Source organism: Sporosarcina sp. SAFN-010 (assembly GCF_059415065.1).
Genome location: NZ_JBPFDS010000013.1, coordinates 1 through 56,184, shown reverse-complemented (window position 1 = coordinate 56,184; position 56,184 = coordinate 1). Strand labels below are relative to the sequence as shown.

At 39.8% G+C, this 56,184-nt stretch carries 70 protein-coding genes and 1 riboswitch (1 of these 71 only partly in view); of the genes, 55 read left to right on the top strand and 15 right to left on the bottom strand.

What is annotated here, in order from left to right; genetic code table 11:
* The 5 genes from ACR65F_RS14220 to ACR65F_RS14200 all read left to right on the top strand — a co-directional run.
* Positions 1–26: the end of an SDR family oxidoreductase gene (locus ACR65F_RS14220; protein WP_440504798.1), read on the top strand. Its footprint begins 754 nt before the window's first position; the window shows 26 of its 780 coding nt (coding positions 755–780); the start codon falls outside the window, past its left edge; its stop codon occupies positions 24–26.
* Between the two features lie 89 nt (positions 27–115).
* Positions 116–691 carry a histidine phosphatase family protein gene (locus ACR65F_RS14215; RefSeq protein ID WP_440504797.1) on the top strand — a complete coding sequence of 192 codons (576 nt, stop codon included), beginning with the start codon at positions 116–118 and terminating at the stop codon, positions 689–691.
* An 859-nt stretch (positions 692–1,550) separates the two neighbouring features.
* Positions 1,551–1,988 carry a VOC family protein gene (locus ACR65F_RS14210; RefSeq protein WP_440504796.1) on the top strand — a complete coding sequence of 146 codons (438 nt, stop codon included), beginning with the start codon at positions 1,551–1,553 and terminating at the stop codon, positions 1,986–1,988.
* 168 nt (positions 1,989–2,156) lie between these two features.
* Positions 2,157–2,561 (top strand): hypothetical protein, encoded by a 405-nt coding sequence (locus ACR65F_RS14205; RefSeq protein ID WP_440504795.1) that lies wholly within the window; start codon positions 2,157–2,159, stop codon positions 2,559–2,561.
* Positions 2,562–2,655: 94 nt separating this feature from the next.
* The gene (locus ACR65F_RS14200; protein ID WP_440504794.1) at positions 2,656–3,186 is read left to right on the top strand and encodes a GNAT family N-acetyltransferase; all 531 of its coding nucleotides are present in this window, start codon (positions 2,656–2,658) and stop codon (positions 3,184–3,186) included.
* A 108-nt stretch (positions 3,187–3,294) separates the two neighbouring features.
* Here the strand turns inward: ACR65F_RS14200 and ACR65F_RS14195 are convergent, their stop codons facing one another.
* The gene (locus ACR65F_RS14195) at positions 3,295–4,158 is read right to left on the bottom strand and encodes a YitT family protein (protein ID WP_125101878.1); all 864 of its coding nucleotides are present in this window, start codon (positions 4,156–4,158) and stop codon (positions 3,295–3,297) included.
* A 222-nt stretch (positions 4,159–4,380) separates the two neighbouring features.
* Between ACR65F_RS14195 and nhaC the strand changes: the two genes are divergently transcribed.
* Positions 4,381–5,865, top strand: a complete 1,485-nt coding sequence (gene nhaC / locus ACR65F_RS14190) for a Na+/H+ antiporter NhaC (RefSeq protein WP_125101879.1) — start codon at positions 4,381–4,383, stop codon at positions 5,863–5,865.
* A 57-nt stretch (positions 5,866–5,922) separates the two neighbouring features.
* On the opposite strand, the gene ACR65F_RS14185 is transcribed toward nhaC, so the two are convergent.
* Positions 5,923–7,164, bottom strand: coding sequence for a hypothetical protein (locus ACR65F_RS14185; RefSeq protein ID WP_440504793.1), 1,242 nt, complete (start codon positions 7,162–7,164; stop codon positions 5,923–5,925).
* Positions 7,165–7,250: 86 nt separating this feature from the next.
* Between ACR65F_RS14185 and ACR65F_RS14180 the strand changes: the two genes are divergently transcribed.
* The 3 genes from ACR65F_RS14180 (at position 7,251) to ACR65F_RS14170 (ending at position 10,841) form a co-directional block, all read left to right on the top strand.
* Positions 7,251–8,366 carry a mandelate racemase/muconate lactonizing enzyme family protein gene (locus ACR65F_RS14180; RefSeq protein WP_440504792.1) on the top strand — a complete coding sequence of 372 codons (1,116 nt, stop codon included), beginning with the start codon at positions 7,251–7,253 and terminating at the stop codon, positions 8,364–8,366.
* Complete coding sequence (locus tag ACR65F_RS14175; protein ID WP_440504791.1) at positions 8,363–9,046, top strand: GNAT family N-acetyltransferase; 684 nt, start codon at positions 8,363–8,365, stop codon at positions 9,044–9,046. Before ACR65F_RS14180 ends, ACR65F_RS14175 begins: the two co-directional genes overlap by 4 nt.
* A gap of 112 nt (positions 9,047–9,158) precedes the next feature.
* Complete coding sequence (locus tag ACR65F_RS14170; RefSeq protein ID WP_440504835.1) at positions 9,159–10,841, top strand: methyl-accepting chemotaxis protein; 1,683 nt, start codon at positions 9,159–9,161, stop codon at positions 10,839–10,841.
* A 41-nt stretch (positions 10,842–10,882) separates the two neighbouring features.
* Here the strand turns inward: ACR65F_RS14170 and ACR65F_RS14165 are convergent, their stop codons facing one another.
* Entirely contained in the window at positions 10,883–11,050 is a 168-nt protein-coding gene (locus tag ACR65F_RS14165; RefSeq protein ID WP_185736903.1) for a hypothetical protein, read from the bottom strand.
* 48 nt (positions 11,051–11,098) lie between these two features.
* Positions 11,099–11,662 (bottom strand): RNA 2',3'-cyclic phosphodiesterase, encoded by a 564-nt coding sequence (gene thpR / locus ACR65F_RS14160; protein ID WP_440504790.1) that lies wholly within the window; start codon positions 11,660–11,662, stop codon positions 11,099–11,101.
* Positions 11,663–11,773: 111 nt separating this feature from the next.
* Between thpR and ACR65F_RS14155 the strand changes: the two genes are divergently transcribed.
* The 3 genes from ACR65F_RS14155 (at position 11,774) to ACR65F_RS14145 (ending at position 14,951) form a co-directional block, all read left to right on the top strand.
* Positions 11,774–13,858 carry a catalase gene (locus ACR65F_RS14155; RefSeq protein ID WP_440504789.1) on the top strand — a complete coding sequence of 695 codons (2,085 nt, stop codon included), beginning with the start codon at positions 11,774–11,776 and terminating at the stop codon, positions 13,856–13,858.
* A 100-nt stretch (positions 13,859–13,958) separates the two neighbouring features.
* On the top strand, positions 13,959–14,474 hold the full coding sequence (locus ACR65F_RS14150) for a DUF3231 family protein (protein WP_039041578.1): 516 nt from the start codon (positions 13,959–13,961) through the stop codon (positions 14,472–14,474).
* A 159-nt stretch (positions 14,475–14,633) separates the two neighbouring features.
* The gene (locus tag ACR65F_RS14145) at positions 14,634–14,951 is read left to right on the top strand and encodes a thioredoxin family protein (protein ID WP_039041577.1); all 318 of its coding nucleotides are present in this window, start codon (positions 14,634–14,636) and stop codon (positions 14,949–14,951) included.
* 65 nt (positions 14,952–15,016) lie between these two features.
* Here ACR65F_RS14145 and ACR65F_RS14140 read toward each other — a convergent pair whose 3' ends face one another.
* Positions 15,017–15,292: an AbrB/MazE/SpoVT family DNA-binding domain-containing protein gene (locus ACR65F_RS14140; RefSeq protein ID WP_125101885.1), complete on the bottom strand. Its 276-nt coding sequence runs from the start codon at positions 15,290–15,292 to the stop codon at positions 15,017–15,019.
* Between the two features lie 208 nt (positions 15,293–15,500).
* On the opposite strand from ACR65F_RS14140, the gene ACR65F_RS14135 reads away from it, so the two are divergent.
* The 6 genes from ACR65F_RS14135 to ACR65F_RS14110 all read left to right on the top strand — a co-directional run bounded on the left by ACR65F_RS14135 (position 15,501) and on the right by ACR65F_RS14110 (position 19,975).
* Entirely contained in the window at positions 15,501–16,361 is an 861-nt protein-coding gene (locus ACR65F_RS14135) for a YitT family protein (protein WP_039041575.1), read from the top strand.
* Positions 16,362–16,451: 90 nt separating this feature from the next.
* A riboswitch (SAM riboswitch) is annotated at positions 16,452–16,557 on the top strand.
* Positions 16,558–16,633: 76 nt separating this feature from the next.
* A complete protein-coding gene (gene metA, locus ACR65F_RS14130; protein WP_039041574.1) occupies positions 16,634–17,542 on the top strand; it encodes a homoserine O-acetyltransferase MetA in 909 nt (302 codons plus the stop codon).
* Positions 17,543–17,644: 102 nt separating this feature from the next.
* Positions 17,645–18,241 (top strand): TetR/AcrR family transcriptional regulator, encoded by a 597-nt coding sequence (locus ACR65F_RS14125; RefSeq protein WP_039041573.1) that lies wholly within the window; start codon positions 17,645–17,647, stop codon positions 18,239–18,241.
* Between the two features lie 115 nt (positions 18,242–18,356).
* Positions 18,357–18,704 (top strand): DMT family transporter, encoded by a 348-nt coding sequence (locus tag ACR65F_RS14120; protein ID WP_039041572.1) that lies wholly within the window; start codon positions 18,357–18,359, stop codon positions 18,702–18,704.
* A gap of 1 nt (position 18,705) precedes the next feature.
* Positions 18,706–19,020 (top strand): DMT family transporter, encoded by a 315-nt coding sequence (locus tag ACR65F_RS14115; protein WP_039041571.1) that lies wholly within the window; start codon positions 18,706–18,708, stop codon positions 19,018–19,020.
* A gap of 58 nt (positions 19,021–19,078) precedes the next feature.
* Entirely contained in the window at positions 19,079–19,975 is an 897-nt protein-coding gene (locus ACR65F_RS14110) for an RluA family pseudouridine synthase (RefSeq protein ID WP_039041570.1), read from the top strand.
* A 73-nt stretch (positions 19,976–20,048) separates the two neighbouring features.
* Here the strand turns inward: ACR65F_RS14110 and ACR65F_RS14105 are convergent, their stop codons facing one another.
* A complete protein-coding gene (locus ACR65F_RS14105; RefSeq protein ID WP_440504788.1) occupies positions 20,049–20,681 on the bottom strand; it encodes a spore coat protein in 633 nt (210 codons plus the stop codon).
* A 146-nt stretch (positions 20,682–20,827) separates the two neighbouring features.
* Here ACR65F_RS14105 and ACR65F_RS14100 point away from each other — a divergent pair, with 146 nt between their 5' ends.
* The 3 genes from ACR65F_RS14100 to ACR65F_RS14090 all read left to right on the top strand — a co-directional run bounded on the left by ACR65F_RS14100 (position 20,828) and on the right by ACR65F_RS14090 (position 25,364).
* A complete protein-coding gene (locus tag ACR65F_RS14100) occupies positions 20,828–22,111 on the top strand; it encodes a LysM peptidoglycan-binding domain-containing protein (RefSeq protein ID WP_440504787.1) in 1,284 nt (427 codons plus the stop codon).
* 145 nt (positions 22,112–22,256) lie between these two features.
* A complete protein-coding gene (gdhA, locus tag ACR65F_RS14095; protein ID WP_440504786.1) occupies positions 22,257–23,639 on the top strand; it encodes an NADP-specific glutamate dehydrogenase in 1,383 nt (460 codons plus the stop codon).
* Between the two features lie 510 nt (positions 23,640–24,149).
* Complete coding sequence (locus ACR65F_RS14090; RefSeq protein ID WP_304413254.1) at positions 24,150–25,364, top strand: argininosuccinate synthase; 1,215 nt, start codon at positions 24,150–24,152, stop codon at positions 25,362–25,364.
* Positions 25,365–26,375: 1,011 nt separating this feature from the next.
* Here the strand turns inward: ACR65F_RS14090 and ACR65F_RS14085 are convergent.
* Positions 26,376–27,176, bottom strand: a complete 801-nt coding sequence (locus ACR65F_RS14085) for a histidinol-phosphatase HisJ family protein (RefSeq protein WP_440504785.1) — start codon at positions 27,174–27,176, stop codon at positions 26,376–26,378.
* A 99-nt stretch (positions 27,177–27,275) separates the two neighbouring features.
* Between ACR65F_RS14085 and ACR65F_RS14080 the strand changes: the two genes are divergently transcribed.
* From ACR65F_RS14080 to rlmN, 12 genes are all read left to right on the top strand, one after another.
* The gene (locus ACR65F_RS14080; protein ID WP_440504784.1) at positions 27,276–28,217 is read left to right on the top strand and encodes an ATP phosphoribosyltransferase regulatory subunit; all 942 of its coding nucleotides are present in this window, start codon (positions 27,276–27,278) and stop codon (positions 28,215–28,217) included.
* 27 nt (positions 28,218–28,244) lie between these two features.
* The gene (hisG, locus tag ACR65F_RS14075; protein WP_440504783.1) at positions 28,245–28,898 is read left to right on the top strand and encodes an ATP phosphoribosyltransferase; all 654 of its coding nucleotides are present in this window, start codon (positions 28,245–28,247) and stop codon (positions 28,896–28,898) included.
* Positions 28,876–30,153 carry a histidinol dehydrogenase gene (gene hisD, locus ACR65F_RS14070; RefSeq protein WP_440504782.1) on the top strand — a complete coding sequence of 426 codons (1,278 nt, stop codon included), beginning with the start codon at positions 28,876–28,878 and terminating at the stop codon, positions 30,151–30,153. The genes hisG and hisD overlap by 23 nt, the downstream gene beginning before the upstream one ends.
* Positions 30,150–30,731: an imidazoleglycerol-phosphate dehydratase HisB gene (gene hisB, locus ACR65F_RS14065; RefSeq protein WP_039044442.1), complete on the top strand. Its 582-nt coding sequence runs from the start codon at positions 30,150–30,152 to the stop codon at positions 30,729–30,731. Before hisD ends, hisB begins: the two co-directional genes overlap by 4 nt.
* A 26-nt stretch (positions 30,732–30,757) precedes the next feature.
* Positions 30,758–31,468, top strand: a complete 711-nt coding sequence (hisA, locus tag ACR65F_RS14060; protein WP_440504781.1) for a 1-(5-phosphoribosyl)-5-[(5-phosphoribosylamino)methylideneamino]imidazole-4-carboxamide isomerase — start codon at positions 30,758–30,760, stop codon at positions 31,466–31,468.
* Positions 31,469–32,221, top strand: a complete 753-nt coding sequence (gene hisF, locus ACR65F_RS14055) for an imidazole glycerol phosphate synthase subunit HisF (protein ID WP_440504780.1) — start codon at positions 31,469–31,471, stop codon at positions 32,219–32,221.
* A complete protein-coding gene (hisIE, locus tag ACR65F_RS14050; protein WP_440504779.1) occupies positions 32,202–32,840 on the top strand; it encodes a bifunctional phosphoribosyl-AMP cyclohydrolase/phosphoribosyl-ATP diphosphatase HisIE in 639 nt (212 codons plus the stop codon). The genes hisF and hisIE overlap by 20 nt, the downstream gene beginning before the upstream one ends.
* Complete coding sequence (gene hisC, locus ACR65F_RS14045) at positions 32,837–33,907, top strand: histidinol-phosphate transaminase (RefSeq protein WP_440504778.1); 1,071 nt, start codon at positions 32,837–32,839, stop codon at positions 33,905–33,907. Before hisIE ends, hisC begins: the two co-directional genes overlap by 4 nt.
* Before the next feature lie 86 nt (positions 33,908–33,993).
* On the top strand, positions 33,994–34,335 hold the full coding sequence (locus tag ACR65F_RS14040; protein WP_440504777.1) for a zinc ribbon domain-containing protein YjdM: 342 nt from the start codon (positions 33,994–33,996) through the stop codon (positions 34,333–34,335).
* Positions 34,336–34,338: 3 nt separating this feature from the next.
* A complete protein-coding gene (locus ACR65F_RS14035) occupies positions 34,339–34,527 on the top strand; it encodes a hypothetical protein (protein WP_039044436.1) in 189 nt (62 codons plus the stop codon).
* Between the two features lie 124 nt (positions 34,528–34,651).
* Complete coding sequence (locus ACR65F_RS14030) at positions 34,652–34,834, top strand: hypothetical protein (RefSeq protein ID WP_440504776.1); 183 nt, start codon at positions 34,652–34,654, stop codon at positions 34,832–34,834.
* Positions 34,835–35,025: 191 nt separating this feature from the next.
* Positions 35,026–36,090 carry a dual-specificity RNA methyltransferase RlmN gene (rlmN, locus tag ACR65F_RS14025; protein ID WP_039044434.1) on the top strand — a complete coding sequence of 355 codons (1,065 nt, stop codon included), beginning with the start codon at positions 35,026–35,028 and terminating at the stop codon, positions 36,088–36,090.
* Between the two features lie 66 nt (positions 36,091–36,156).
* On the opposite strand, the gene ACR65F_RS14020 is transcribed toward rlmN, so the two are convergent.
* From ACR65F_RS14020 to ACR65F_RS13995, 6 genes are all read right to left on the bottom strand, one after another.
* Positions 36,157–36,525, bottom strand: coding sequence for a hypothetical protein (locus ACR65F_RS14020; RefSeq protein WP_440504775.1), 369 nt, complete (start codon positions 36,523–36,525; stop codon positions 36,157–36,159).
* A 108-nt stretch (positions 36,526–36,633) separates the two neighbouring features.
* Positions 36,634–36,954, bottom strand: a complete 321-nt coding sequence (locus ACR65F_RS14015) for a YflT domain-containing protein (protein ID WP_025786223.1) — start codon at positions 36,952–36,954, stop codon at positions 36,634–36,636.
* 134 nt (positions 36,955–37,088) lie between these two features.
* On the bottom strand, positions 37,089–37,388 hold the full coding sequence (locus ACR65F_RS14010; protein ID WP_039044081.1) for a hypothetical protein: 300 nt from the start codon (positions 37,386–37,388) through the stop codon (positions 37,089–37,091).
* A 20-nt stretch (positions 37,389–37,408) separates the two neighbouring features.
* Entirely contained in the window at positions 37,409–37,978 is a 570-nt protein-coding gene (locus tag ACR65F_RS14005; protein ID WP_039044080.1) for an SCO family protein, read from the bottom strand.
* The gene (locus tag ACR65F_RS14000; RefSeq protein WP_440504774.1) at positions 37,975–39,387 is read right to left on the bottom strand and encodes a sensor histidine kinase; all 1,413 of its coding nucleotides are present in this window, start codon (positions 39,385–39,387) and stop codon (positions 37,975–37,977) included. The genes ACR65F_RS14005 and ACR65F_RS14000 overlap by 4 nt, the downstream gene beginning before the upstream one ends.
* Before the next feature lie 4 nt (positions 39,388–39,391).
* Positions 39,392–40,063, bottom strand: coding sequence for a response regulator transcription factor (locus ACR65F_RS13995; protein ID WP_440504773.1), 672 nt, complete (start codon positions 40,061–40,063; stop codon positions 39,392–39,394).
* Positions 40,064–40,237: 174 nt separating this feature from the next.
* On the opposite strand from ACR65F_RS13995, the gene ACR65F_RS13990 reads away from it, so the two are divergent.
* From ACR65F_RS13990 to ACR65F_RS13900, 19 genes are all read left to right on the top strand, one after another.
* Positions 40,238–41,044 (top strand): FixH family protein, encoded by an 807-nt coding sequence (locus tag ACR65F_RS13990; protein ID WP_440504772.1) that lies wholly within the window; start codon positions 40,238–40,240, stop codon positions 41,042–41,044.
* Between the two features lie 72 nt (positions 41,045–41,116).
* On the top strand, positions 41,117–41,446 hold the full coding sequence (locus tag ACR65F_RS13985; protein WP_039044076.1) for an ASCH domain-containing protein: 330 nt from the start codon (positions 41,117–41,119) through the stop codon (positions 41,444–41,446).
* 10 nt (positions 41,447–41,456) lie between these two features.
* Entirely contained in the window at positions 41,457–41,897 is a 441-nt protein-coding gene (locus ACR65F_RS13980; RefSeq protein WP_125101904.1) for a hypothetical protein, read from the top strand.
* 651 nt (positions 41,898–42,548) lie between these two features.
* Complete coding sequence (locus tag ACR65F_RS13975; RefSeq protein WP_440504771.1) at positions 42,549–42,863, top strand: hypothetical protein; 315 nt, start codon at positions 42,549–42,551, stop codon at positions 42,861–42,863.
* Positions 42,864–42,948: 85 nt separating this feature from the next.
* Positions 42,949–43,278, top strand: coding sequence for a nucleoside triphosphate pyrophosphohydrolase (locus ACR65F_RS13970; RefSeq protein ID WP_440504770.1), 330 nt, complete (start codon positions 42,949–42,951; stop codon positions 43,276–43,278).
* A gap of 68 nt (positions 43,279–43,346) precedes the next feature.
* On the top strand, positions 43,347–43,496 hold the full coding sequence (locus ACR65F_RS13965) for a hypothetical protein (RefSeq protein WP_162805820.1): 150 nt from the start codon (positions 43,347–43,349) through the stop codon (positions 43,494–43,496).
* 36 nt (positions 43,497–43,532) lie between these two features.
* A complete protein-coding gene (locus ACR65F_RS13960) occupies positions 43,533–44,051 on the top strand; it encodes a hypothetical protein (protein ID WP_440504769.1) in 519 nt (172 codons plus the stop codon).
* 147 nt (positions 44,052–44,198) lie between these two features.
* The gene (locus ACR65F_RS13955; protein ID WP_440504768.1) at positions 44,199–44,357 is read left to right on the top strand and encodes a hypothetical protein; all 159 of its coding nucleotides are present in this window, start codon (positions 44,199–44,201) and stop codon (positions 44,355–44,357) included.
* Positions 44,358–44,454: 97 nt separating this feature from the next.
* Positions 44,455–44,946, top strand: coding sequence for an NUDIX domain-containing protein (locus ACR65F_RS13950; protein WP_440504767.1), 492 nt, complete (start codon positions 44,455–44,457; stop codon positions 44,944–44,946).
* A gap of 111 nt (positions 44,947–45,057) precedes the next feature.
* Positions 45,058–45,240 carry a hypothetical protein gene (locus ACR65F_RS13945; protein ID WP_440504766.1) on the top strand — a complete coding sequence of 61 codons (183 nt, stop codon included), beginning with the start codon at positions 45,058–45,060 and terminating at the stop codon, positions 45,238–45,240.
* Between the two features lie 75 nt (positions 45,241–45,315).
* A complete protein-coding gene (locus tag ACR65F_RS13940; RefSeq protein ID WP_440504765.1) occupies positions 45,316–45,807 on the top strand; it encodes a hypothetical protein in 492 nt (163 codons plus the stop codon).
* A 146-nt stretch (positions 45,808–45,953) separates the two neighbouring features.
* Positions 45,954–46,637: a VOC family protein gene (locus tag ACR65F_RS13935; RefSeq protein ID WP_440504764.1), complete on the top strand. Its 684-nt coding sequence runs from the start codon at positions 45,954–45,956 to the stop codon at positions 46,635–46,637.
* Positions 46,638–46,995: 358 nt separating this feature from the next.
* Positions 46,996–47,349, top strand: coding sequence for a hypothetical protein (locus tag ACR65F_RS13930; protein ID WP_440504763.1), 354 nt, complete (start codon positions 46,996–46,998; stop codon positions 47,347–47,349).
* 261 nt (positions 47,350–47,610) lie between these two features.
* On the top strand, positions 47,611–48,219 hold the full coding sequence (locus ACR65F_RS13925; RefSeq protein ID WP_039044261.1) for a CPBP family intramembrane glutamic endopeptidase: 609 nt from the start codon (positions 47,611–47,613) through the stop codon (positions 48,217–48,219).
* Between the two features lie 405 nt (positions 48,220–48,624).
* Complete coding sequence (locus tag ACR65F_RS13920; RefSeq protein ID WP_039044263.1) at positions 48,625–49,074, top strand: SMI1/KNR4 family protein; 450 nt, start codon at positions 48,625–48,627, stop codon at positions 49,072–49,074.
* Between the two features lie 91 nt (positions 49,075–49,165).
* Positions 49,166–49,522, top strand: a complete 357-nt coding sequence (locus ACR65F_RS13915; RefSeq protein ID WP_440504762.1) for a hypothetical protein — start codon at positions 49,166–49,168, stop codon at positions 49,520–49,522.
* 74 nt (positions 49,523–49,596) lie between these two features.
* Positions 49,597–49,881, top strand: a complete 285-nt coding sequence (locus ACR65F_RS13910; RefSeq protein WP_039044265.1) for a hypothetical protein — start codon at positions 49,597–49,599, stop codon at positions 49,879–49,881.
* A 102-nt stretch (positions 49,882–49,983) separates the two neighbouring features.
* A complete protein-coding gene (locus ACR65F_RS13905) occupies positions 49,984–50,286 on the top strand; it encodes a hypothetical protein (RefSeq protein WP_039044266.1) in 303 nt (100 codons plus the stop codon).
* A 137-nt stretch (positions 50,287–50,423) separates the two neighbouring features.
* Positions 50,424–50,678 carry a hypothetical protein gene (locus ACR65F_RS13900; protein ID WP_039044267.1) on the top strand — a complete coding sequence of 85 codons (255 nt, stop codon included), beginning with the start codon at positions 50,424–50,426 and terminating at the stop codon, positions 50,676–50,678.
* A 408-nt stretch (positions 50,679–51,086) separates the two neighbouring features.
* Here the strand turns inward: ACR65F_RS13900 and pepF are convergent, their stop codons facing one another.
* Entirely contained in the window at positions 51,087–52,913 is a 1,827-nt protein-coding gene (pepF, locus tag ACR65F_RS13895; RefSeq protein ID WP_440504761.1) for an oligoendopeptidase F, read from the bottom strand.
* An 87-nt stretch (positions 52,914–53,000) separates the two neighbouring features.
* Entirely contained in the window at positions 53,001–53,450 is a 450-nt protein-coding gene (locus ACR65F_RS13890) for a hypothetical protein (RefSeq protein WP_039044269.1), read from the bottom strand.
* Positions 53,451–53,606: 156 nt separating this feature from the next.
* Between ACR65F_RS13890 and ACR65F_RS13885 the strand changes: the two genes are divergently transcribed.
* From ACR65F_RS13885 to ACR65F_RS13875, 3 genes are all read left to right on the top strand, one after another.
* A complete protein-coding gene (locus ACR65F_RS13885; RefSeq protein WP_440504760.1) occupies positions 53,607–54,089 on the top strand; it encodes a PaaI family thioesterase in 483 nt (160 codons plus the stop codon).
* 62 nt (positions 54,090–54,151) lie between these two features.
* The gene (locus tag ACR65F_RS13880; RefSeq protein ID WP_440504759.1) at positions 54,152–54,469 is read left to right on the top strand and encodes a magnetosome magnetite crystal formation protein family; all 318 of its coding nucleotides are present in this window, start codon (positions 54,152–54,154) and stop codon (positions 54,467–54,469) included.
* A gap of 196 nt (positions 54,470–54,665) precedes the next feature.
* Entirely contained in the window at positions 54,666–55,901 is a 1,236-nt protein-coding gene (locus tag ACR65F_RS13875) for a dicarboxylate/amino acid:cation symporter (protein WP_440504758.1), read from the top strand.
* Positions 55,902–56,184: the final 283 nt, after the last annotated feature.

Here is a 56,184-nt window from a genome sequence, read left to right as displayed (position 1 = left end):
CTGAAGGTGGGTATGCAGGTAGATAATTTAAGTGCGGAAAACGGGGCGATTAAGAAACATGAGTTAAGATATGAACAATTTATTTTAAATTGTAACTATGAGTGGTGGTGATCAAGTGGAGTTGATATTTATTCGTCATGGCCAAGGGGAACACACTTTAAACTTACCAGGTAGCTTGCACGTAAAGAATCCTTCGTTAACAGTAAACGGAATATATCAAGCCAAGTTGTTAAGAAAAAAGTTCCTTCTAACGGATGAGGGTATTATTTTTATTAGCCCTATAAGAAGAACCTTAGAAACTGCACTGATTTGGACTAAGAATATTGACTGTCGTAAGATTGTAAGTCCATTAGTTTCTCCACGAATATTCCCTGCGCGTACAAATGGAAAGACGTTGCCTTGTGATGAAATTATTGATTTAGAAACAATAAAAATAGATTATCCTGATCTAGAACTAGATAAAAATGTGTCTTCTTATTTATGGCGCGAAGGTATTAATACTATGCCGGATAGTGAATACAATAAGATTGCTCACGAATTTATAGCGAGTTTGAAGTTGTTGAAAAGAAATAAAATTTATGTAGTTTCGCACGATGGTACGATTACCGCATATCGCCAATTTATAACTGGCTGTAGTTTGTCGAGAGAAGACTTTCTGGATGAAACAGGATGGTTTGAAATTACATGTTGACCTATAACTATGCAGTTGTGAATTCTATTCTTTTATGACTTTCAGCAAAATGCTGTGATTACTTGATAAGCTCTAGCATCTATATCGCAATTTGGGCAATATGTAACTATAAGATTGAAATTTATGGGGGGCTCAATATGAAGGACAGAGTATTGTCTATGGTAATATTGTTTTTTGTTTTAGGAAGTGTAGTAGTAAGCAGCATGTCATCCCTAAGTCATACCTTTCAATCAAGTTTTTATATCGTAGCTATGGTGATTTTAATCATTATTGGGATGCTATATATTTTTGAAAAAGTTAAAAGCATTAGACAATAAACTATATGTATTGACGTCGATCTGACGCAGTTGTTGCAAGGGCTGCGTTACAATCGGGCAGATGATTAGAAGTTGAAAAGGAGGAGAGGAAAATTAAATTAGGTTCAATTAATAGCACGGTTAACATAGGAGATATCGTATTTACACTGGTTTCACTAAGTTTTACAGTGATAATTATAGCTTTGATTGTATTATTGATTCGTTCTAAAAATAAGCGAAAACAGCAACTCGATAGAATTGAAAAGAAAATAGATAACCTTAATCAGTAAAAAAGGCAGACAATCCAAAGCGCTAATGAGCAAGCGTGTCCACTCTTCTTTCAATAGACACGCAACTTAGAAAAGGGACTCAACAAAATGAAGAAATTAAAGAACTGTTGAAAAAGCTAGTAGAAAAAAGTGCGAATGACTAATTACTTGTTGAACATCACTTTTAAAGAAATATTGGTGAGAAGGAAGATAATTTGAATGTTATTACTGATACTAATAAACCTTACATGAATACGGATATTGAAAATAATGGGAACATTGGAGGTGTGAAATTTGAAAATCAATAAAATAGATCATGTGAGTATAAATGTAAATGATCTTTTGGAGACCAAAGCGTTTTTTCTCGATTTAGGACTTGAAGTGCAGGCGGAATGGGAGTTGCATGGAGAACAGTTGGACAGAATAGTTGGGCTTAATGGGGTTAAAACGGCATGTGTAGGACTGGGGATGCCAGATGGTCAGACATGGATAGAGCTAGTCAAATTCTATACACCGTCAGATGAAAATGATATTCAGCAACCTTTAGCAAATACGCTGGGTATTCGACATATTTGCTTTAATGTTGAAGATATTGAAGCTATTATTGCGAAATTGAAAAAGAATGGCACTGAAATCTTTAGTGAGATAGAGCAATATGAAGAAAGTTATAAGTTATGCTACGTTCGTGGTCCAGAGGGGATTATTTTAGAGTTGGCGGAGAAAATCAGATAAATATTGAAAGGGACTTTAAATGATTTGAAATGATTTAACTCTCCAATTTTAAAGATTCTTCTTATACTATCGGAGGCAATTTCTGTGTAAGAGGTTGCACCCATATCCTTCAAATTTACAAAAAAAATAATTTTTTGGATAAATGACTCTTTCTTTCGAGGTGAAAATATGTTTAAAATAATTGTCTTGATTCTATTTTTACTTTTTATGTATTTTGTTTTATTCGGTGAAAAAAGAGCTATCAGGGTTACAGTTCTCCTTTATTTCACTTTGCTTTCTATCGTATTTTTATCAGGAATCGCCAAAATAACGGATAAGTATCACTTATATGATGGACCTGTAATGGACGGTGGTTTTCAAAGTCTTGGTGATTGGGTAGGATCATTTTCTTTCTTGTACATTTTACCTTCGCTTGTAATTATTGCTTACGTTTCGTTTAGAATAGCAAAAAGGCTAGTTGCTAAAACTTGGTTAAGAGTCATCATCTATCTATTGTGGTTGGCTTTATTACTAGCAATTAGTTTCATTTCGATGTTTATTTTTACGTTAATTTTTTATGGATTTGCTCCTTAACTAATTGAAGTATCTATTTAAGCAATCATCCTCAATTGAGGGGGGAAAGGCTGCGTTACAATAGGGCTAGATTGAAAAACTTAAGAGGTGTGAAATGATATATTTAGAAACTGCAAGATTAATATTACGGGATTGGAAAGAAACAGATCTAGAACCATTTCGAAGACTCAATGAAGACGAAGAAGTTATGACATATTTTCCTGCGAGCTTAACATATGAAGAAACAAATGCTTTTTATCAAGCAATAATATCTGAAATTAAAGAATGTGGATTTGGATTATATGCTGTGGAAGAAAAAACAAATAGGGAGTTTATTGGGCTAATAGGATTTCATAGGGCAACATTTGACGCTGATTTTACACCTTGCATAGAAATTGGGTGGCGACTTAAAAAAGAAGCTTGGGGAAAAGGATATGCAACAGAGGGAGCGGCCGCCTGTTTAGAATATGGATTCACCGAACTAAATTTTACTGATGTTTATAGTTTTACGGCTAATATCAATCAACCTTCAAAAAACGTGATGAGAAAAATTGGTATGAATTTTATTGGGAATTTTGATCATCCGAAAGTTAAAGAAGGCAGTTCATTAAAAAAACATGTACTATTTCATATAAATCGAAAGTGATTCGGTTACAGGATCTCAAGTTTTCGCGAGTTTCTTTTATAAATACAAAATTAAAGGGCTGGCCCATAGTGTCATGTATATGACTTCTTGGGACAGTCCTTTATGCTATTAATGGATTGCTGACTTAAACCGTGAACCGTGAGTTTCTTGTGTATCCATAATTGTCGTAAATGCAGATGGATCGATATCATGCACAATCTCTTTTAACTTCGTCAACTCAAGACGCGTCACCACTACATAAATAACATCTTTTTCATCATCACTATATCCACCTTTACCGTGCAACTTAGTCACGGAACGTCCTAAGCGCTTGCCAATCGCAGCAGCCATTTCTTCGTATTCATCCGAAACGATAATCGCTGCTTTCGTCTCGTCAAACCCTTGAATAACAGCATCGATCGCTTTGGCCGCTATATAATAGGTCAAAATGGAATACATTGCTTTTTCAGGGCCAAGCACAAATCCTGCCCAACCAAAGATAAAGATGTTAAGGAACATCACGAATTCACCAACTGAATAAGGAACTTTTTTCGTCAACAATATCCCCAATATTTCTGTTCCATCCAGTGCGCCACCATTTCGAATGACAATCCCAACACCCGCTCCAAGAAGTATTCCTCCAAAAGCTGTCGCAAGTAGTGGGTCTGTTACAAATGGGCCGACTGCTTTCAATGGAAATTCGATGACAGCTAGAAATACAATAGCAAACGAGGAAGAGAGGAAAAAGTTTTTCCCAATATGTTTGTACCCAAAAAATACAAACGGTAAGTTGAAAATCAGAATTAAAATTCCGAAGGGGATGTCGCTTAAATAATTGATGATCAGTGAAATTCCGATAATCCCACCATCAATGACTGAGTTAGGAATTAAGAATAACTCCAATGCAACTGCTGCAAGTCCAGCCCCAAACGCGATAAATAAATATCGCAGTACAATATGCCAGAATGTCTCCTTTTTATGCTCCTTTTTCATAGTAAGTAACCACCTTTGTTCTATAGAATTGTACCCAGATCATTATCAATAACTGGGAAGGAGGAGCTCATAAGTGTAGAATCATTCTGTTTTAACTAGTATACCATTGTAACCGTTTACAGAAAAACTATTGACAATGCAGAAAAGCGCGTTTATTATTCGATTAACGACTATTAAGCGACAGTTACTGCTAGTCTGACATTTTGCTGGGGGTGGTTCCAAATGGAACAGAGAAAAACAAGAGAGAAACGGGAGATTAATTTTTGGATGGCGATCCTACCGTTAGTAATTATGATTGGCGTCATGCTGGTCACAGTGGTCTGGCTTGAACAAGGCCCTCATATGCCGTTAATCGTTGGAACTTCAATTGCATCACTTGTCGCTTGGAAATATGGATTCAACTGGAAAGAAATAGAGGAAATGATGTATAAAGGGATTCGTCTGGCGCTTCCTGCAGTCGTAATCATCATGCTTGTCGGACTCACGATTGGTTCATGGATGGGTGGAGGAATTGTCGCTACGATGATTTTTTACGGCCTAAAACTAATTACGCCTGCTTGGTTCTTAGTAGCAATTATGATCATTTGTTCGATCGTTTCACTCGCAATCGGAAGTTCATGGTCTACTATGGCGACGATCGGTGTTGCAGGAATGGGTATTGGGCTCAGCATGGGCATTCCAGCGGGGATGGTTGCAGGAGCGGTCATTTCTGGTGCTTATTTTGGGGATAAAATGTCACCGCTTTCAGACACGACAAACTTAGCTTCCGGTCTAACCGGTACGGATCTATTTGATCATATTAAACACATGTTATATACAACGATTCCAGCGCTCATCATCGCATTTGGTGTGTTCACGGTGCTCGGTAGACGTTTCGCAGATGGAAATCTCAATATGGACAATATCGCTCAAACTTCAAAAGTCATGGAGGAAAGTTTCCTTATCTCACCTTGGCTATTACTCGTACCACTTTCTGTAATTGTCATGGTGGCACTAAAAGTTCCAGCTGTTCCAGCACTTATTGTCGGAATCGTAATGGGGTTCCTGAGCCAGATTTTCATTCAAGATGGCTCGGTTACAGAAGCGTTAGTTGCATTACAAGAAGGGTTCTCCATTAAAACAGGAAATGAACTCGTCGACAACTTGTTTGACGGGGGTGGACTGGACTCCATGATGTATACCGTATCGATGACAATAGTTGCAATGACGTTCGGCGGAATCTTGGAGTATTCCGGTATGCTGAAGGCAATCATGGATCAGCTCTTGAAAGTTGTAAAGTCGACATCGTCATTGATCATCTCAACGATTGGTGCTTGCTTTATGACGAATGCAACATGTTCTGAACAATACATTTCAATTGTTGTACCTTCACGTATGTTCAGTAAAGCTTATAAAGATAAAGGTCTCAGTTCGAAAAACTTATCTCGTGCGCTAGAAGATGGAGGGACGTTAACATCAGTATTCATCCCATGGAATACGTGTGGAGTATTCATCCTTGGAACACTTGGTGTTGGAGTGACAGAGTACGGCCCCTACGCGATTATTAACTTTGTCGTTCCAATACTATCAATTATCTACGCGTTGACTGGATTCTCTATTGTGAAAATGACAGCAGAGGAAAGACAACGTGTGGACGAAGAGGAAAAGAAATTATTAGGGGATTCATTGGAAGAGCAGCAAGAACAACAAGTGCCCGTCCATTCATAAAAAAGAGAGGCTGTTCAGGGAATCAGGTGTTAACTGATTTACTGGGCAGCCTTTTCTTTAATACACCGGAAAGTTCAACTCATAAACAGCTCGTGGCCTTCCTTGCCGATATGTCATTTCTTCGCCTACTGTGTTTGCATACGCGCTCGAAAGTAACTTTCTAATGGTCCGTTCTGCAGTTCGGCGAGAAACACCTAGGTGACTCGCTAAATCATTTGCAGTGAATTGAGTGGATTGTTGACTTTGACCGAATGTGGCAAGCTTTGATAACACAGCTGGACTTAGAGCTGTTTTTTCAGCTATTTCTGCGAGGACAGGTTCAATTACTCTCAATTCAACAGCACTTCCAGTTGAGTGAAGAAGACTATGCAATTCTTTCTTTTCGTCCAACAAATAGGGACCCACGTTCTGTTCGGTTCGCATATATCGGAGTGCACTCAGAGCGTTTTCCTTTGCCGAGGTAAGTGTACGGCCGCTTCCGAAAGCCAACTGACCTCCCACTTGTGCGGCGAGTAGTTGGAATTCAGGTATGTGCAAAGCCGACTGAATGGCACCTTGAGTTGTGTAAAATAGGATACCTTCTTCTGCATGTATGCAATGGGCGTGCAAAAAGTGAGCAAGCTTTTTAGAAGCGTCTTTCATTTCAGGTGTGAGAATGGGATCATCTAAAATACCTGCAGCGATTTTGGCAGTCTCGCTTTTTTGTAAAAGTGCTTCTTGGCAAACACGGTCAATTGTTTTTAAGAATGAACTTTTTACACTAATCATTTTAAAAACAGGGATTCCAAGATCAGTTAAACGATCATAAACCGCATGAACACTAGTAACGGCGACATTGAAAAGGTTCTTCTCAAAAGCTGATGAGTGAAATTGAACAAGCTCGTCTAAAGCATAATTTTCTTCTAATTGATAAATGAGAGGGCGCTGTTCACCAGCCTTTATATCTGCTAATACGTTTTCTATGACGGTGGATTCACGAACATCGATAGACACATTTTCGAGTTCCAACGGTTGTTTTAATGAAATTGCCAGTAGTGTAGTTGTGATCTCCGTCTCGTCTTGTTTTAGATAGACGGAAGGCACAGGAATCGATGCTAGTACGTCAGTCGAGGCGACATAAGGAAGTGATCCAGAAAAAAGAATTGCATCACAAGGAAGTAACTTTTTCAAAAGGTCAGGTGCTTCACTAGGAATGGTATATGGATACAAATCTAAAATGATTTCACTGCGTTGCTCGGTGAATTGTATTGCACGTTGACAAAATTCTTTGGATCCGAATATCGCGACTTTTGTTCTCATGTTCAACCACCTTTTTAATTAGCGACTATTTAACGACAATGATACAATGAAATTAATAACTTGCCAAGCAGGAAGGGGATATTTGTATGAAAATTAAAGAAATTGAGATTTTTGCTATTAGACTACCACTTCATGAGCCATTCGTCATTAGTTATGCAACGTATGATGACATGCCTTCAATCATCGTGAAGCTTACTACTGACACTGGAATCGTCGGATATGGGGAAGCCGTTGCAGATGATCACGTCACTGGGGAGAGTTGGGAAGGGACGTTCGCAGTGCTTCGCCATACGTTAGCTCCAGCTGTTATCGGACTGAATCCGAGTGAATTTGAACGCCTTCATGAAACGATGGACAAAGAAATTTACGGAGTACCAACTGCAAAAGCAGCCATTGACATCGCTTGTTTCGATGCCGTGGGTAAAAGTCTTGGAATACCAGCCTACCAATTACTCGGTGGCCGTTATCATAGTGAATTCCCGATTACACACGTCTTAAGCATTGGGGAGCCGGAAGCGATGGCAGAAGAGGCTGCTCAGCGTATGGAGGCGGGATATACATCGTTTAAAATGAAGGTCGGAACAAATGCTGCTGAAGACGTGAAACGCATTCAAGCGGTTCGTAAACGTGTAGGAGAAACTATCGCAATTCGAGTGGACGTCAACCAAGGTTGGGTCAATAGTTCGACTACATTGCAGGCTATGAAAAAGTTAGAAGCTTGCCATCTTGACTGGCTGGAACAGCCCGTTAAGGCAGATGATATCGATGGGTTGGTCGAAGTGAAATCGAAGTGTGCAACGCCTTTGATGGCGGATGAAGGACTTCGAGGAGTACGAGAAATGCGTGAAATCATCGCAAAACGTGCAGCAGACAAAGTGAATATTAAGTTGATGAAATGTGGCGGGATGTATCCTGCTATGAAACTCGCGCACATGGCAGAAATGGCGGGAATCGATTGTCAAGTAGGCTCAATGGTGGAGTCCTCCATCGGATCAGCAGCAGGATTCCATGTGGCGTTCTCTCAAAAAGCAATGTCTAGTGTTGAATTGACGGGGCCTCTTAAATTCAGCAAAGATGTTGGGAATCTACAATACGATGTTCCATTCATTCGCTTGAACGAAAAGCCAGGTCTCGGTATTGAAATCGACGAATCGGTGTTGACCGAACTTACTGTGTTCAGTGAAAAAGTGGTGTCTTTATGAAGCAGGTAACACTGAAAGATGGAACCTTACTACCAGTCATCAAGTTAACGAAGCGTGATTTACCTGAAATCATGCAGTTGCAAACGAAAGTAATCGAGCATTTATCCGAGAAAACATTTTTGCAGCCGTTAACAGATGAGGAATTTGAATACATTTTAGATGGAAACGGATTGCTTGTTGGTGTTCGTGCAAAAGAGAGCCTCATAGCTTTTCGAGCGCTAAGGGATCCGGGCGAAGACCCTGAGCACCTAGGTGAAGATGCAGGCATTCCTAAAGAACAGTGGAGTTCCGTTTTGTATTCAGAAATTACTAATGTACATCCAGATTTTCAAGGGAACGGATTGCAGCGTCAGCTCGGGAAAATTGTGATGGAAGAGGTCGATACAAATCAGTTTAAGTATGTCTGTACGACAGTTGCACCCTTCAATATTGCGAGCATTAAAGACAAGTTTGAATTGGGGATGCATATTGCAGCACTTAGTGTGAAATATGAAACACTCACCCGTTACATCATGATGAAAAATCTAGTAGCTGACGTGTCTGTTGCGAATGATGACACGATTGAAGTTGGGATGGGCGAGACTGCCAAGCAACAGAAACTTTTAGGAGCAGGTTGGATTGGCACTTCTATTCATGCGCATGATGAAGGATTTATGGTCACTTATAGGAAAATGAAATAATAAGGACTATAGGGTTAATTGTATTTCGATGAAAACTAGACCTATGCACCTATCTGCGAGTAGGATATACTAAAGCTATTCGACTATAGTTAGGTGGGTACATATTGTGAGTATGACTGTTGGGAAAAGGCTCTGGTTCGGTTTTCTAGCTGTATTAATCATTATGGCATTAATGGGATCAGCAAGCTTTTGGGCACTTTCTACATTAGATCGTGAGTACAAAGAACTTATCAATGATCGTATCCAGAAAGTAATGCTTCTGGAACAACTGAATGCCATACAATCTCAAAAATCAAATGAAATACGAGGCTATATGATTTTTGACCAAATTTCCTATTTAGAAAGCCGAGAAACACTTATTAAAGAATTTAAAGAGAAGTCCGAAACGCTAGAGAAGATGTTGCGTACCAAGAAAAACAAAGAACAGCTTGCCGATATTCTCAGCTCCTCGACAAGTTACGATGAGTTAACGGATAAAGCAATCAAAAGCTATCAAATCGAGTCGAAAGAGCGTGGAGTCGAAGTTTCTTCACAAGCTTCGCTCTATCAAGATGTGATGACAGGTCAAATTTCCGAATTGATAACAGCGCAGGAAAAAGCACGTGGTAAGGCGGAAAAAGACTTAGAAAAGTCCATTCAGACAGTGAAACTTCTGATTATTGGGATGGCGGTTCTAGCTGTAGTTGCGGGAATTGTGATTGCTCGAGTAATTAGTAGGATGATTGCACGTCCTGTCGGGAAAATGACAGAAGCATTTCAACAAATTGCATCTGGCGACTTAGCGGCACAACCAGTGATGGTTAAAAACAAGGATGAAATTGGTGATATGGCGGCCGCATTTAATGGAATGTCGAGTAATTTGCGATCCGTTATTACACATGTACAAGATTCTGCCCATCAGCTTGCGGCTCAAGCTGAACAACTTTCTGCAGGTGCAGAAGAAAGCTTGGCTGCATCGGAGACGGTTGCAAGTATCTCTAAACAAAGTCTGCAGGCGAGTACCGACCAGCAATCGCTCGTATCAGAATCGAATGTGGCAATAAGTGAGGTTCTAAACACTGTGGATACGATTTCTTCTGATAACGAAGAGATGCTCCGTTCGTCTGAACAAGTAACGAAATTAGTCCAAGAAGGATCGACCTCTTTGATGACTTTCTCTACCAAAATGTCGTCGATCAGTTCATTAATGAAGAACTCATCACAAACAATTACTGAGATGGCAGAGCACTCGGAAAATATACGTGGCGTGACGTCAATGATTACAGGTTTAGCAGATCAGACCAATTTACTGGCGCTAAACGCGGCAATTGAAGCAGCGCGCGCAGGCGAGCACGGAAAAGGCTTCGCAGTTGTAGCTGAAGAAGTTCGTAACTTGGCAGAGCAGTCAAAAAGTTCCTCTGCTGAAATCGATCAGCTTATTGCAGTTATGATTGAAAATGTAAAACACGCTGTTGAACAAACAGAGGTGAGTGCGAATCAGATGCAAGAGGGGCTAGTCGTCACTAACCGGACTAACGAAGTTTTCGAGGAAATCGAACTGGCAGCGTCTGACGTGGATGAACGTGTAAGTAAGGTTTCAAGTTCAATTGAAATCATGAAGTCCATGATTCAAAATGTGGTTGACCATGCCACCTCAATTGAATCACTAGCTCAACAAGCTGCAGATGAAGCGGAATCGGCACGGGCTTCTTCAGAAGAACAGCTAGCAGTCAATGAAGAAATCTCAACAAGTGCTCAACTTCTTGCAGAACTGGCGGAGAAGTTACAGAAAAATATGAATCAGTTTACGGTATAACAAAACCGGCCTCCTGTCATTATAAACTGGAGGCCGGTTTTTTACGTGCGTTTCTTATTTGTTTTTTGCTGTTTCATGAGCGACTCGATGTTATCTATTTCACGTGCCATTTCTGCTCTCATTTCTGAAGCAGAGAGTTTTTGGTTTTTCGGTGTTTGCGGTAGAGAGGCTGCATTCTTTCCGCCCTTTGCATGTTCATCGCGTCCCATAATCATGCTCCTTTCATCAGGTTTCATCCACTTCAGTATGTGCAGAATTTAGTCATCGATACTAGAAGAATGGCCAAATGAAAATGTGTATTCCGGGGAATACTTAGGAGACTTTGTAGGGTCAATTGAATAGAGAATCATCCCGGATACGTCTAAAGCCAATGGTTCAAATTGCTCCTCTTTGATTGGAATAGAGAATTTATCCTTTTTCTTTTTAGCAATTGTAATGTGTGGCGTGTAGTCTGACGTCGCCGGTTTTTGTAAAACTGATTCCAGACGTTCAGAGAGTTGTTGGTAAAGTCCGTTTAACTGGAAACTTTGTTGAACAGAGAGATATACAACACGGGGTCCAGCGGGATTCCCGAAACATGATACGCCATTTAACGAAATTGTGAAAATATCCGTGCTAGCTGCGAGTGTCTGCATTTCTTGCTTCACAAGTGCAAGCTGGAAATGGCTAAGTTCACCGAAAAAAAGTAATGTAACGTGTAGGTCTTCAGGATGCGGAATAACCTTATAATGTGATGGAAGATCATAATGTACGCTAGTAGCTGTAAGTTTTTCGTTAACTAATTCAAAAGGGACATGGATAGCTGCAAAATAATGTGTCATGGCAAACCCCTCCTTTGTGTTTCTTAGTATAGCAAGAAATAATGTAGCTATGTTCTAGGTAACCCGCCTTAGTGGGGTTGCATACACTATCAGGGAGCGAGAGATGAATCGATGAAAGGGGATTGCGTGAAACATTCAAATGGAGAACATCCTGGTATGCCGAACCAAAATGCTAAACAACGCCAATTAGGAGAATACCGTGTCAATAACTATGGAAAACCGATGACAACCAATCAAAGTCTTAAAGTATCCGGAGACGAAAATTCTTTGAAAGCTGGAGTTCGTGGCCCTACACTGTTGGAAGATTTTCACCTGAGAGAGAAAATCACACATTTTGATCATGAAAGGATCCCGGAGCGAGTTGTTCATGCCCGTGGTTATGCTGCCCATGGTGAATTTGTTTTACACAAATGTATGAAAGAATATACAACAGCGAAATTTCTCCAAGAAGTTGGAAAAGTAACTCCGCTGTTTACCCGATTTTCTACTGTAGTAGGAAGCAGAGGTTCGCAGGAAACAGCCAGGGACGTTAGAGGATTCGCAGTAAAGTTTTATACCGAAGAGGGGAATTATGATTTAGTAGGAAACAACATACCAGTGTTTTTTATACAAGATGCCATCAAATTTCCAGATCTGATTCATGCCGTTAAACCCGAGCCGCATAATGAAATGCCACAAGCTGCATCGGCTCATGACACCTTTTGGGATTTTGTTGCCAACAACCAGGAAACAGCTCATATGATAATGTGGCTCATGTCCGATAGAGCGATTCCCACGAATTTCAGGAAAATGGAAGGTTTCGGTGTGCATACGTTCAGACTCGTGAACGCTGAAGGGAAAGCGCATTTCGTGAAATTTCATTGGAAACCTAGATTAGGCATACACTCTCTAGTTTGGGATGAAGCACAAAAAATTGGCGGAAAAGATCCCGATTTTCACCGGCGAGACTTGTGGGAAGCGATCAACGCCGGAAGCTACCCTGAATATGACCTAGGAGTCCAACTTATAAGAGAAGAAGATGAGTTCATGTTTGACTTTGATATTTTAGATGCCACAAAACTATGGCCCGAAGAAATTGTGCCAGTTGAATTAATCGGTACGATGACATTGAATCGAAACGTCGATAATGTATTTGCAGAGACTGAACAAGTGGCTTTTCATCCGGGGAATGTAGTGCCGGGAATCGATTTTACGAATGATCCATTATTACAAGGTCGATTATTTTCATACTTGGATACGCAATTGCTTCGCTTAGGGGGACCGAATTTTGCTGAAATCCCGATTAATCGTCCTGTCTGTCCGTTTCACAATAACCAAAGAGACGGGTTCAGCAGACAGCGTATCGACGTCGGGCAAGTGAGCTATCATAAAAACTCCCTCGCAAATAATACACCTTCACCTACGCCTGTAGACAAAGGTGGATACGAGCATTACCAAGAAAAAGTAGAAGGGCATGTCATCCGTGCCAGCAGTCCATCGTTTGATGATCATTTCTCCCAGGCTCGTCTATTTTGGAACAGCATGGCACCTTATGAGAAGCAACACATCATTGATGCGTTTAGTTTTGAGGTCGGTAAAGTACAAAGTCAATCTGTGCGACAACAAGTCGTGGATATGTTTTGTAACGTCGATAGCGGACTCTCAGCAGCAATTGCAACTGCGGTTGGAGTAAAGCGTCCAGAATGCACCCCATCGAATGTTACAGCGTCCTCACAAGCACTCAGCATGAAGTATACGGTTTTCGTTCCGGAAACATTGAAAGTGGCAATCCTGATCGGAGAAGGATTTGATAGTACAGTCATTGGAAATGCAGTTAAATCACTTCGTAACGCGGGCGTCACGGTCGATATAGTGAGTGGAACACTAGGAACGGTTAAAGGAACGGCAGGTAAAACTGCTATTGCAAATCAGACGTTTTTAACTGCATCACCTGTTTTGTATGACAGTGTGCTGGTAGGTGGCGGCACATCGACCCATCCTGCAGAATTTGACAATAATATGCGTAACTTTATTGAAGAACCGTGGGAGCATTTTAAACCAATTGCTTTTACCAATAATGGATCACGTTTTATTTCGATGACATCTGTCCATGAAGGTCCTGGCATTGTTGTCGAAAAGAACGAGCATGATTTTAATCAAGACTATATAAATGCATTAGCAAAACAAAGATTTTGGGAAAGGAATATCTACAAATAATAAATCTGAAGTGCACATGGGCCATTCTCAATGAATAACTTTTCAAATTCTCCTCATCCTAGGAAGGATCGAATACTTTCAAAGAAATGAGGAGAATCGAATGGGAATTCTAAGTGGTAATCCGAAAGATGAGCCAATGCACTACGGAGAGATAATTGGTAGTTGGGCTTATGTTGGAGCAAACAAAGGGCTAATCAGTGCTTATCAGACCTTTATTAACCACGCTGGGGATGAAGGACTAAAGAAGCTTTTGCAAGAAGCAGTGGATATGATGAGAGATCATAACAAGCAGATCGAAGAAGTGCTGAAGGAAAATGGCATCATGCCGCCACCAACGCTACCAGACCGTCCAACTTGCTCTGCAGATGATATCCCTCCAGGTGCACGATTCATGGACCCTGAAATCAGCGGAGCGATCTCCATAAACGTTGGCCAGGCGCTTGTTTCCTGTAGCCAAGTGATGGGGCAATGTTTGCGTGAGGATATTGCGACAATGTTTGCCAAGTTCCATGCTGACAAAATCATGTTTGGAGCAAAGCTATTGAAACTAAACAAAGAAAAAGGATGGATTATCCCCCCACCTATGCACTTGAACGGACAACCGACGAAAGAATAAAAGTGCTCATTGAACAAAAGAAACGTTAGAGTAGGGAAGAGCGAAAGTCGCTTTCTTCTCTGCTTTTTTTAATGCGACTCGCCAAAAAAAAGGTCGAGCCAAATCGACTCTTCACTACATAGGGAATGATATACTAAATGCTATAAGGGGGAGATTTAAATGGAAAAGTTACAGTCACAAGAGCAATTTGAAGAACTTAAACAAGGGGAACGAACGGTGTTTCTGTTTTCCGCAGATTGGTGTCCGGATTGTCGAGTCATCGATCCGTTACTCCCAGGAATTGAAGTAGATTACCCGGAGTACGAATTTGTATATGTAGATCGTGATCAGTTCATAGATATCTGTGCAGAACACGACATTTTTGGGATCCCAAGTTTTCTTGTTTACAGCGAAGGCGTAGAAAAAGGTCGATTTGTTAGTAAAGACAGAAAAACGCGTGAAGAGATTACAGCATTTCTGGATAATCCTGAAGCGTAAAAGAAAATTGAAAGGGTTGCTGCTTGAGAAGTCGAAGAGACTCCACTGGCAGCAACCCTTTCTTTTTACATACTAAACTCCTCTTTAACCTCTTCAAGAATAACTTTAGCACCCGCAGGGCTTACGAACATGCCGTTTGACAGTTCAAAATTATCGGAAGTGATTTCTCCGGTAATCACACAAGCTTCACGGATTTTATAGCTCCTAAGAATAATGGTTTCATCCTCCGTGAAAAATTCAAGTGGTTGTCCTTCAGGAAGTTTCATTGTCTCACGTAATTCAATTGGGATAACTATTCTCCCTAGATGATCAACTTTTCTTACAACGCTTAAGCTCCTCATAAGAGAACCTCCTTCAATGGTACCTGAATTCTTCTATAATCATACAATTCTATGTTGGGAAATGCAAAAAAATGGTCGATTTTTTGTCGAAAGTTCATTAATATAGAATATTTAGAATGAAAAAACTTCTCCTTCTTTTCATTGTCAATCGTCACAACGTACACGTAATTTGATAGAATAGTACAGTTGGCACGAACGGAGGGACACGATGACATTTACTCAATTTAAAAAATCAGCGATTTTTGACTATCTCCAAATTATTGTGGGTTCGGCGTTTGTCGGACTTGCATTTACTATTTTCCTATTACCTTCACGGATAGCTGCAGGTGGTGTTTCGGGAATAAGCACGATTCTTTTTGAACTTTATGGATTTAACCCCGCTTATGTACAGTGGCTTATTAATTTACCACTCCTCATTTTAGGGCTTGTCCTTGTTGGAAAAGATTTTAGTTGGAGAACCATTGTGGGGACGTTTTTTGTACCATTTTTCATTTTCTTAACGACAGATATTAATGTCCCAATTCATAATCCGTTATTAAGTTCTATTTATGGTGGGATTATGCTTGGTATCGGTCTAGGAATTGTTTATAGGGGGAACGGCTCGACAGGTGGAACTGCACTAATTGCTCAAGTTCTGAAGAAATATACTAACTTTTCCAGTGGCTTTGCTCAGCTAATTGTTGACGGTGCTGTCGTCATCATCTCGGCTTTTGTCTTTGACTTGGAACTCGCGCTTTATGCCATGATGGCAATCTATGTGACGAGTAAGGTAATCGATTTTGTGCAGCTTCAAACATCTCCTACCAAGCTGATCCTGATCATTACGGAACAAGAAGAAAAAGTTCAAGCACTCATTAATACCGAACTCAATCGAGGGTTAACAAAAGTGAAGTCTTTAGGAGGCTACTCGAATCAGGAGAAAACCATGATCCTTTGTGTCGTTGAGCAATCAGAAGCGATCTACTTTAAAAAGATTGTGCAGGAGCAAGAGCCGACATCGTTCGTAATCTTCTTAAATGCATCTGAAATTCTAGGAAGAGGATTTTCCAGAGCCCAATATGACGACTAACTAGTTGCTAGCCCGTGAGTAAACTCGATTTTGTTTAATGTTAGACTATACAAACAACTTAGAAATGGTATACTGTTCAGTAATTGAATACGCTTATCGAGAGAAACCGAGGGAAATGGCCCATTGACGTTTCAGCAACCCCTGATAGATTCAGGAAGGTGCTACTTCCACAAGACTTTGTCTTGAGAGATAAGAGGAACGGCTATTAGCTTCCACTTTCTCTCTCTTAGAAAGCGGAAGTTTTTTGATGGGCTGAATAGGAGTGAAGAATTGTGCCAATTACAATACCAAAAGCGTTACCCGCGGGAGAATTACTGAAGCAAGAAAAAATATTTGTGATGGATGAAGAGCGTGCTACCTCACAAGACATTAGACCACTACGCATACTAGTCGTGAATTTAATGCCTCAAAAAGAAAAAACGGAACTGCAGCTTCTGCGTTTGCTAGGTAATACTCCGCTTCAAGTGGATGTAACTTTTTTACACACAGAAACGTATGTATCGAAGAATGTTAGTAAAAACCATTTGGATACTTTTTACAAAACATTTCCTCAAGTGAAAGACGAAAAATTTGATGGAATGATTGTAACGGGGGCACCTGTAGAGCAAATGGAATTCGAACAGGTTGAGTATTGGGGAGAAATGCAGGAGATTTTGGATTGGGCATCAGTGAATGTAACATCTTCTATGCATATCTGTTGGGGTGCCCAAGCAGCACTTTATCATTACTATGGAGTGAACAAACACCAACTGCCTTCTAAGTGTTTTGGCATTTTTGATCATCTCGTTACAAATCCAACTGTCAATCTTGCACGAGGATTCAATGACCTGTTTCCAGCTCCACACTCCAGGCATACAGGAGTATCTCAATACGATATCGAACAGCATGACTCATTGAATCTACTCGCATATTCGGAAGATGTTGGACCCTTTATCGTGCTATCTAACGATGCAAAAAACATTATGATTACGGGGCACTTAGAGTACGATGCGGGAACGTTGCAGGAAGAATATGAGCGTGATGCAGCAAAAGGACTTGAAATTGATATTCCTAAGAATTACTTCCCGAATGACAATAGCTCGTTGAATCCGCTGAACACGTGGCGTTCCCATACACATCTCTTATTTTCAAATTGGCTTAATTACTATGTCTACCAACAAACTCCATTTGAATGGAAATGATGAAATTTGTGAAGTGGCGAGTATTGATCCAGCTGAAGAACTTGTAGTTCTCAGTGGATTGGATTATAATGAATGACAGTCAGTCATTTGTGGAGGGATGTTATGAACAAGAGAGAAAAAATTGTTCAGTCTGCGATTCAAGTGTTTACTGAAAAAGGCGTAGAAAAAACGACAGTTTCACATATTGTTAAAGCTGCAGGGATTGCACAAGGAACGTTTTACTTATACTTTCCCTCTAAACTATCGCTCATGCCTGCGATTGCAGAAGTGATGGTACAGCATACCCTGAAAACGGTGATAGACGCTGTTGAAGATTCTGCATCGTTTGATGAGCAACTGAAACAATTTGTAGATGCGATATTTGCAGTTAATAAAGAACACCACGAGATTCAGGCGATGATCTATTCAGGGTTAGCATCAACTGAACACTTGAAAGAGTGGGAGAGTGTATATGCTCCAATTTACCAATGGGTAAGCGCACTCGTTGAAAAGGTGCAGAAGCAAGGAGTCATTCGCATCGACAGTCATCCAGATCAGTTAGCAAAACTCATTATCGGATTGACTGAGTCCGCTGCAGAGCAAATTTACTTGTATGATGAAGACGTTGACCAAGAAATTCGCGCTACTGAGCAAAAGAGGGAAACGTTGTTGTTTTTATCGTATGCCCTTGGTTATTCGAAACAACCAGGCAATGAATAGGGATTTCCAACGACTGGCAACAAAATAGTGTCAGTCGTTGTATACATTTTTTAGTTCGTACGAGTACGGATTAATATGAATGACAGTCAGTCATCTGAGAGAAGGAGTATTTCTAATGAAAAAAGAATGGCTTTATGTAGCGGCAACTAGTTTTTTTGAACTTGTATGGATTTTCGGTTTTAATGTAGCTTCTGTATGGTGGCACTGGATTCCGATCGTGTTATTTATATTCGTCGATTTCCACTTCCTTTCTAAAGCTTGCGCGACATTACCAACAGGAACTGTATATGCCATATTTGCAGCTATCGGAACCATCGGAACTGCATTGATGGATGTGTTTTTCTTCGGACAAACGTTAAGTGGCGGGAAAATTTTCTTCATCGTCATTTTAGTGACAGGAGTCATCGGTTTGAAACTTGCTGATGGACATGACGAAAAACTAGCAGCAGAAAGGAATCGTTAATATGGGATGGTTATTTGTAGCATTAGCCGCGATATTTGAATTTACGGGAGTCATCGGATTAAACAAATATAGTAAAAAGAAGACGATTCCTTCAGGTATCTTATTTTTAGGTGGTTTTGGTTTAGCATTTGTATTTTTGTATACATCGTTCCAGTATTTACAAGTGAGCACAGCATATGCAGTATGGATAGGAATTGGAACTGCAGGCGCCGTAATTCTGAATATGCTCTTTTTTGGTGAATCCAAAAGTTTAGCAAGGATCGGCAGTCTTGCATTGATTGTCATTGGCGTCATAGGTTTAAAAGCATTGTCCTAAATGATGTTTGATATTTCGTTAAAGGTTGCGCATAATGAATGAATAAGGAGACGTGACTATGCGAAATAACTCAAAACAAGCAACACCGCAAGCAACAGGTTATCAAGTAAAAAAGGAACAGCCGCTTTTACCTTTTCTGCTAGAGACTGTCCAAAAAAGTAGAAATGCAGTGAAAGGGATTCTTTCCCGTGGGCAAGTGTCTGTTAACGGAGAACCTACCACTCAACATGACCGATTGTTGAATGTTGGAGATAAGGTTGAAATTATGACCAACCAAGCTGCGAAAAATGACAGTGAACTTACAGGGCTTTCCATTATGTATGAAGATGATGCCATCATTGTGATTGACAAAGAAGCTGGATTATTATCAATGGCTGCAAAAGATAAAAAAGAACTGACTGCATTTAGTGAGCTTTCTACATATGTACGGAAAGCGAATAGAAGCAATCGTGTATTCATCGTCCATCGTCTAGACCGAGAAACTTCAGGGGTTATGCTGTTTGCTAAAACAGAGGAAGTCAAAAAACTCCTTCAGGATAACTGGGAAGAATCTGTCCAAGAACGAGGTTATATAGCGCTAGTTGAAGGTAAAGTGCGAAACGAAACAGGTGAAATTGTTTCTTGGCTGAAAGAGACTAGAACGTTCAAAGTCTATTCCAACCCAACGGATAATGGCGGCCAAAAAGCAATTACACGTTATAAGCGACTGCAAGCAAGTGCACAGTTTTCACTACTTGAATTGAGATTGGAAACAGGACGGAAAAACCAAATCCGTGTGCATATGGAGGAAATTGGACACTCCGTTGTAGGCGATAAAAAATATGGTGCCACAACAAACCCTATTAAACGACTTGGGCTCCATGCAACTAAGTTGACGATGATTCATCCTATAACAAAGGAGCAACACACGTTCATATCTGATCCACCGTCCTCCTTCTATAAAAAATCAAAATAACCGTATGCGCCAAAGAGGCGCATACGGTTATTTTTTTATGGGTTCAAAGTGAACGACTAAGCATGTGGGGTCTTTACTGTAAAGGAGGCATACCTGGTTGACCTTGTGCTGGAGCAAATGCATTGAGCAACTCCGTCATATCCTGTGAAGCCAGCTGAGGTACTTGATAGTAATGATGTTTGTTCTGGTAAATGGCTAATTCATACGCCATTTCTATACAGTTTGGAACTGAATCAGCTAGCACCCTGCGGACAACAGGATTACACACTTCACAAGCCACCATTGTTTTCATAGAAGCTCCGGCTTTTGCGGAACCCAATAAGAAACCGGAAATGATTTCATCCGTAATTTCAGAAGCATTCATCATAGGTTTTTTGGGTTGGCCCGGCTTCATACCATAGATGAAATCATTTCCTCCTTTCATTTTATAGCTTTGTGTAGGATGAGATGGATTATGACCTGATTTGAAACTCTCGACTGTAATGTTATATGCATCCAACGTAAAGCGGTATTGCCGATCGAGAATATCTAACAACTCGGGATCCTTCACGTGAGGTCGAAGTAAAATCGCCTGATTGAGGGCTCCTATCGTGCTGGATAGTACTTCATGCACATCAAAAAGTTCATGTCCTCCGTGGTTCATGGATGGGGGAACTGTGCCTGTGTGCATGTTTTGATGGGTCGTTCCGTCTTGGTTTGTAGTCATTGTTGTCCTCCCTAAAATATCGTGTTCGTTCATAAATAGTATGTACTTCAAGTATCTTTCTATCCCGTGGGATGTTTTGTATGAATAGCAGAACAGTTACTTTCATACAATGGACTACGAATTTTTATGGAAAGGTGTGCATGTGAGTGCAAATACACGTTGTTCAAAAAGGTCAAAGTTTATTTACGATTGGGAAACAATATGGAATTGGATGGGAAGAAATTGCGGATGCAAATGAGCTGGTCAATGCAGGGAAATTGGCTGTTGGTCAAGCGCTAGTGATTCCAATAACGGGCAGTTATTATTGGGTGCAGCCAGGGGATACTCTATATGAGATCGCACGTAGAGAAAAGATGACCATATCGGAGCTGGCGAACATCAACAAAATTTCTCTTTCAGCGCCATTGACGGTCGGTCAACGACTATACATCCCACCGACTCCTAAAACTCCGACTCAATCTTTACTCTACGTAGAGCCAAGAACTCCGGTTTCGCAGGTGATGATTGCAGAAACGGAAAATAGAGTTAGTGCATTAACTTATCTAGCTATGTTTAGTTATGAAGTGATGCGTGATGGGACGTTAAAAGCCCCTTCCATAGCGAACTTACCTACAATCGCTGCGAACGCGGGTGCGCTTAATGCGATGGTTGTTAGCAACTTGGAAGATTTCGCATTTAGTGCTGGTCTTGCTCACGATATTTTTGTGAGCAAAGGAGTTCAAGATTTGTTATTTACGAACATCTTGGCAGTGGCACAACAAGTGGGCTACAAAGATATACATTTTGATTTTGAGTTATTGTTCCCTGAGGATCGCGAGCTATACAATACCTTCTTGAGAAGAGCTAGAGATCGTTTTCATCCAGCCGGCCTCACACTCTCTACCGCACTTGCACCTAAAGTAAGTGATGTTACAACAGGTATTTACGGCGCACATGACTATAAAGCCCATGGGGAGATTGTAGATTTCGTTTCTCTAATGACTTACGAGTGGGGATATACGTACAGTGAGCCGCAAGCCGTGAGTCCATTGCCACAAGTGGAGCGAGTGGTAAAGTATGCGGTACAAGAAATTCCAAGAGACAAAATCTTTTTAGGTCAAAATTTATATGGATACGATTGGTCAAAACCTTACCCAACGCAAGGCGGGCAGCCTGCAAAAGCACTTAGCCCTAAACAAGCAACAGAACTTGCGATACGTGAAAACGAAGCCATTTCGTACGACTATGTTGCACAAGCACCATTTTTTACGTATATCGATCAAAATAGTATTCAACATGAAGTTTGGTTTGAAGACGCTAGAAGCATCCAAGCTAAGTTTGACTTATTGAAAAAATACAGTCTTCGTGGCATTATGTACTGGAAATTGGGTCTAGCATTCCCTCAAAATTGGCTACTGCTAGAGGATAATTTTAATATAGTGAAAAAGTAATATGTGCCCATAAATATACCGACAAAACAGAGGGGAATAGAACCTCTGTTTTTGTTTGCAGATTAAAATGTATTTTCAAAAACATTCATTCTAGCGTATACTAATAAAATACAACAAGTTAGATTCGGGATTAAGGGGGAAGAATATGTCGAAATTAAATGTAGAACATGTGGATGTACAAAGACGTTCAAATGACTATGTGCATCAGGTTTATGAGCAAGTTAAAAGAAGAAATGCAAATGAAACTGAATTTCTCCAAGCAATACGTGAAATATTCGATTCACTCCGTCCCGTATTCGCAAAGCATCCTGAATATATAACAAGCGGAATTTTGGAAAGACTGACTGAACCAGAAAGAATTGTGACCTTCCGTGTTACTTGGGAAGATGATACAGGTAAAGTGCATGTAAACAGAGGGTACCGTGTCCAATTTAGCAGTGAGCTAGGGCCGTATAAAGGTGGTCTTCGTTTCCATCCATCTGTGAATAGCAGCATCATGAAATTCCTAGCATTTGAACAAATTTTTAAAAATGCATTGACAGGTCAACCGATTGGTGCGGGTAAAGGTGGCTCAGATTTTGATCCGAAGGGGAAGTCGGATCGTGAAATCATGCGTTTCTGTCAAAGTTTCATGACGGAATTGAGTCGACATATTGGGCCGGACATAGATGTGCCTGCAGGTGATATAGGAGTTGGAAAACGTGAAATTGGCTATTTGTTTGGTCAATATAAGCGATTAAAGGGTGGATACGAAGCAGGTGTACTCACGGGGAAAGATCCGAATCACGGTGGTAGTCTTGGTCGAAAAGAAGCGACCGGATATGGAACCGTCTATTTCACTGAAGAGATGCTAAAGGAATATGGCATGTCATTTAAAGAGAAAACAGTTGTGGTCTCAGGTTCGGGAAATGTATCCATTTATGCGATTGAGAAAGCGCAGCAACTCGGTGCAAATGTAATCGCTTGTAGTGATTCTTCTGGATACATTGTCGACAAAAATGGCATTGACTTAAATTGTGTGAAGCAATTGAAAGAAATCGAAAACAAACGAATTCAGGATTATTTGAAGGTACATCCCGAAGCTCGTTATTATGAAGATTGTTCAGAAATATGGACCGTTCCATGTGACATCGTCCTTCCTTGTGCTACTCAAAATGAACTAGACGAAAAGAGTGCCAATCTCCTTATTAAGAATGGCGTCACAGCCGTTGGGGAAGGTGCCAATATGCCTTGTACAAACGAAGCACTGACGGTATTTCAGGATCACGGGATTCTATTTGCACCAGCGAAAGCTGCCAACGCAGGAGGCGTGGCCGTTTCAGCGATGGAAATGTCCCAAAATAGCATGCGACTCAGATGGACTGCAGAAGAAGTAGATGAGCGTTTGAAAGTTGTAATGCGCTCGATCTACGAAAGTTGTATTGATGCTGCAGATCGCTTTGGCAAACCAGGAAATCTCATAATGGGTGCTAACGTAGCAGGATTTTTAAAGGTTGCAGACGCTATGGCATCACATGGGTTAAGTTGATATAGAGTACTCAGGTCGTCTATATAGAGGCAACTGAAAAAATCAGTAACTAGTTGATCATGCTGGGATGACTGTTGAATTGTGCTCCAAGGGGACGTTTCCTTGGGGTTCGATCTCAGCCAAATCTGGATGGTCAATGTTCCATATTAAACAATAGAGAGCTCATCACCCGTTTCACGGATGATGAGCTCTCTATTGTTAAGAAAGTATTATTGGTCATCCTTTTATGGATGAATGACAAACCCCCGTTGATTGGAGCGGAAAGCGTCCGCCTGGAGCGCAAATCTACAGACTCACACGCTTAACCAACTATTATTAAACTTTTTCAGTGGCCGCCATCTTTTAAGGCGTGCTTTTTTTGTTGAGTAAAATCAATTGAACGCCGGTTATGTGATTGAATATTTCGTCTATTAAAAGAATCAGTAATTTCTCTTGCATTTACTAGTCAACATGTTATTATAAATATACTTTAGAATGTATAAAGATACATAACTTGTGAGAGGAGTTTTAATTATGACAAAGAAAAAAGTGGTATTAGCGTATTCGGGAGGACTTGATACATCAGTTGCAGTTCAATGGTTAACAGAACAGGGATATGCAGTTGTTGCATGTTGCTTAGATGTAGGAGAAGGAAAAGATCTAGATTTCATCCAACAGAAGGCACTTCAAGTGGGTGCTATCGAAAGCTATGTAATAGATGCTAAAGCGGAATTCGCTAAAGATTATGCACTACTTGCACTTCAAGCACGTACGCTTTATGAAGAAAAGTATCCACTGATTTCTGCGTTGTCTCGTCCACTTATTGCAAAAAAACTTGTCGAAGTTGCACATAAGGAAAATGCGGTTGCCGTAGCTCATGGTTGCACAGGTAAAGGAAACGACCAAGTTCGTTTTGAGGTAGGTATCAAAGCATTGGATCCGACATTAGAAGTGATTGCACCTGTACGTGAGTGGAGCTGGTCGCGTGAAGAAGAAATTGCCTATGCAAAAGAGCACAATATTCCAGTTCCTATCGTGTTGGATAGTCCGTATTCAATTGACCAAAACCTATGGGGACGTAGTAATGAATGTGGGATTCTAGAAGATCCGTGGGCAGCACCACCAGAAGATGCATATGGACTCACTTCGTCTATTGAAGAAGCACCTGATCAAGCAGATGTTGTTGAAATTACATTTAAACAAGGTGTTCCAGTGAGCTTGGATGGAAAGGCTTTTGAGCTAGATGCACTCATCCTTCACTTGAATGAGCTAGCCGGAAAACATGGTGTTGGCCGTATTGACCACGTTGAAAACCGTCTCGTAGGCATTAAATCACGTGAAGTATATGAATGTCCAGGTGCTATGACGTTGATCAAAGCGCATAAGGAACTTGAAGATATTACTCTCGTAAAAGAGACAGCACATTTTAAACCGATTGTTTCTCAAAAGTTAAGCGAGCTCATCTATAACGGTCTTTGGTTCTCTCCATTACGAAGTGCCTTGGAAGCGTTCATTAAAGACTCACAACAAGTCGTCAATGGAACAGTCCGTGTGAAACTATTTAAAGGGCATGCCATTGTAGAGGGGCGTAAATCCGATAACTCTCTTTATGATGAAAAACTTGCGACGTATACGTCTGATGACGAGTTCGACCAAGCGGCAGCAGTAGGATTCATCAAACTATGGGGGCTTCCAACAGAAGTCCATGCAGCTGTGAACAAGCAACTCGTTACGACTAAAGCATAATAGAAAGGACCTTCTTTCAGCAGAAGGTCCTTTCAGACTGTAGCCAAACTCCAGTAAACATTGGGATTGCCTACAGTCTTTTTCTTTTTCAATAGATATAACTATGAAAAGTTGAGTTCCGCTGCGAGCGGACGCTTTTCGAGGGGCTTGCTCTCAGCCAATCGAACAGCGAAGAGTTCGATTTTCCGTATTTTAGCGAACTTTGCTGAAATTAAGGCAGCACTCATCTCCCTTGCTTTACTCAGTCCAGGGTCTTCGAAAACACGTGCTCCTAACGATTCGCTTTTACTCGTAAAAGCTGTTCTTCGTCATAGCTTTCTCTGATCCCTCCGGAGTCGCCGCTCTCCGCTACAATCAACAATATCTCCCAACTATCAAATGTGGTGATGGAAATGTTGACGATCGAGCAGTTAGTTCCGTAGACCTTCTAGTCCGTAAATTAGATGCAGCAATTAATTTCCCCAATAGATCCTGTAGTTCTTCATAAAATGTCATTTATTCAATCCCCTAAACCCACTTAGAGTTGACCATCGCATACCATGGTGCTTTTTTGGCATCGGCAAAAATGCGATCAACTGTCTCTTTATATTTCCTTTTACTTCTTTGATTACATATCGTGTCTCAAGTCTTCTACTACATCTAGTTATTCTTGCCAGCTGAACATGGAGCATCCCGACTGCATTCCTTGCTTGAATGTTGTGAATGTCTCATAAGATATTCAGTTGATTGAAGTGCAGGACGGCGACTCCTGGGGATCAGCGAAAGCTGTCACGAAGAACAGCTTTTGCGAGTAAAAGCGAAGCGTTAGGAGCACGTGTTTTGAAGACCCCGCAGAAGCGAAGCGACGAGGAGGCTGAGGGCAAGCCCCCGGAAAGCGCCCGTCCGGAACGGAGATCAACGGCCTGTTATTCTTCCTTTTCAGATTTAACGTTGCAAAAAGACAAAAGGGATGGAAAGAAATCAATTCGATTCCCAACCCTTTGGTGTAAAGTTTGGAAGGTCCTTTTCTATTTAACGAAGCAAATTTTCAATTGAATGGAATTGAGGTTCTCCTTTCTCATATGTCGCAATGAAGCGGAATCCGATATGTGAAGCGAGTTGCAAACTCTTTCGAATGTCGAAACCAACATCGGTCGGTCTGTGTGCATCGGAACCGATTGTTAAGATTTCACCTCCACAGGATTTGTACAGTTCAAGGATATCCGTGCTCGGCATGGCAGTGGATAGCCCATAGCGCACACCGGACGTATTAATCTCTATCCCTTTCCCACGAGGAATGATTTCAGAAAAGATTTCTTTCAAGCACTCATGAAAATCCTGTGAAGGTGCTTTTTGAGCGTATCGTTTTATGAGATCCACGTGGCCCAAAACACTGTAGGTATCAAACTTACGTATACAACGAAGCAACTCCTGATAATAGGCATCATATGAATCATCAATCGTTCGATTCTCAAAAATAGCTCCAAAGTGTAAATCTTGTTTTTTAACAGTATGAAGCGAACAAATAACAAAGTCGAACTCCTCTTCTTGAATTAGCTTTGTGTACTTATCAAGTAGATGAGGCTGAACTCCAATTTCCACACCACGCTTCACTTGAATTTCACTTCCGTAACGAACTTGTAATTGTGCAATTGCCTCTTTGTAAGTTTGTTGATTAAAATCGAAGATAAAATTTTTATCAGGATATTCATAGTCGACATGATCTGTAAAACAAATTTCAGTAAGTCCTTTTTGAATAGCAGCACGAACCATTTCCTCTGGAGGTGCGTCACAATCGGCTGAAAATGAGGTATGCATATGATAATCAAACATTTATATCAAACTCCTTTTTGGTTGACATTTCTTAATTATCTATTTATAGTACTAGATAACTTCATCGTAGTAAAGTGATAAAGTGAAAGAGGTGGTTGTTTGAGAAATTTATTTCAATCGGCTGAAGAGGAGTGCGAATTACGAGAAGTCTTTCGAAATTCCTTTTCACAGAACGGATATCGTGAAGTCAATTTACCAGTTCTAGAGAGTTACGAAACATATGAATCCCTCCAAACCACTCAAAGTCGCAAAAGTCTTCTGAAGTTAATCGACCATACTGGAGACATTTTAGTATTGCGGCCAGACGTGACAATTCCGCTAATGCGAGAACTTGCATCGTCCTATAAAAACTTAGATAAAGAAATTCGTTGCTGGTATATACAATCTGTGTTCCGTCAGACGGATGATTTAACGATTCCAACTGAACGCAGGCAAGCAGGAATTGAGTTATTTAGTAACCAATCCGCTGAAAATGACGCAGAAGTGATTGTCCTCGCCTGTCAGGCACTCACTGAATTAGGACTAAATGATTTTAAAATTGAACTTGGTCATGCAGGAATTCTATCTGAACTGAATCGGATTCTTCTATTGACAGCAGAGGAACAGCTGCAAGTGAAATCTTTTATTCAAATGAAAAACAGCAGTGGGCTAGCTGATTTTCTTAAGCAAAATAATACGGATGAAACAATTAGAGAATGGCTTCTTGAAACTGTTTTTTCATATGGGGATGCACCATCTGTTTTCAAGCGGTTTCGAGAGTATTCTATGAACCATCAAATGACTGCTATTATGCAGCATATGGAAGCTGTGTATGAACTAATCGTTGAATCAGGCTATGAAAATCACGTGACAATCGACCTCGGTATGGTCAACGACATGGACTATTATTCAGGAATCCAATTTCAAGGATTCAGTAACGCTATCGGAAAGCCACTGCTAATGGGTGGTCGATATGATGAGGTAAGCCGAAAGTTTAATGCACAATTACCAGCGGTTGGATTCGCCTTTGATGTGGAAGCGATTTTTTTAGCTAAAAAATAATGGGATTAAGGCGGGAGATGAAAGATTATGGTGCCAATGAAAATCGCAGTCGCTAAAGGTAGAATTGCAGAAAAAGCGAGAGAGCTTTTGTCTGAAGGAGGGGTCGCTTTCCCCGATACGCTGTACGATGAACGGAAGTTGGTCATTACGAGTATAAGTGGGGATTACCAACTATTGTTTGTCAAAGCAGCAGATGTTCCGACTTACGTGGAAAAAGGTGCAGCTGATATTGGAATCGTTGGGAAAGATACGATTATGGAAGATGGCAAAGACGTCTATGAGCTGCAAGATTTAGCATTCGGTAAATGTCAGCTAGTGGTTGCTGGGTTCCCCGATAGTTTCCCTGCAGATACGAAATCACTTTCTGTTGCCACTAAATATCCCGCGATTGCAAAAACCTATTTCGATCAAGCAGGAATTCGGACAGAAATCAGCCGTTTGAATGGATCGATTGAACTTGCACCGATTGCTGGCCTATCAGACGTCATTGTCGATATCGTCGAAACGGGCTCGACACTAAGAGATAACGGTTTGGTTGTCTTACGGGAAATCGCAAAAGTGAGTACGCGTGTCATCGTGAATAAAGCCAGTTATGCAACGAAAACAGTAGAAGTTAAAACGTGTATTGAACTTTTGAAGAAGGGAGTGGACGAACGACGTGCAGATTATCACAACGCGTGACCAAATCACCCAGAGGATGGCCCGCCGGACGTCCGCTTTGTCCGTTGAAGAAACGGTTAGAACAATAATCGACCGCGTCAAACAATTTCAAGATGCTGAACTGCTAGCGCTAACTGAACGGTTTGACGGGGTTACGATACAAACACTCCAAGTGTCAAAACAAGAGATTTTGGATGCTTATCAAAAAGTTTCCTCTTCATTACTTCAGGCAATGAAAGACGCAAATGAACGCATTCAACGTTTTCATGAACAGCAGAAAGAGGAAAGCTGGCGTATTGAACCCGAAGAAGGGGTCTATCTTGGACAGCAAGTTCGTCCACTTGCATCTGCGGGGATATACATTCCTGGAGGGAAAGCATCGTATCCATCTACAGTTTTGATGAACGCAGTTCCTGCAAAAATAGCAGGTGTGAAGCGGCTCGTTCTCACCACTCCGCCGCAAGCCGATGGATCCGTTAATGCGGCAGTTTTAGTTGCTGCGGATCTATGTGGAGTCGATGAGATTTACAAGGTTGGAGGAGCACAAGCGATTGCAGCGCTAGCATACGGTACGGAGTCAATCCAACCCGTACTCAAAATTACAGGTCCAGGAAATGCTTATGTGGCCTTTGCCAAGAAGCTCGTGTTTGGTGATGTATCCATCGATATGATTGCAGGTCCGAGTGAAGTTTGTATATGGGCAGACAAACATTCAAATCTTAAATTTGTCGCTGCGGATTTATTAGCTCAAGCGGAACACGATGAAGACGCATCGGCGTGTTGTTTAGTACCTTCTATACAGATAGCTGAAGCACTATCTATAGAAGTCTATCGGCAATTGGAACTTATGGATAGAATGGATATCGCCAAAAAGTCTATCCAAGCAAATGGCTGGATTGCGGTTGTCGAATCTGAAAACGAAGTGATTGACATTATAAATGAACTCGCACCTGAGCATTTAGAAATTATGACAGCCAATCCTGAGAACAGACTGAATGATATTGAAAATGCAGGTGCTATTTTTATCGGAGCTTACTCACCGGAAGCACTGGGCGATTATATGGCAGGACCGAATCATACGCTGCCGACGAGTGGAACTGCAAAATTCTCATCGCCTTTAGGTGTATATGATTTCATGAAAAAGACGAGCATTATCCGCTATAAGAAGGAAGCACTTGAACAAGTCTCTGATGCAATTATCGAACTTGCAAAAACCGAGCAACTTAATGGCCATGCACAAGCCATTCGAGTTCGGACACAGGAGGAATCAGAATGAGGACTTCGACAATTGAACGGAAAACCGCTGAAACAGATATCAGAATGAAGTTAGCGTTAGATGGGGCAGGAAAGAGTGACATCGATACAGGAGTTGGGTTTCTCGATCACATGCTCGTTCTTGCGACTATGCACGGTGGCCTAGACTTGCAAATAACGTGTAAGGGGGATCTAGAAACTGACCAACATCATAGTGTGGAGGATGTTGGAATTGCTCTAGGAGCAGCATTTAAAGAAGCACTTGGGACCAAAGAGAGTATTGAACGCTATGCATCTGAAACAGTTCCCATGGATGAAGCCTTAGCTACAGTATCTCTAGATATTAGCGGACGGTCGTTTCTTGTTTACAATGTACCAGGCTTAAAAGAAAAAATAGGGGTGTTCGATACTGAACTAGCTGAAGAGTTCTTTCTAGCATTTACTCGCCATGCGGGTGTGACGCTACATATTAATTTACAGTACGGAAAAAACAGTCATCATATTTTAGAATCCATCTTCAAAGGATTTGGCCGCGCAATACGTATTGCAGTTGCAAAAAATGACCGACAAGGAATTCCATCGACAAAAGGTAGTTTGTAACGAATAGATGAAAGGAGAGAGCGGTAATGATCTTATTTCCAGCGATTGATATTCAAAATGGGAAATGTGTTCGGTTAGTGCAAGGGGATTTCAATAAGGAGACGGTCTATCATGATTCCCCACTCGAAATTGGTAAGCAGTGGCATGCACAGGGTGCAACATGGCTCCACGTCGTAGATTTGGATGGTGCGAAAACAGGGAAATCCATCAACCGTGATGCAATTATTGAGCTTGTAAACTCCGTACAACTACCAGTTCAAGTCGGTGGTGGGATTCGTTCCATTGAAGCCATTGAAGATTATTTAACAAATAGTGTTGAACGTGTCATTCTCGGAACTTCCGCTATTAATAATCCTACAATGCTGCAACAAGCGATTACTAGATTCGGTAAACAAATCGCTGTTTCAATTGATGCTAAAAATGGTATTCCGACGATCGCCGGATGGACAGAAGACGCAGCGACGGATGTCTCTTCATTAATTAAAAAATTAGAGCAAGTGGGTGTACAAACTATTATCTATACAGACATCGCGAAAGATGGGATGCTCGCTGGACCTAATTTTGAAGAACTTCAAAACTTACAGAACGAAACGAAAATGGATATCATCGCCTCAGGTGGAGTTACGACTGTTGGAGATATTGAGAAACTACAGCAAGAATCCCTATATGGAGCCATTGTTGGAAAAGCAATTTATGAAAACGAAACACGATTCCGAAAAATGATGGAGGTCCTATAAATGACAAAACGAAAAATAATTGCGTGCTTAGATATTGACAATAAACGCGTGGTAAAAGGGAAGAAGTTTCAAGATGTAAAAGAGCTTGCGGATCCACTAGAACTCGCAAAAAAATATGAAGCGGAAGGTGCGGATGAATTAGTATTTTATGATATCTCTGCTTCCGTTCAACAACGTGGCATGTTTTTAGATTTGATTCGCCAAATTGGTGAAAGCATTGAAATTCCTTTCATCGTTGGCGGTGGGATTCAAACACTTTCGGATGTGGAACTGGCAATTGAAGCTGGAGCGGACAAAGTATCTATTAATAGTGGAGCCTTGAAGAATCCTGATTTACTTCGTGAAGCATCTGAACGTTATGGTTCCAGCAGAATCATGTTGTCGATGGACGTCAGTCAAACTGAATCTGGTCAATGGACCGTTTTTGCAAAAGCAGGTATGGAAGATACGGGAATAGATGCACTCGAATGGGCGAAAAAAGGAGCTCAGCTGGGTGCTGGAGAGATTGTACTAAACTGTATCGATGAAGACGGGATGAGAAATGGGTATAACGTTGAACTTACTAAGCTTGTGGCGGATTCTGTATCGATTCCAGTTGTTGCAAGCGGGGGAGCTGGCAGTGTAGAGCACGTCCGTGATGTGTTTGAACAAACTCAGGCACAATCAGCATTAGTTGCATCCATCTTGCACTTTGATATCGTATCGCTATCTGATTTGAAGGGAGCGGTGAGGGGTGTTTCAAGTGAACGGTAAAAATATCCGTTATAACAGTGAAGGCTTAGTTCCGGCTATCATTCAAGACGCGCAGACTGGCACAGTCCTAATGCTTGGCTATATGAATGAAGAATCTCTTCAAAAGACGATGGATACGGGGGAAACCTGGTTTTATAGTCGGTCACGAAAAGAGTTGTGGAACAAAGGAGCAACGTCTGGCAATCGGCAAATTGTGAAACAGCTGGATATCGATTGCGATCAAGACACGATTTTAGTCCAAGTTGAAGCACAGGGACCCGCTTGTCATTTAGGAACTGACTCGTGCTTTTCTAGAGAAGATTCTGAAGACATCCGAAACAGAAGAACCATCATTCAACAAGTTGCGAAGCAAATACAGAATAGAAAAAACAACCCTAAAGAAGGTGCGTATACAACCTATCTCTTCCGTGAAGGAATCGATAAAATCTTGAAAAAAGTAGGAGAGGAAACAACAGAAGTAGTAATTGGTGCTAAGAACAATGATTTGAATGAAACGGCGAACGAACTTGCGGATTTGACCTATCACATTCTTGTATTGATGGAAGAATTAGGTCTTTCGATTGAAGATGTAAAATCTGTATTGAAGTCTCGGAGAATGGAGGAGGAGGGAAGTCAGTGAATGAGCTATGGAGCGACATGGTCCGAAGAACTGAGCCTTACACACCAGGCGAACAAGCGAATGGAGAAGGTTGGATTAAGTTAAACACCAATGAAAATCCTTATCGGCCAAGTCCGAGGGTGTTTGAAGCATTGCAACATGCACTCACATCGGATCTGCGTAAATATCCCGAGTCCGATCCAGAAAAGCTTCGAGTCGCTCTTGCTGACTTGCATGACGTGTCTGCGGATCAAGTATTCATCGGAAATGGATCGGATGAAGTACTGGCATTTTCGTTCATGGCGTTCTTTACACCAGGCAAAACGATTAGATTCCCTGCGATCACCTATTCGTTTTATCCAACATACGCAGCACTGTTTAATATTCCATATGAACCCATTCCTCTTCAGGAAGACTTTGCTTTGAATGCAGAAGCTTTTTATAAGTCAGAAGGGGGAGTAATCTTTCCGAATCCGAATGCACCTACAGGGATTGCCTTGCCGCTTGAAGCGCTTGAAAGGATTGTTAGCGACAATCAGGGACGGACCGTGATTATAGATGAAGCCTATATCGATTTTGGCGGAAAAACAGCGATTCCTTTAATCGAGCGATTCGACAACTTGCTGATTACCCGCACAATGTCAAAATCCCGTTCGTTAGCAGGACTTCGAATCGGATATGCAATTGGCTCCGCAACGATAATTGAAGCGCTGAATCGTATTAAAAACTCATTCAATTCCTACACAATTGATCAGTTAGCATTAGCTGCTGGTGTTGCTTCTGTTAAGGATCCGGACTATTTTCACTCGACAGTTCAAGCAATAATTCGTACACGTGAACAATCGAGAAAAGTGTTCGAATCTGTAGGGTTCAAAGTTTTGCCTTCTACTGCGAATTTCTTATTCGTCCATCATCCAGATATTCCTGCTAAACAACTCAATAAAAGCTTAAAGGATAAACAAATCCTTGTCCGTCATTTTTCCAAGCCAGAGACAGAAGAATGGCTCCGTGTAACAATAGGTTCGGATGATGAAATGGGAAAGTTCTTTCAACAGTTGTTTGACTTAGTCAGTGCGTGGACTGATTGAGATCGACACATTGCTGTCTGAAATAGTTCTCCCGAGACTCCTTTTGTTTGGTATAGTGGAGACAGATAGAGAATGGGGGAATTAGGATGCCAGAGCAATTACCAAATTGTCCGCAATGTGGATCACCATATACGTATGAAGATGGATTGCAGCTAGTATGTCCAGAGTGTGCGTATGAGTGGACAGCGGGAGAAGAACTCGTTCAAACAGAACAATTGGATGTCAAAGATGCGAATGGAAATCCATTACAAGATGGAGATACCGTAACCGTCATCAAAGACTTGAAAGTAAAAGGCAGTTCATCTGTTTTGAAGATAGGCACGAAAGTAAAAGGAATTCGTCTTGTAGACGGAGACCATAACATTGACTGTAAAATTACTGGATTCGGCGCGATGAAACTCAAGTCTGAATTCGTCAAGAAGGGTTAAGGGATGATGAAACTATTTAACTCTAAAACAGTAGATATCGTGTTTGCAGTCTTACTTGGTTATTTTGCGTGGAATCGATATGCAGATGGTCATACAGGCGTCGCTATTCTTTTAGTCGTAGTCGCATTGCTAAATATCGTGGCATTCATTGCGAAGCTAAGAATCGAGAAGAAAGTTAATCAAAATAAGTGACTAACAGCGGCTCTAGTTTAGAGCGCTGTTTTTTTCTTTTACAGTAGGATGGAGAGTACAACGTCGTTTAGAAAATAACTTAAAAGGAAGAGATAATTATCGTGTAAAAAGAAGGGTGGTTGTTATGAAGAAAAAACTACTGTTTCGCGTGCCGTTTTTAGTGATCGGAGTTCTACTTGCAGTCATTCTCAACCAGTTCACACCACCACTAACTGAAGGGCAATATATGTGGTGGATAGTCGCCTACGTCATTATAGGGATCGTTGTTACTGAACTATTAAGGACAAGAAAAATCAAAAAGGATTGAATTCCGAATGTCTGACGTCTTCGCTGTTCTTTATGGACGTGATTAATTGCTTGGATTCCATCATCGACGCGTGATTAAGTAGAAATCTGTTTTTTTCAACTAGGTCCATTATCTTGCATAGCTGTTGTGTCTTATTAAACAATCCTGTACAATGGACGGATGAAATGCATTATCTGAAATGAGGATGTCTAATGAAAAAATCAATATATGGTCTAACATTTGAACAACTTACGGATTGGCTTATAGAAAACGGACAAAAGAAATTCCGTGCGGCACAAGTATGGGATTGGTTATATAAAAAGCGGGTTACACAGTTTTCAGAGATGAAAAACATTAATAGTGACTGTGTGGAACTTCTGGAAGAAAACTATGTTATTCAGTCACTTGTCCAGGAAGTTAAACAAGAATCTGAAGACGGTACAATTAAGTTTCTATTTAAAATGCAAGATGGAAACCTCATTGAAACTGTATTGATGAAGTTCCCGTATGGTCATTCAGTCTGTGTAACAACTCAAGTGGGCTGTAATATCGGGTGTAGTTTCTGCGCAAGTGGATTATTGAAGAAGAACCGTGATTTGAACTCAGGAGAAATCGTTGAGCAAATCATGAACGTACAGCATCACTTGGATATGAAAGGCAATGAGGAGCGTGTAAGTCATATTGTAGTCATGGGTATCGGCGAACCATTTGATAACTACGATAACTTGATGAACTTCTTACGAGTTGTCAACGACCAAAAAGGTTTGATGATTGGTGCACGTCATATTACCGTGTCTACTAGTGGTCTAACTCCAAAAATCCGTGACTTTGCCAATGAAAACATCCAAATCAACTTGGCGGTTTCGTTGCATGCACCGAATAATGAATTGCGTACACGGATCATGAAAATTAATCGGGCTTACCCGATTGAAAAATTGATGGATGCCATTGACTATTACTTAGAAACAACAAATCGTCGGATCACCTTCGAGTACATCTTGTTGAATGATGTGAACGACCATGTCGCTGAAGCAGAGCAACTTGCAAAATTGCTCTATAACAAGCGTCACTTGTCATACGTTAACTTGATTCCTTATAATCCAGTGGATGAGCATGACCAGTATACGAGAAGTGAGACTGCGAATATTAAGAAGTTCTATGAAACGCTTAAGAAGAAGGGCATTAACTGCGGTGTACGTATGGAGCAAGGTACCGATATTGATGCGGCTTGTGGACAGTTACGTAGTAAGCAGATTAAGAAAGAAAAAGCAGTGTAATTTTGTTACCCTGCATATAAAAAACAGAACGGGGGAGTGTTACCTCCTCGTTCTGTTTTTTTGTCTTCATTTATTCTTCCTTATGAGGATAACGATGAATTGTATGATTAATCCTATTCCTAGGCTGAATGAGGAGAATATGTATATAGAAAGAATGCCAATGGATTGACCAAGTTCTCCTTCAATCGTAATTATACTGCGGAAGAATTCTTCAAAGCCGATCAACATCCCTACCATAAAGAACCAAAACGCGATGCGCAATTTATAATGCAATAGCAATAATGCAATAAGGCCAACCGTTAAGCCGAATATTGAGAAAGCCAAATAGTTTTTCCATCCTAATTCCACTCCACTAATTGTGCGAACCCCGACGATCATGATTACTAACGTGGTTAAGCCTGCAAACAAACCAATTTTTCCTAAGTGACGTTCCATCTAAAACACCTGCTTTCCATTCACCATCATACCTAAAATAGCATGTCTCTGCACAAAAAATGCGCACAACCTCGTGAACGAATGAGGTTGTACGCATTTAAATAATTTTTATTTGTTTGCAATAACGACAAGTTTCCCTTTGTCGAGTTCGCTCTCTGCAGCAGCTGCGTCTTCTTCAGTAAGACCCGCACCGTGCATCTTGCTGCGAAGTTCATCTCCACGAGAGGTGAACATATTCTTCATTGAATCGAGAAAGCCTTGTTCTTTCATGCCAGCTTTTTCAGTATCCAATGCGTCTGTAATATGATCTCCACGTTTCTTGTCATGTGCGAAAACATAAATTTCGTCATTAGTGTAACCTTTCGCTTCAAGTTCATCTACTTTTGCCTTAGCTTGTACTGCGTTTTCTACATAAAATTTTTCAACCATTTGTGAATCCCTCCAATTAGTAATTGTTTCTTTGTCGCTCTAGTGTTTGTATACCATCTTTCATGCAAAGTTAAACAATCATTTGAAAATCTGTGATGGAAACACTTAATAGAGAAAGAATGAGGAGAGATGAATTAAAGATATAGATCGCCTCGTAGACGTCTGAAAGACTTTAAGAAAAAGGTGGGATCCACATTGACATGGAACGACCGAACGCCTTGATTTGTATGAAGATAAAACAAGCAAGTTCCATCTGAGAAAGGTCGATAGGAACAATCATGCACAGCATGGATCGGATAGGAACTATGCTGAGAGACAATTTTATTTTCATGTAATGATAGTGTGCAAATTGCTGTAGTTACCGTCTGCTCAATCCAACCTACTGTCTTGTGTGGCACTTTATAGGACAAGGTAGCAATTGCTTCTGAGTCCAAAAAAACCCTCCTAAATCGTCTTATTTCGTATAGTCTTTCACTGTTTTTAGTAAATCATGTACATAATCTTCATCCACATAATTAAATTCACTGACCAGTTTACCATCTTTTGCAATTAGGTAGAAATTTGTTCCATGAATAACTTGATCGGAAGTATCAGGTTTTTGAATGATGGTCTGGAAATTCTCCCTTGCGAAGGTGGTGATTTCTTGAGCGGAATAGCCAGTTAGAAAATGCCAATTGCTTTCATCCTCTGTGTACTGAGAGGCATATGCTTTTAACGTTTCCGGCGTATCAACTTCTGGATCAACTGTGAACGAAACGAATTGTACATCTAAGTCATGTTTCTTAAATTCTTTTTGCAATGTTGCCATTTCAGATGTCATTGGAGGACAAACTGTTTCACAACTTGTAAATATGAAATCCGCAATCCATACTGTATCTTTCAATTGGTTAAATCCGAACGATTCACCTTGCTGATCGACAAAGGTAAATGATGAGATTTCTCTTCCCGGAGGTTTAGGGGAAGAGCAGGCGGAAAGTAAAACGATAACCACAATCATAATAGGGACGAATCGGGTTGCATTCATGTTGCCTCCTCCTCATTAAACATAGGTAGATCAATCGTAACAGTTGTACCTGTCGAAGGGTCACTATCCATATTGAATGTACCGTGATGCAGACGAATGATTTCTTTGACAATGGAAAGCCCGAGTCCAGTACCACCTGTCGTTCGTGTTCGCGCTTTGTCAGTGCGGAAGAAGCGTTCTCCCATCCTACTTAAGTCTTCTTTTGAAATTGTCAATCCTTCGTTTTGGACTACATATCGAATCTTACTTCCATGTTCATGTAATCCGATTTGGATCATTCCACCGTCGGATACATACTTCACTGCGTTATCGATTGTATTATAGAAGACTTGTTGAATTCGATCTGGATCACCAAGGATGATCAAGTCTTCTTCAACATCAAGTTTAAGTTGAATGGATCGAGCAGCCAAATGTATGCGGAACAATTCCACAGTATCGACTAAAACTTGGGCAACGACGATTGGCTGGGCTTCAACAGTGAATAGACCTTCTTGAAGGTGGTTTAGATCTGTTAAATCATTGATCAATTTACTAAGACGTGCGGTTTCTTTTTCAATGGTGTTCAAGTAATTCTCCGAATCCTGATTTGGATTTCCGGATTCTGTGATTTGTTTTAATGCATGCGTGTACCCGCTAATGTAGGTGAGTGGAGTCCGCATTTCGTGTGCGAGGTTACTTGTAAATTCCCGTTTACGTTCTTCTTGTGCTTCGAGTGAAGAACTCATTGTATTAAAAGCACGTGCCAACTGGCCGATTTCATCAGAACGCTCGGTTTCTACTCTGCCAGAATAGTCTCCATGAGAAATGTTGGCAGCTAGACCTTCTAATTTCCGTAAAGGACTGAAAAGGGAACTCCACACACGATTGATGAGTAAGAAAAGAATTAAGAAAAAGCCTGAACCTGCTGCTATAAGTAAAGGAATACTTTCTTTGAACACATCTTGGATTGCAGCAAGTGGCACGTAGATGTAAATAAAACCTATCAACGAATCTTTTCCTCGAATTGGAAAGATTGCTCCGAGAATTTCTCGATTGAATTCTTCTACATATCCTTTTTTAACAACGTATGAACCTTTTTCAAGTATCTTCCGGTCTGAACTGTCCACTAAATTTTCGTAGTTAACTTGGTAAGGAAAGTAAGAAGATAAGTCGTCTAATTGATCCACGACAACGATCTCGTATTCAGATACTACGTTATACCATTGGATCTTTTCAATGATATCATCGCTCAGTTCCCCGAAATGGTAGTGGGCGGCTGTTCGTTTACCTTGATAGACGATCGACTCTTCAATGCTCTCCAAATACAATTTTGAATATAGAAAATGAATAAAGAAAAATGAAAACAAAATCGTAAATGCAAGGCTTAAGAAAAACAACGACAAGATTTTTTTACTTAATGTTAGTTTCATTGCCTTAGACCTCGAACTTGTAGCCGACTCCCCAGACAGTCTCTATCTTTTGTCCTTCTTCCCCTAATTTCAACCTCAAGGTCTTAATATGTGTGTCGACGGTACGCACGCTACTGTCGTGATCGTCTCCCCAAACAATTTGGAGAAGCTCATCTCTTGAGTAAACGCGACCAGAATTTTTTGCAAGGACGTAAAGAATACCAAATTCCTTCAGTGTAAGTGACAATGCCTTCCCATTTAACGTCGCTCTGTGTGCCTCTTTATCAATTTCAAGTGGACCAAATGACAGTGCGCTGTGAAGTTCTTTGCGTTGATAGGATCTACGCAAGACTGAAGCAACTCTTGCAAGTAATTCACCAGGTAAAAAGGGTTTCACAATATAATCGTCACCATGTTTGAGACCTTTGATTTTATCCCATTCTTCTCCTTTAGCAGACAAGAAGATAATAGGAAGATCGATCGTTCGTTTCACTTCTTGAGCGAAGAGGAAGCCATCCATATAGGGCATCATGACATCTGCTAAACAAAGATCTACACGAATTTCGTGCAGCAGAGAAAGAGCGTGTACTCCATCTGTTGCTTCTACTACGTGATACCCGTCACCCTCTAAAAAAGTGCGAATTAGTTTTCTCATTTCTGCTTCATCATCGATTACCATAATTGTATACGAAATCATCTGGTTTCCTCATTTCATCTATCAATAATCTAATCATTTTCTCAAAAAACGGTGAACATTCCATGAAGTTTAAAGACTTCATAGTTATTTCGAATTTACTTAGTACAATGATGCTCATAAGCTAATAATACTTGAAAGCAGACAAACCGTTAAGCAAAAAGGAGCGAGGTTCATTTGAAAAAGAAACATTTGGCAATTAGTACAGCACTTATCGCATTATTAGTAACAGGATGCGGGCAAAATGATACGGATGGAAATGCAAGTAAAGACGAAGAAGTTGTGGTTGAGCCGATCACGGTAGAGCTAACTGTTCCTGAAACAGGGGAAGCCGAGGAATCCATTCAATTAGCAGCTGCAGTCACTCAAGGTGATGAAAAGGTAACGGATGCAAGTGAAGTTGAATATGAAATTTGGGAAGATGGAAAGAAAGAGGATAGCTGGAAGGTCAAATCCGAACAGAAAACGGATGGCCTTTACGAAGCAAAAGCTAAATTTGAACATGATGGCTTGTACCATGTTCAAGTCCACGTAACAGCGCGAGATATGCATACGATGCCAATGAAAGAGATCACAATTGGTACAGGGGCTGTAGAAGGTGAAGCAGGTACTGAAGCTGAAGGAAGTCATGAGCATCAACATGGGGCAGAAGGCAAAGAAAGTCATGAGCATCATCATGGAACAGAAGGTTTTTCTATGCATTTCATGGAACCTAAAGATGTGAAGGTGAATGAATCTGCAATGATGATGGTCCACTTACAGCTAGATGATAAGCCACTTGAAAAAGCACGTGTACGACTTGAAGTTGTTGTGAATGATAAAACTAATGAAGCACAATGGGTGAAGTTAACGGAAGAGAAGGCTGGAGAATACGCAGGTGAAGTGACATTTGAAGCTGCCGGAACAGCAAGTGTTACCGTTCATGTTGAAAATGAAGAAGGATTGCACGAGCATGAAACTCATGAGATGACTATTTCAAAATAATAGACTGTGTGATTCGAAATTTTATCGAGAACCATATATAATGAAGGAAATAGTTGAAATGGGGAATTTAAAATGGATTATCCAAAAAAAACATGCTCAGTTGAACGACTAGTTACAGTACCAGCAGATGTGGAAAAAGTGTTGGAAGGCAAAAAGACTGCAACTCGGAGAAACGGTGTTTACGCATACCCTGGCGAGGTTATGGAGTTAGATGGTAAGGGATTTAAAGTAGATTCACTTTATCAACAATCACTTGGTGAAGTTACAGAAGAACATGCTCACCAAGAAGGATTTGAAAATCTAGACGCTTACAAGCAGTCGATTCTCGATATGCATGAAGGTATGAAATGGATTCCTACTATGAAAGTATGGGTACATGAGTTTTCTCCCGTAAAGAATTGATGGATTTGATATGGGCTTCTTATATACAGTCGTCGTCTACATCCATGTGTTATCAGCAGTAGCATCAGTAGGACCGCTATTTCTGCTATTCCCGATTATTTCACGTGTCCGCAAAGCGGTTTTGAGTGAGGAAGCAATTCTTCTTTCATTATTCAAATGGACAATTCGCTTTGTGATGCATTCGGGACATGTTCTTGTAGTTTCTGGAGTGATTCTGATCTTGATTGGGCCATGGCCGTGGTACACCTCATGGGTGATTGTCACGTTAGGTATTATGATGCTATCGATTGTATTTCTGGCTAGCGGTTTTTCCGTTGTCTTGAACCGTTTTCCTAAAGAACCGGAAAATCGTGAAGAACTGTTAAAGAAGTTAATGAACACATCGTGGCGGTATATAGGATTACTTCTAATTATGCTCTACCTAATGGTTGCCAAACCATCATTTTGGTAAAGATGAAAACAAACCCAAATAACAAAGTAAACGTTTAAAATATAAAAGCGTGCACATCATTCGTGAGAAATGGATGATGTGCACGCTTTTTCGTTCTATGTAAAAATGGACCTATAATATTAGTCAGGATAGTTTTCTAATAATCGCCAATCCATAAACCTTACAATCAAGACCTCATAGAGTAATCTAGTTTCTTGTTGTTTCCTGGAATATATGATTCACGGCCGTTGGTGAATTGAAAAGAGCCGATAGGATGGTAGAGGAGGAAAACCCGTAGCCACTAGCTTTTTTTGTGTGGGAAATGTGGATTTTGTTAAGGTTCTAAATTTAAGGTATTCGATCTATCATTTAAATAAAGTCTGATAATTCACTGGGGGTTTGGTATAATATAGTAGATATATTGGATTCGTATGTTCATCAATCGGGCCAAACTGTCTGTGAAACCTGTTACTTTCCGCTTCAGTCGGCACGCTTTCCGAGGGGCGTGGCTTGAGCCTCCTCGGTCGCGAAAAGCACGCGCCTTGCGGGGTCTCAAGACGCACGCTGATCCCTTCGGAGTCGGCCGTCTTCCGCTACAAGCAACAGAGCATATTAATATAAATAGCATCTTCTTTAAACGGGCCAAATTCTAGAAAATGATTGGAGACAAATATGGAAAAGAAGTTACAGAAGTCAGGTTTATATGGATTATTATTAGGATTAGCTGTTTCAATTTTATTTGTCAGTTATAAAGATGTACAAGATTTGGGTAATGGTAGTTATGAAACTTCTTACAAGCCCATTTATGACTATGTAATTTTGATTTTACGCTTAGGAATTATAGGAATGTTTGTAGGTTTATTTATTGGTTGGAAAGATTACGAAAAGGAAAATAAAACCCAAAAACAAGGAAAGACTTATTACATCCTTGCATTTTTTGCTGTATTCCTTGCATCCAGCGTCCTAATGTTGATATTTAATTGGTAAAAGGACTTCCGCAAATGGGGTCAGTTGTGGCATAAGGACTGTGCTGTATTCGGGCCAAATTGTTTAACAGACAGGGGTATGGGAAATGAGAACTTATAATAAACTTGTTCGTGATAAAATTCCGGAGATAATTAATCAAAACGGAGAAATATGTGAAATACAAACCCTTGATCAATCAAAGTATTATAGCGAACTAAGGATAAAACTTAAAGAGGAACTAAACGAGTATTTAGAGACGAAAAATGATGAAGAAGCAATCGAGGAGCTTTCAGATATTCTCGAAGTTATATATTCCTTATCTAAAATTCATGGAAAAGGATTCAAAGATGTAGAAGAAGTAAGGCAAAAGAAATTTTATGAACGCGGTGGATTTGAGAAAAAATTATATCTAATGAATGTTGGTGATGATAAATAACTTCATTAGCTTTACACTGCAATCGGGCCATTTTACAAAAGAGAGACTTAGGTCGAGGGGGAAATATCGTGTCATATAATGCAATTTTATTCGCGTTAGTCGCAGGTGTTTTGTCGTTCATTCTAATATTTGCAATGGATTCAATAAACCCAATTTTAATAACGAATATATTGTTGGGTGCCATAGTTGGAATACTTATAGATAAAAAGAAGTCTTAAATAAACTGGGGCTTTAATGGTGGAAGGATTGATGACGTGGTCAAAAATAAGTTAGCCATATTATTTAATGGTATTGAAATAGGTGCTTTTGATACTGCCAAAGACTGGGGAGATGAAACCCAAGACTACTACTACAAATATTTTAATGACAAGGATTTTGAGATTCGTGCAGGATCTATATTAGCCTTTACCGCTATGTTGGGTAATTGGTATAACGGTCCAGCTGATGTATTTCGAACCCAAACAGGGGTCACTCATTTACCGGTTGAACAATTTTATTTTTTTGACGATTATCTTTCTGCATTCTTAGCAAATGCCCCTTCTATAAAAAATGATTTTCCAAACCTTTATTCTTATACTTTGTATTATTTATACGTATTAGATAAACAGAAAGTATTTGAGTTGGTTTTCCCTCAAATTGAACAGGAACTTTTTAAAAAAATGAGAACCCAATTATTTTCAATTGAACAGGATACTGATATGTATACACCACCATTTAATAAAATGCTACGCGAAGTTGGATTGCCAACATTTTTCCCGAGTTGGGATTTGTGAATTAAATCAATAATTACTACGATGATACGGATAATTGTATATGCACCAATCGGGGGCAATTCTTGAACAAGGATTTGCTCCCTTTTCAGTAAAAGAAATTGATTGTTGAATAGAATACTATATTGAAGAAGAAAAAGGAGGGAAAGTATGGATGCTTTTGATGCTGGTATAAATATCATATTTTTTATCTTTATCATTTATTTAATTTCAAGAGTCGCCAATTTTATTAAGCATACGAAAGATAAATTAAACGAAATGGATAAAAAGATAGATGAGATAAAAGAGTACGTAGACAACAAAGATTAGTAAGCATTAATAAATGGACTTCTTCCTTAATCGGGGGCAGTTGTGATAGATGGACTATGCCAGTAACGGGCTAAAAATTATTAAGGGATGAATATATATGACAACAGCATATGTAAATTGGGGAGAAGCAAAAGTAAAAATAACTTGGAAACCTGAATGCCAATCTCCACAATATAATTTAATTACAAGCGTTCATGGATTTTGCTTTTATAAGAATAAGTTGTTATTGGTTAATCTAAGTCATAGAGGATGGGACTTTCCAGGAGGTCACATTGAATTAAATGAAACTCCAGTGGATTGTTTGAAACGTGAAGCTATGGAAGAAGGTTACGTTGAAGGGGAATGTCATTTTCTTGGTCATATTGTAGTTGACCATACTGAAAACCCAAATTGGAATGAAGACAGTCCATATCCAAAAATCGACTATCAGTTGTTTTATCGTATGAATGTTGAGAAATTTCATAGTTTTAGAGGAGAGTATGAATCTTCGGACAGACTTTTTATAGACCCTAAAGAGGTTTCAAATTACTACCGTGACTGGCATGAACTATATCAAGATATACTTAATTACGCATTTAGCATAAAATGAGTGATTATTCAGGTAATGGGCGAGCCTAATGAATAAGGGTAGGCCCCGATCGGTTGTTTTTGTGCAAAGATAATCAAATCAAACTACTAAAATAAAACTTGAGGTGGGAATATGAAAAAAGGCATTTTATTATTTTCCGTAGGCTTAGTGTTATTTATGGTGGGTATGTTTGTGGCAACTCTTTTGTCTACTGGATGGATAATAACTGGAACTTTGATGGCGGTTATTGGTGGTGGACTATTAGGCATTAGCTCTCACTTCCTCGTATCAACAAGCAGAAACATCCATGATTAAGCAATTGGGCACGGTAACTGCACTCCGATCAGGAAAATTAGTAGAGGAGTATAAAGTAAAAAGAAGGGGTGTCCAGTGAAAATCGCAAAGATTACTCTATTCGTTGTTAGTTTGTTATTGTTGGGAGTCTTTCTGCTAGGAAACCAAATGACTCCGAATCCAGGAACTTCATCTGGAAATGGTAATCCAGCATTGTTAATAGCATTTATGCTAATTCCAGTATTTGTCTTTATGGTATTCCTATGGATTCGGATTTTTCATGTGCATCCGTTTGGCAACACTGCATTTATCATCAGCATATTAGCAATTCTCGTTCATTTATCTGCTGCCTATATATATCAAAGAAATGCATTTATTGAATATCGCCAAGTCATTAAGGATGCATTACTAAAAAAAGATGGTGTTGTAGATGCGGAATATCTACAAAGCATTACTACAGGACTGAGTATTCATGTGAACAACCAGTATTTTAATATAAATACTTACTTTATGTTTGTAACCTTGTCGATTTTGATTGCAATTGTGTATACTATTTCCGAGAAAAAAGAAAAGGCTAATATCAAGTGATTTCAATTTGTTAGTATATATTTACCTCTTCTTGTTGTTCAATCATGCCGTTTTATTTTGGAATTATTTTTAATCTTATTACAATGATAGTTATATAGAAAGTTGAATTACTTCATACAAGGACAGACATGAAAGGGGATATTGATATGGAAATAAAAGTACTGACTTTACAAACAACTAAATTAGAAATGTTGAAAGAATTTTATACGCAACATTTAGGATTTATAATTTGCGGTGAGAATCCAAATGGATTTCAAATTCGAGTAGGAACAAGTGTTTTAGAATTTACTAATGAAAAAGTGGTAGGGGAACCATATTATCATTTTGCATTTAATATTCCTGCCAATCAATTTCAGGAAGCGAAGAAATGGTTGAAAGGAAAAACAACCCTTTTGTTAGAAGATGGAGAAGACGAGGCAGATTTTTCATTTTGGCCAGCACATGCTTGCTATTTTGAAGATCCAGCAGGAAATATAGTCGAACTCATTGCTCGATATAATGAGAATCCAAATAGCGAATCGCCATTTACAGTAAATAGTATTATAAATATCAGTGAAATTGGTTTAATCGTAAAAGATGCACCAATGGTCGGTGAGCAATTTAAGGAAATTGACATTTTTGACAGTGATAATGATCCAGTTACTAATTCATCTTTAAACTTTATGCAAGATCATAATAATGGCGTTTTTATTATTTTAACTAGCATGGATAGAAGATGGTTGTTCTCAGAAAAGAAATCTAAATTATTTCCAATGAAAATATTTCTTGATAAACAATTAGTTATAGGAGTAGATAAAGAACATGAATTTTTCATTGAAAAAAGTTCATGATGACAGACTACAAAAGGGATGAGAATCAACTTGAATTCTATCCCTTTTGTGATTTTGATTCTTCGTCATCATTTCCATCAGCTCATTTGATAGTTGGGAGGGACTGTTGATTGTAGCGAAAAGCAGGCCCCTCGCAAAACGTCCTCACGTAGCGAAATTCAATTAATTTTATAATAAAAGAAACAAGACGGTAGGCACCCCTCCATGATTTCTGTAGTTCTTCTACAGCTTGGATGGAGTCCGCGTTTAACAAATTTAATGATAAAAGTTTAATAGTTTAACTTGGTGAGTGCTATTATAGATCAAGAATTGGTTAAGCAAGTTTAGTGCATAAAGGTCCAATGAGGAGCTGATAGTTTTGGCAGACAAAGAAACACAGATAAAGATACTTCTTTATGGAAATGCACTTGATTTTGCTTGTGAAACACTAGGTGTTAAAAATATGAGGTATCATAAATACTCTGAAATTTTTACAGTTAGTGAGGAAGACGTCTATGAGTATACTTTAATCCATGGTATCCCACAGAGTGAATCTACAGGTAGATATTCTTTGGATGAAGGCTTCCATTATTTTGAGGAAGAAGGTAACTGGTATACCTTTTTTAGAGAGAGAGGATATATCTACAATGAAAAAAACTTTGGTAATGATGAGCTCGGTAGAAAGTACATAGTTCAGACATTGCTACAATTAGCTGGTACTGGACTCTACTAGTAGCTGATTACAGCCAATGAAATGTACCACTCGTGACATGTTTTTTTACCACCAAGTGACATAGATTGTACCATTGAGTGACAATACCTTTACCACTCCCTAGCTTCTGGATAATAAATATACTTTTCAGAAATGGGAATGTTATACTTTCTATACAAACATGGCTAATTCGTAATAAAGTCTTTATGCCGCAATCGGGCCATCTAGACGAGTTAAACAATAAAAAAATTACATTAAAATTATTAGATAGGGAAGTCATATATGGATTATGCAAAGGATAAAACAAAAAATATAAAGCACGATTTCAAATTAAAAAACGCGATTTTCCCATTTTCTTCGCTTACATTGATTTGTTTTACTGTAATCTATGCTTTAGTAGTTTACGATGTACTCGCAATCCCAAATTTACTTTCTTTTGATAATCCAATAGAATCTTTAATAATTTCAGGGGTTGCTTCTGTTGGTTTATTATTGTTTGGAGTCATTTTAACTTTAACTATTCCCCAGGACTACATTGACGACACCAATAAAACATACCAAAATGACAGATTGCCAGATGTTTTCATTTTTATGTTTGTAGCTGTATTATTTGAAGAAACGTTATTTAGAGGCATTATTCAAAACCTACTTTTGATATTTACAGGTCATCCATGGGTTGCGATTCTATTAACGGCTTTATTGTTTATTGCCTTTCATTTTCAATATTTTAAAAAGCCAATCATGTTATTGAATATCTGTATTCCAAGCTTAGTTTTTGGTTGGATCTATTTTAAAACTAACAATATTTTAGTCCCGATTTTTGTTCATTTTGTATTGAACTTCGGAATTACGATATTATTTAAATATAAATTAATTAGTTTTAAGAGATGATTTCTTCCACTAACGGGTGCGATTCCATTATAGGAATTGTCCCCGAGTTACAATAAGGGTCACTTTTTTGGATAAACAAGACATATCACGGACTGGAGGGGAATTGTATGTTTAGTTTTCAAACTTTTAAAGATAAACGGTATTGGATTCTTCTCCCCCCATTCATAGTTATCTTTATAGGTATTTCTGTCTTTGCATCTAATTATTTTGTAGAGAATCCTATTATGGTTCTCATACTTTTACTGTTAAATGCAATCTTGTTTTGGGTAACATACCATTTGTGGACGTATATAGGAGATAAAAAACGCAGAGATAGTTAAAGTCTTCAGTTTAGTAATAGGGGGCATTAGTTGCATAAGGACTGTGCCTCAATCGGACCAAATAAATTTATAGAGGAGCAATACTATGCAACACATTTTACGAAACGAAACAATGAACAAACCAGCAACAGACGAAGAAATCACACGTGTCGAACAAACTCTTGGAAGAAAATTACCGACTGATTTCTTACAATTATTGAAGATTGCAAATGGAGGATTTGTCAAAGACACGCATCAAGTTTTTCCCGTAGAATTTTCTATTGAGAGCGGAGATCAGTTCATAGTGGTAGAAGAAATCATGGGGGCTAATGAAGAAGGTTTGATGTTAAGTGATTATTTCATAGGGGAATGGGAACTTCCCGAAGAGCTTGTCCTATTCTCTGGAAGCGGCCACGCATGGGTCGGATTTAACTATGAAAATCGTGAAATTCCAAATGTAGTCTACGTAGAGCCAGATAATGGTGATGGGAACAACTTTCATGTACTTGCTGACACTTTTGACGAGTTCATCAGCAAGCTGATAGTGGCTAAATGATAGTTCTGGAATCGGGTGCGATTGCTTTATAAGCGATTTCGTCTATATCGCAATCGGACCAGTTTACTGAAGGAGTTCTAGGAGGGATGACGTGAGTTATTACTATAACAGTTATTTAAATGTGCTTAAGAGAGAATTTATGCTCGTCATAATGGCAGCGGTTTTGTTAGTTGTAACCTTTTTTATTTGGGTTGGTGTCCCAGTATTTATAATTGGTAGTGCTGTGGCAAGTCTAACAACTAGTCAATTCCTCGTTAATTTATGTATTTCATTTTCAGTAGCTATAATTTTTTCTTTATACTTTTTACCAATCAATTTAAAAGTTGCACAAGATATAGCAGTTACAAAAAAACGCAATCCATATAATTCATTTATACGAATAGAAATTATGTGGATATTAGTTATTGCAGCGATTCTACAAATAATTTTAAGTATCATTCTTCAATAATCGGGGGCAATTCTTGAAGAAGAATTTGCGCCCTTTTCAGCAATAGGGCCATTTAAATTACGAGGAGTGATATTTTGCCAAGAACAGCCATGGGTAAAGTTTCTTTAGCGATGCTAATATTCTTTGTGATTCAAGTAATTTCACTAGTTGTTCTGTACTTCACAGGTGGTTTTCTCGTTATACTTGTGCTTCTGCATTCAACGATAATAACAGCACCTATATTCTTTATTTTTGGCTTAATAGGACTTGTAAAAGAAAAAGGAAATAAGAAAATCATACCGTTAGTTGTACTTGTTCTAGGAGTAATCGAACTTACATTTTACTTGATCACAATTTTTGGATATCAGTTTGGTGGGTAACTGATTCAGTTCGTTAATCGGGGGCGTTTATGGAACACAACCGTTCAACAATAGGGCAAAATAATCGAATAAAATATGTAGAAAATCAGGAGGGATGTCAGTATGGGGTTTGATTTAATCTGGATTGCTATAGGAATTGCCGCTGCAGGGTATTTTATAGGCAATGGGCTTAAAAACTTTAAAAATCCTGATGCTAAAGACAGTCTTAGTGAACTCTTTGAAGATGATGACAATGAACACGAATTGATAAAGGAAAATAATGTTCATTACTTTATAGGGATTTCTAAAGAAGATGCGAAAAGCTTAATTCAAGAATATCCAGACATACCACACGTCCTTATAAATAATAAAATTTATTATCCTAAAGCAAAACTTCGTAAATGGTTATCTGAGTTGGGAGAATAGACTATATAGCACTCGGGTGCGATTGCTTTATAAGAGGTTGCGTCTACATCGCAATCGGGCCATTTTACAGTATAAGATGGTGATGAAATTAACCTTACAGTGTACGTATTCTGTTTGAGTCAAGGGAGTGAATAAAATTGGACAAAATAAAGAATGGCGTTTTTATTTTTTTAGGCATTAGTGTCTTGCTTGCGGGTGGATTTATTTCGAGCGGTCTCAGTGAGGTTGCTGAAAGTATTAATCAACAGGACACGCCAGTTGATGACTCACAGAGAATGATCGTCCAAGATGGAGTTATATACATGTATGACACAATTACGGGCGAAGTTTGGAAAAAGGAAGATAAAACCGGATCTAAGTGGGAAGAGGTCAAGAGAGCTTTTGAATATTAAATAACTAAGGATGCAAACGGGTGCGTTTGTGTAAGATCATACGCCTAATTCCTCGTTCAAGGTACGTGGAGTTAGGCTTTTATCTTCCCAAGTCCTTAACATTTTATATCTCCACATTCTTGACGTTACACCACTGGTAACCCCATTGGCAACGAGTGGTAAAATCCGTGACAATTGCTGGTGAAAACTATGGCAGTAGTGGTACATTCTTGTGGCTGTAATTAGTAGCTGTTTTTTACATAGGGGTGCGCTTACCAAATTAGAATACTTTTACAACAAATATAAAGAAACAACTCTAAACGGTGTCTCAGATGTATATCAAAACAGGAAGATATCACTAAGAACAAACAAGCAAAAGAGCAGTGGCCATCTAGCCACTGCTCTTTTGCTTATTTGTTAAATTATTGATTACTTAGTAGGTTGTGCTTCGGCGTTAATTTCCTCTGTCAGCTGAACGAGCTGGTCAATAAGATCACCAATATAAGCAATCGTATTGCGTAACGGTTCGTCAGTCGTAATGTCGACGCCCGCCATTTTTGAAAGTTCAGCTGGTGTTTGTGTTCCACCTGCTTGTAATACTTTCAACCAATCATCTACTGCTGGCTGACCTTCATTCAACACGCGTTTTGCCATTTCTGTTGAAATCGTAAGCCCTGCACTGTACGTATATGGATACAGACCCATATAGTAGTGTGGTTGACGCATCCACGTAAGCTCTGCGCCTTCATTGATTTCTACAGTATCTCCCCAGAATTCTTCTAGAACGCCACGCTTTAGCTCGTTTAAAATGGTTGCATTGACGCTGCCACCTGCATCGATTTTTTCATACACTTTTCGCTGATAAGCAGCTTCTAGTAAATGAGTTACAAAGTTGTGATAGTACGTACGTGAAATAATAGAAGAAATGACCCAACGTTTGAACTTCAGATCTTCTGAATTTGAAAGAAGATGGTTTGCTACGAGCATTTCATTCATCGTCGATGGAGCTTCGATGAAGTAGGTAGATGGACGTGAGTTGAACACGTTCTGGTTCTTATGAGCGTTGTAGAAATGCCCAGCGTGTCCAAGTTCGTGAGCAAGGACGAATACGTCTTCCATGCTACCTGTCCAAGAAATCAGGATATACGGGTGAGTGCCATAAGGACTGGAACAAAAAGCGCCTGTCGACTTGCCTTTGTTCTGTGCGAAATCCGTCCATCGCTCATCATATGAACGTTTCACCATATCTAAATAGTCTGGCCCCATGATGGCAAGAGCTTCGTTAATGTATTTTTTGGATTCTTCTACAGTGATTGTCGGCTCGTACGTTGCATCCAGAGGAATTTTTAAATCTGCGAACGTCATTTTGTCGAGTCCGTGCACATCTTTTAGAAGGTTTGCATACTTGCGCATGTGTGGAGCCAATTCTTTGGTGATCAAATCGATTTGGCGATGATACAACGACTGATCGACTTCCTGATTGAATAATAAGTAGTCTGTAATACTCTCATAGCCACGTAAATCGGAAGTGATTTTCTCGAGTTGCAAGTGAGAATCATACGTTTTAGCAGTTGTATGCTGATAGTCACGTAATTTTGCAGAAAACGCTTCGAACGCAGCACGGCGTTTTTTCGTATCCGGCTCGGACTCCCAACCACCTTCAAATGATACATAGCTGAGCGGATATGAATTTCCATCTACAACGAAATCGGGAAAATCCATATCGACCATTTTAGTCGTGTTATACAAGCCATATGGTGCTTCGAAAGCAGAAGAATAAGCAGCGAGCACCTTCTCAACTTCCGGGTGAAGGCGATACTGCTTCTCGCGGATCAATTCTCTCAGATAATGGCTATACTCTTCTGATTGCTCCATTGCTTGCTGTAATACGTCCTCAGACAGCTCTAGCAATTCGCTCGTAACAAAAGAGAGTTGGCTTCCTACTTTAGCTGAAACCGAACCGAAATGGCTATCGCGCATTTGTGCTTCGTCATTTGTCTGGTCAACACTCACTGCTAAGCTTGTGTACGTACCAAGTGGAATAATCTGCATGTAAATCGCTTCAAATTGTTTCAGTACAGCTACTACATCTTCTGCTGTTTGGATATTTGCTTGGAACTGTTTTGCGAATGCTGTAACGTCAGTTTGCAATGTTCCTAGAGCTTCGGAATAGGCAGCCTCCGAAGGGAATAGATCTTTCAAATTCCACGTTTCTTCTTGAGGTACTTCTGATCTTAGCGGTAATTGTTTAACCAATGAACTCTCTCCCTTATTTCGAATTCTGAACTAATTTTAGTATAAAACAAATAGACTGAAATGTACAAAGATTAAAGCGCGTGGAAATTAAGATGGAGAATGGCTCGAGAGAATGAAATCTACCATCCAGTCAGTATCTAATGGCCCGTCAAGTAGTGTATATTGCTCTCCATTTTGAGTGACAATCAAACTGTCTTCCACCATTATTGTTACAAGGTTTTCGTCGTGATCTTCGATACTGATTGTGAATTGATTGAAATTCAACTCATCTAGGAGTTCTTGTGAATCTTTTTTCTTTAATTCATAACTACTTAGAAACTCTAACAGATTGGCAATCTGTTCTTTGTCTGATGAAACCCATGCGGGCGGTGTCATGCCTGTAGTAGAAGGTTTTGTAAAAATAAGTTGAACCACATGTTCTTCAGGCAACTGCAGCACTTCTGAGAATTTCTTTGATGAGAATTCGTTAATGGAATGGACCATGGCATAAGCTCCTCCAACGAGTAGAAAAACTAGTAGAAACGCGCGTAATTTCATAGAATCAGCCTCCTTGTATCGTTCGTTAGTGTAGTATACGCATGCTCATGATCAGGTGGTATTCTATTCCGACGCTAGTATATGTATGAGTCAATTGAATAATTCACAGAATTGTTATGATATACTGATAGGCAAATGGTTGAAGGAGGAATTCAAATGGTACAAAAAGTTGAGCATGCGATTCAGGATCGTTATCCGGATGACTTTTCGTGGTGTTATGGATGTGGTCGGTTAAACAAAGAAGGCCACCAATTCAGAACCACTTGGGAAGGGGACCAAACGGTTACATATTATATGCCAGACTCAAATCACAAAGCGATTCCAGGTTTCGTTTATGGTGGGATTATCGCCTCGTTGATAGATTGTCATGGAACTGGATCCGCTTCATTAGCTCTTCATCGTAAAAATGGATTTGAACCTGACAACGAGGAACTTCCACCGAGGTTTGTCACCGCTTCCTTGTCAGTGAATTATGTTAAACCGACTCCAGAAGGAACTACTTTGAAAGCGGTCGGCACTATTGAAGAAATACATCCAAAGAAATTCAAAGTAGCCGTTGAAGTTTTTGCGGGAAGTGAGTTATGTGTAACTGGAGAAGTTGTTGCAGTTGTCATGCCTGCCTCATTCGGGGCAAAATAAAATGAATCTTTTCTCTGCTTCACTCGTAAAATTACTAAGATCGAGTGAAGGGATGGAAACTTGTGGAAACAAAAGGATTAAAGATTCTCATACATGCCAGCGCATTCTTTGCACCATTTTTGGTGCCAGTTGCGATTTACATCATGACGTTTTTTGTGGAGTTGGATGAACAAATAAAACGGTTGTCTATTCAAGCGCTTTTGTTCCAATTAGTCATGGGAGCATTAATCGTTGTGTCAACGATCTTTTCGTTTATCCTAATTGGAATACCGTTCCTAATTGGTTTCATCATCATGACAATTGTCATTCCGATTATCGCGATTATTAAAACGCTTCAAGATGAGCCATACAACTATCCAATCGTGGGACGTTGGTTCTAATAATTTTACTGAATAGAAAAAAAGTAGTTGTGTTCCTATACTAGAAAAGTTATTATGTATAGAAATGCACACGTGAAAACCTTTCCCGTGAGATGGTGCTCAGGGAAGGGGTTTTTTTTATAGTATTGAGTGAAAGCGTTTGCATGTATACATATACTTTGGAATACAGTACATTACCAATGATGAAGAGGAGGGGATGGAATTGAAATTACGTTTTAACTTGGTCACACAAATTTTTGTTGCGTTTGTTTCGGCTATTATTCTAGGAAGTATTTTCGGAAGTAAAATCGATTTCCTGCAGCCACTTGGGGATTTGTTCTTACGACTCATTAAATTTGTAATTGCACCTCTTATTCTTTCAACTCTAGTTGTAGGGGTTGCGAGTATGTCAGATCCGAAACAACTGGGACGAATCGGTATCAAAACGATTGTATATTATTTAGCCACAACTGCCATCGCAATTATAATTGGTTTGTCAGTAGCGTTTTTGATCAACCCAGGGACTGGGGTCAACATTTCTACAGATGAGAGTAGTATACCTGAAGCTGCTATCGCAGAACCACAAAGTGCGATTGATACGTTCTTGAACATAGTACCTACCAATCCTTTTGAGGCACTTGCTACGGGGAACATTCTACAAATTATTTTCTTTGCCTTGTTCATCGGCATTGCCATTACGATGATTGGTGAAAAGGCGGCACCCGTGTTGTCCTTCTTTGAGGGATTTGCGGAAATCATGTACAAAATTACAGGAATCATTATGCGTGTCGCTCCATTTGGTATTCTGGGATTAATGGCGCCAGTCGTTGGAGAATATGGATTATCTGTATTGCTGCCTTTGTTAAAAGTAGTGCTAGCCGTATACATTGCGTGTATTGTGCATGCCCTTGTCGTTTACTCCATTGCTGTGAAAACAATGGGCAAACTTAGCCCAATAACGTTCTTTAAAGGCATCTTCCCAGCTGCGCTTGTTGCATTTAGTACTGCAAGCAGCGCAGGGACACTTCCTGTTACTATCAAGAACACAACAGAGAATCTAGGCGTGCCAAAACGTATCGCGAGTTTTGTTTTGCCGCTTGGAGCTACTATCAATATGGATGGAACTGCAATCTATCAAGGGGTTGCAGTCGTGTTCATCGCACAATTCTTCGATCTTCAGCTGACGTTCCTACAGTTGCTAACTGTCGTTTTGACGACTGTTCTAGCATCAATTGGTACAGCGGGAGTACCAGGTGCAGGCATGATTATGCTTGCAATGGTTCTGAACTCCGTGAATATGCCACTTGAAGGAATCGCTCTCATTGCAGGTATTGACCGGGTGCTCGACATGATGCGGACGTCTGTTAATATCGTCGGAGATGCATCAGCTGCGGTCATTGTAGCTGGATCAGAAAGAGAGATAAAACCGATTAAATCGACTGTCAATTCATAAAAGACTTGATACAAAAACGTCGTCCATTTCATATGGACGACGCAGACTGTAGACAAACTCCAGAAATCATGGATTTGCCTATAGTCTTTTTCTTTTACAATAGGATTAACTATGAAAAGTTGATTTTCACTGCGAGCGGACGCTTTCCGAGGGGCTTGCTCTCCGCTACAATCAACAGTATCTCCCAATTATCAAATGAGGTGATGGCAATGATGACGAAAAAACAAATCAAAGAACGGGAACAGGTGGAGATGCTAATAATCTAACAGTTAGTCCCGCGAGA

Excerpts from the sequence above, each read along its gene's own strand:
- ACR65F_RS14205 (WP_440504795.1), top strand. The coding sequence starts at position 2,157 with ATGTTTAAAATAATTGTCTTGATTCTATTTTTACTTTTTATGTATTTT.
- ACR65F_RS14200 (WP_440504794.1), top strand. The coding sequence starts at position 2,656 with ATGATATATTTAGAAACTGCAAGATTAATATTACGGGATTGGAAAGAA.
- ACR65F_RS14195 (WP_125101878.1), bottom strand. The coding sequence starts at position 4,158 with ATGAAAAAGGAGCATAAAAAGGAGACATTCTGGCATATTGTACTGCGA.
- nhaC (WP_125101879.1), top strand. The coding sequence starts at position 4,381 with ATGGAACAGAGAAAAACAAGAGAGAAACGGGAGATTAATTTTTGGATG.
- ACR65F_RS14185 (WP_440504793.1), bottom strand. The coding sequence starts at position 7,164 with ATGAGAACAAAAGTCGCGATATTCGGATCCAAAGAATTTTGTCAACGT.
- ACR65F_RS14180 (WP_440504792.1), top strand. The coding sequence starts at position 7,251 with ATGAAAATTAAAGAAATTGAGATTTTTGCTATTAGACTACCACTTCAT.
- ACR65F_RS14175 (WP_440504791.1), top strand. The coding sequence starts at position 8,363 with ATGAAGCAGGTAACACTGAAAGATGGAACCTTACTACCAGTCATCAAG.
- ACR65F_RS14170 (WP_440504835.1), top strand. The coding sequence starts at position 9,159 with ATGACTGTTGGGAAAAGGCTCTGGTTCGGTTTTCTAGCTGTATTAATC.
- ACR65F_RS14165 (WP_185736903.1), bottom strand. The coding sequence starts at position 11,050 with ATGGGACGCGATGAACATGCAAAGGGCGGAAAGAATGCAGCCTCTCTA.
- thpR (WP_440504790.1), bottom strand. The coding sequence starts at position 11,662 with ATGACACATTATTTTGCAGCTATCCATGTCCCTTTTGAATTAGTTAAC.
- ACR65F_RS14155 (WP_440504789.1), top strand. The coding sequence starts at position 11,774 with ATGAAAGGGGATTGCGTGAAACATTCAAATGGAGAACATCCTGGTATG.
- ACR65F_RS14150 (WP_039041578.1), top strand. The coding sequence starts at position 13,959 with ATGGGAATTCTAAGTGGTAATCCGAAAGATGAGCCAATGCACTACGGA.
- ACR65F_RS14145 (WP_039041577.1), top strand. The coding sequence starts at position 14,634 with ATGGAAAAGTTACAGTCACAAGAGCAATTTGAAGAACTTAAACAAGGG.
- ACR65F_RS14140 (WP_125101885.1), bottom strand. The coding sequence starts at position 15,292 with ATGAGGAGCTTAAGCGTTGTAAGAAAAGTTGATCATCTAGGGAGAATA.
- ACR65F_RS14135 (WP_039041575.1), top strand. The coding sequence starts at position 15,501 with ATGACATTTACTCAATTTAAAAAATCAGCGATTTTTGACTATCTCCAA.
- ACR65F_RS14125 (WP_039041573.1), top strand. The coding sequence starts at position 17,645 with ATGAACAAGAGAGAAAAAATTGTTCAGTCTGCGATTCAAGTGTTTACT.
- ACR65F_RS14120 (WP_039041572.1), top strand. The coding sequence starts at position 18,357 with ATGAAAAAAGAATGGCTTTATGTAGCGGCAACTAGTTTTTTTGAACTT.
- ACR65F_RS14115 (WP_039041571.1), top strand. The coding sequence starts at position 18,706 with ATGGGATGGTTATTTGTAGCATTAGCCGCGATATTTGAATTTACGGGA.
- ACR65F_RS14110 (WP_039041570.1), top strand. The coding sequence starts at position 19,079 with ATGCGAAATAACTCAAAACAAGCAACACCGCAAGCAACAGGTTATCAA.
- ACR65F_RS14105 (WP_440504788.1), bottom strand. The coding sequence starts at position 20,681 with ATGACTACAAACCAAGACGGAACGACCCATCAAAACATGCACACAGGC.
- gdhA (WP_440504786.1), top strand. The coding sequence starts at position 22,257 with ATGTCGAAATTAAATGTAGAACATGTGGATGTACAAAGACGTTCAAAT.
- ACR65F_RS14085 (WP_440504785.1), bottom strand. The coding sequence starts at position 27,176 with ATGTTTGATTATCATATGCATACCTCATTTTCAGCCGATTGTGACGCA.
- hisG (WP_440504783.1), top strand. The coding sequence starts at position 28,245 with ATGGTGCCAATGAAAATCGCAGTCGCTAAAGGTAGAATTGCAGAAAAA.
- hisB (WP_039044442.1), top strand. The coding sequence starts at position 30,150 with ATGAGGACTTCGACAATTGAACGGAAAACCGCTGAAACAGATATCAGA.
- hisA (WP_440504781.1), top strand. The coding sequence starts at position 30,758 with ATGATCTTATTTCCAGCGATTGATATTCAAAATGGGAAATGTGTTCGG.
- hisF (WP_440504780.1), top strand. The coding sequence starts at position 31,469 with ATGACAAAACGAAAAATAATTGCGTGCTTAGATATTGACAATAAACGC.
- ACR65F_RS14040 (WP_440504777.1), top strand. The coding sequence starts at position 33,994 with ATGCCAGAGCAATTACCAAATTGTCCGCAATGTGGATCACCATATACG.
- ACR65F_RS14035 (WP_039044436.1), top strand. The coding sequence starts at position 34,339 with ATGATGAAACTATTTAACTCTAAAACAGTAGATATCGTGTTTGCAGTC.
- ACR65F_RS14030 (WP_440504776.1), top strand. The coding sequence starts at position 34,652 with ATGAAGAAAAAACTACTGTTTCGCGTGCCGTTTTTAGTGATCGGAGTT.
- rlmN (WP_039044434.1), top strand. The coding sequence starts at position 35,026 with ATGAAAAAATCAATATATGGTCTAACATTTGAACAACTTACGGATTGG.
- ACR65F_RS14020 (WP_440504775.1), bottom strand. The coding sequence starts at position 36,525 with ATGGAACGTCACTTAGGAAAAATTGGTTTGTTTGCAGGCTTAACCACG.
- ACR65F_RS14015 (WP_025786223.1), bottom strand. The coding sequence starts at position 36,954 with ATGGTTGAAAAATTTTATGTAGAAAACGCAGTACAAGCTAAGGCAAAA.
- ACR65F_RS14005 (WP_039044080.1), bottom strand. The coding sequence starts at position 37,978 with ATGAATGCAACCCGATTCGTCCCTATTATGATTGTGGTTATCGTTTTA.
- ACR65F_RS14000 (WP_440504774.1), bottom strand. The coding sequence starts at position 39,387 with ATGAAACTAACATTAAGTAAAAAAATCTTGTCGTTGTTTTTCTTAAGC.
- ACR65F_RS13995 (WP_440504773.1), bottom strand. The coding sequence starts at position 40,063 with ATGATTTCGTATACAATTATGGTAATCGATGATGAAGCAGAAATGAGA.
- ACR65F_RS13985 (WP_039044076.1), top strand. The coding sequence starts at position 41,117 with ATGGATTATCCAAAAAAAACATGCTCAGTTGAACGACTAGTTACAGTA.
- ACR65F_RS13980 (WP_125101904.1), top strand. The coding sequence starts at position 41,457 with ATGGGCTTCTTATATACAGTCGTCGTCTACATCCATGTGTTATCAGCA.
- ACR65F_RS13975 (WP_440504771.1), top strand. The coding sequence starts at position 42,549 with ATGGAAAAGAAGTTACAGAAGTCAGGTTTATATGGATTATTATTAGGA.
- ACR65F_RS13970 (WP_440504770.1), top strand. The coding sequence starts at position 42,949 with ATGAGAACTTATAATAAACTTGTTCGTGATAAAATTCCGGAGATAATT.
- ACR65F_RS13955 (WP_440504768.1), top strand. The coding sequence starts at position 44,199 with ATGGATGCTTTTGATGCTGGTATAAATATCATATTTTTTATCTTTATC.
- ACR65F_RS13950 (WP_440504767.1), top strand. The coding sequence starts at position 44,455 with ATGACAACAGCATATGTAAATTGGGGAGAAGCAAAAGTAAAAATAACT.
- ACR65F_RS13945 (WP_440504766.1), top strand. The coding sequence starts at position 45,058 with ATGAAAAAAGGCATTTTATTATTTTCCGTAGGCTTAGTGTTATTTATG.
- ACR65F_RS13935 (WP_440504764.1), top strand. The coding sequence starts at position 45,954 with ATGGAAATAAAAGTACTGACTTTACAAACAACTAAATTAGAAATGTTG.
- ACR65F_RS13925 (WP_039044261.1), top strand. The coding sequence starts at position 47,611 with ATGGATTATGCAAAGGATAAAACAAAAAATATAAAGCACGATTTCAAA.
- ACR65F_RS13920 (WP_039044263.1), top strand. The coding sequence starts at position 48,625 with ATGCAACACATTTTACGAAACGAAACAATGAACAAACCAGCAACAGAC.
- ACR65F_RS13905 (WP_039044266.1), top strand. The coding sequence starts at position 49,984 with ATGGGGTTTGATTTAATCTGGATTGCTATAGGAATTGCCGCTGCAGGG.
- ACR65F_RS13890 (WP_039044269.1), bottom strand. The coding sequence starts at position 53,450 with ATGAAATTACGCGCGTTTCTACTAGTTTTTCTACTCGTTGGAGGAGCT.
- ACR65F_RS13885 (WP_440504760.1), top strand. The coding sequence starts at position 53,607 with ATGGTACAAAAAGTTGAGCATGCGATTCAGGATCGTTATCCGGATGAC.
- ACR65F_RS13875 (WP_440504758.1), top strand. The coding sequence starts at position 54,666 with ATGGAATTGAAATTACGTTTTAACTTGGTCACACAAATTTTTGTTGCG.